The organism is Bacillus sp. PK6-025 (assembly GCF_056530265.1).
Genome location: NZ_CP096509.1, coordinates 1,066,218 through 1,123,322 on the forward strand (window position 1 = coordinate 1,066,218; position 57,105 = coordinate 1,123,322).

General features: G+C 47.0%; 57 protein-coding genes and 1 pseudogene (2 of these 58 running past the window's edge). 31 read left to right on the forward strand and 27 right to left on the reverse strand.

Translation table 11 applies throughout. The annotated features are described in order from the left end of the window. The 4 genes from M1D67_RS05410 to M1D67_RS05425 all read right to left on the reverse strand — a co-directional run. Positions 1-1,523 carry the 5' portion of a TOMM precursor leader peptide-binding protein gene (locus M1D67_RS05410; RefSeq protein ID WP_105980847.1) on the reverse strand. It extends 412 nt beyond the left edge of the window, so 1,523 of the gene's 1,935 nt are visible here — the first part of the coding sequence; it begins with the start codon at positions 1,521-1,523; its stop codon lies off the left edge, out of view. Beyond that, positions 1,523-3,379 carry a putative thiazole-containing bacteriocin maturation protein gene (locus M1D67_RS05415; RefSeq protein WP_479831649.1) on the reverse strand — a complete coding sequence of 619 codons (1,857 nt, stop codon included), beginning with the start codon at positions 3,377-3,379 and terminating at the stop codon, positions 1,523-1,525. The genes M1D67_RS05410 and M1D67_RS05415 overlap by 1 nt, the downstream gene beginning before the upstream one ends. Before the next feature lie 124 nt (positions 3,380-3,503). Further along, positions 3,504-3,818 (reverse strand): heterocycloanthracin/sonorensin family bacteriocin, encoded by a 315-nt coding sequence (locus M1D67_RS05420; protein WP_080131300.1) that lies wholly within the window; start codon positions 3,816-3,818, stop codon positions 3,504-3,506. Positions 3,819-4,484: 666 nt separating this feature from the next. After that, positions 4,485-4,985 (reverse strand): universal stress protein, encoded by a 501-nt coding sequence (locus M1D67_RS05425; RefSeq protein ID WP_023856540.1) that lies wholly within the window; start codon positions 4,983-4,985, stop codon positions 4,485-4,487. 521 nt (positions 4,986-5,506) lie between these two features. Between M1D67_RS05425 and bmrC the strand changes: the two genes are divergently transcribed. Further along, positions 5,507-7,261 (forward strand): multidrug ABC transporter ATP-binding protein BmrC, encoded by a 1,755-nt coding sequence (bmrC, locus tag M1D67_RS05430; protein ID WP_080131301.1) that lies wholly within the window; start codon positions 5,507-5,509, stop codon positions 7,259-7,261. Continuing rightward, positions 7,258-9,276: a multidrug resistance ABC transporter ATP-binding protein/permease BmrD gene (gene bmrD / locus M1D67_RS05435; protein WP_216920959.1), complete on the forward strand. Its 2,019-nt coding sequence runs from the start codon at positions 7,258-7,260 to the stop codon at positions 9,274-9,276. Before bmrC ends, bmrD begins: the two co-directional genes overlap by 4 nt. Positions 9,277-9,295: 19 nt before the next feature. Here the strand turns inward: bmrD and M1D67_RS05440 are convergent, their stop codons facing one another. The 3 genes from M1D67_RS05440 to M1D67_RS05450 form a co-directional block, all read right to left on the reverse strand. Beyond that, positions 9,296-9,919 carry an NAD(P)-dependent oxidoreductase gene (locus M1D67_RS05440; RefSeq protein ID WP_404841426.1) on the reverse strand — a complete coding sequence of 208 codons (624 nt, stop codon included), beginning with the start codon at positions 9,917-9,919 and terminating at the stop codon, positions 9,296-9,298. 23 nt (positions 9,920-9,942) lie between these two features. Then, positions 9,943-10,086, reverse strand: a complete 144-nt coding sequence (locus M1D67_RS05445) for a hypothetical protein (protein WP_023856545.1) — start codon at positions 10,084-10,086, stop codon at positions 9,943-9,945. A gap of 170 nt (positions 10,087-10,256) precedes the next feature. Then, positions 10,257-10,460 (reverse strand): alpha/beta-type small acid-soluble spore protein, encoded by a 204-nt coding sequence (locus tag M1D67_RS05450; RefSeq protein WP_020450770.1) that lies wholly within the window; start codon positions 10,458-10,460, stop codon positions 10,257-10,259. A gap of 233 nt (positions 10,461-10,693) precedes the next feature. Between M1D67_RS05450 and M1D67_RS05455 the strand changes: the two genes are divergently transcribed. Further along, a complete protein-coding gene (locus M1D67_RS05455) occupies positions 10,694-10,918 on the forward strand; it encodes a hypothetical protein (RefSeq protein WP_020450771.1) in 225 nt (74 codons plus the stop codon). A 50-nt stretch (positions 10,919-10,968) separates the two neighbouring features. Here the strand turns inward: M1D67_RS05455 and M1D67_RS05460 are convergent, their stop codons facing one another. The 5 genes from M1D67_RS05460 to M1D67_RS05480 form a co-directional block, all read right to left on the reverse strand. Further along, complete coding sequence (locus tag M1D67_RS05460) at positions 10,969-12,075, reverse strand: ABC transporter ATP-binding protein (protein ID WP_023856547.1); 1,107 nt, start codon at positions 12,073-12,075, stop codon at positions 10,969-10,971. Between the two features lie 115 nt (positions 12,076-12,190). Continuing rightward, the gene (locus M1D67_RS05465) at positions 12,191-13,072 is read right to left on the reverse strand and encodes a helix-turn-helix domain-containing protein (RefSeq protein WP_020450773.1); all 882 of its coding nucleotides are present in this window, start codon (positions 13,070-13,072) and stop codon (positions 12,191-12,193) included. 18 nt (positions 13,073-13,090) lie between these two features. Next, complete coding sequence (locus tag M1D67_RS05470; protein WP_171866274.1) at positions 13,091-13,309, reverse strand: YheE family protein; 219 nt, start codon at positions 13,307-13,309, stop codon at positions 13,091-13,093. Positions 13,310-13,453: 144 nt separating this feature from the next. After that, a complete protein-coding gene (locus tag M1D67_RS05475; RefSeq protein ID WP_479831650.1) occupies positions 13,454-14,812 on the reverse strand; it encodes a YheC/YheD family endospore coat-associated protein in 1,359 nt (452 codons plus the stop codon). Beyond that, on the reverse strand, positions 14,809-15,894 hold the full coding sequence (locus tag M1D67_RS05480) for a YheC/YheD family endospore coat-associated protein (RefSeq protein ID WP_020450775.1): 1,086 nt from the start codon (positions 15,892-15,894) through the stop codon (positions 14,809-14,811). The genes M1D67_RS05475 and M1D67_RS05480 overlap by 4 nt, the downstream gene beginning before the upstream one ends. Positions 15,895-16,223: 329 nt before the next feature. Here M1D67_RS05480 and M1D67_RS05485 point away from each other — a divergent pair, with 329 nt between their 5' ends. From M1D67_RS05485 to M1D67_RS05520, 8 genes and pseudogenes are all read left to right on the forward strand, one after another. After that, positions 16,224-17,354, forward strand: coding sequence for a DUF445 domain-containing protein (locus M1D67_RS05485; RefSeq protein WP_154059109.1), 1,131 nt, complete (start codon positions 16,224-16,226; stop codon positions 17,352-17,354). 122 nt (positions 17,355-17,476) lie between these two features. After that, a complete protein-coding gene (locus M1D67_RS05490) occupies positions 17,477-17,830 on the forward strand; it encodes a YlbF/YmcA family competence regulator (protein ID WP_016886435.1) in 354 nt (117 codons plus the stop codon). Between the two features lie 446 nt (positions 17,831-18,276). Continuing rightward, positions 18,277-19,141 (forward strand): annotated as a pseudogene (locus M1D67_RS05495) (Cof-type HAD-IIB family hydrolase). Between the two features lie 143 nt (positions 19,142-19,284). Next, positions 19,285-20,802: a coproporphyrinogen III oxidase gene (locus tag M1D67_RS05500; protein ID WP_103749107.1), complete on the forward strand. Its 1,518-nt coding sequence runs from the start codon at positions 19,285-19,287 to the stop codon at positions 20,800-20,802. Positions 20,803-20,937: 135 nt separating this feature from the next. Then, entirely contained in the window at positions 20,938-21,714 is a 777-nt protein-coding gene (locus M1D67_RS05505; RefSeq protein ID WP_020450783.1) for an enoyl-CoA hydratase, read from the forward strand. A gap of 126 nt (positions 21,715-21,840) precedes the next feature. Beyond that, a complete protein-coding gene (locus tag M1D67_RS05510) occupies positions 21,841-22,959 on the forward strand; it encodes a Rap family tetratricopeptide repeat protein (protein ID WP_026579963.1) in 1,119 nt (372 codons plus the stop codon). Next, positions 22,949-23,086: a hypothetical protein gene (locus M1D67_RS05515; protein ID WP_023856549.1), complete on the forward strand. Its 138-nt coding sequence runs from the start codon at positions 22,949-22,951 to the stop codon at positions 23,084-23,086. The genes M1D67_RS05510 and M1D67_RS05515 overlap by 11 nt, the downstream gene beginning before the upstream one ends. Positions 23,087-23,090: 4 nt before the next feature. Continuing rightward, positions 23,091-23,369 (forward strand): hypothetical protein, encoded by a 279-nt coding sequence (locus M1D67_RS05520; protein WP_105979107.1) that lies wholly within the window; start codon positions 23,091-23,093, stop codon positions 23,367-23,369. Between the two features lie 72 nt (positions 23,370-23,441). On the opposite strand, the gene M1D67_RS05525 is transcribed toward M1D67_RS05520, so the two are convergent. Further along, positions 23,442-23,627, reverse strand: a complete 186-nt coding sequence (locus M1D67_RS05525; protein WP_458117864.1) for a YhzD family protein — start codon at positions 23,625-23,627, stop codon at positions 23,442-23,444. A gap of 117 nt (positions 23,628-23,744) precedes the next feature. Here M1D67_RS05525 and M1D67_RS05530 point away from each other — a divergent pair, with 117 nt between their 5' ends. The 6 genes from M1D67_RS05530 (at position 23,745) to M1D67_RS05555 (ending at position 31,518) form a co-directional block, all read left to right on the forward strand. Beyond that, the gene (locus M1D67_RS05530; protein ID WP_479831651.1) at positions 23,745-24,641 is read left to right on the forward strand and encodes an ABC transporter ATP-binding protein; all 897 of its coding nucleotides are present in this window, start codon (positions 23,745-23,747) and stop codon (positions 24,639-24,641) included. Continuing rightward, entirely contained in the window at positions 24,634-25,902 is a 1,269-nt protein-coding gene (locus tag M1D67_RS05535) for an ABC transporter permease (protein ID WP_039072583.1), read from the forward strand. The genes M1D67_RS05530 and M1D67_RS05535 overlap by 8 nt, the downstream gene beginning before the upstream one ends. 101 nt (positions 25,903-26,003) lie before the next feature. Beyond that, complete coding sequence (locus M1D67_RS05540) at positions 26,004-27,248, forward strand: metallophosphoesterase family protein (protein WP_458117865.1); 1,245 nt, start codon at positions 26,004-26,006, stop codon at positions 27,246-27,248. A 13-nt stretch (positions 27,249-27,261) separates the two neighbouring features. After that, positions 27,262-30,222, forward strand: a complete 2,961-nt coding sequence (locus M1D67_RS05545; protein WP_479831652.1) for an AAA family ATPase — start codon at positions 27,262-27,264, stop codon at positions 30,220-30,222. 49 nt (positions 30,223-30,271) lie between these two features. Further along, entirely contained in the window at positions 30,272-31,216 is a 945-nt protein-coding gene (yhaM, locus tag M1D67_RS05550; RefSeq protein ID WP_020450791.1) for a 3'-5' exoribonuclease YhaM, read from the forward strand. A gap of 68 nt (positions 31,217-31,284) precedes the next feature. Next, complete coding sequence (locus tag M1D67_RS05555; RefSeq protein ID WP_020450792.1) at positions 31,285-31,518, forward strand: sporulation YhaL family protein; 234 nt, start codon at positions 31,285-31,287, stop codon at positions 31,516-31,518. Between the two features lie 44 nt (positions 31,519-31,562). Here M1D67_RS05555 and M1D67_RS05560 read toward each other — a convergent pair whose 3' ends face one another. Further along, entirely contained in the window at positions 31,563-32,423 is an 861-nt protein-coding gene (locus M1D67_RS05560; RefSeq protein WP_020450793.1) for a peptidylprolyl isomerase, read from the reverse strand. Between the two features lie 163 nt (positions 32,424-32,586). Here M1D67_RS05560 and M1D67_RS05565 point away from each other — a divergent pair, with 163 nt between their 5' ends. Both M1D67_RS05565 and M1D67_RS05570 read left to right on the forward strand, forming a co-directional pair. After that, positions 32,587-32,673: a YjcZ family sporulation protein gene (locus M1D67_RS05565; protein ID WP_003180245.1), complete on the forward strand. Its 87-nt coding sequence runs from the start codon at positions 32,587-32,589 to the stop codon at positions 32,671-32,673. Positions 32,674-32,800: 127 nt separating this feature from the next. Then, complete coding sequence (locus M1D67_RS05570) at positions 32,801-32,899, forward strand: YjcZ family sporulation protein (protein WP_020450794.1); 99 nt, start codon at positions 32,801-32,803, stop codon at positions 32,897-32,899. A gap of 54 nt (positions 32,900-32,953) precedes the next feature. Here M1D67_RS05570 and M1D67_RS05575 read toward each other — a convergent pair whose 3' ends face one another. Both M1D67_RS05575 and M1D67_RS05580 read right to left on the reverse strand, forming a co-directional pair. Next, positions 32,954-33,169 (reverse strand): hypothetical protein, encoded by a 216-nt coding sequence (locus tag M1D67_RS05575; protein ID WP_003180249.1) that lies wholly within the window; start codon positions 33,167-33,169, stop codon positions 32,954-32,956. A gap of 78 nt (positions 33,170-33,247) precedes the next feature. Continuing rightward, positions 33,248-33,763: a DUF3267 domain-containing protein gene (locus tag M1D67_RS05580; RefSeq protein WP_020450795.1), complete on the reverse strand. Its 516-nt coding sequence runs from the start codon at positions 33,761-33,763 to the stop codon at positions 33,248-33,250. A 213-nt stretch (positions 33,764-33,976) separates the two neighbouring features. Between M1D67_RS05580 and M1D67_RS05585 the strand changes: the two genes are divergently transcribed. After that, complete coding sequence (locus M1D67_RS05585; RefSeq protein WP_023856555.1) at positions 33,977-34,324, forward strand: YhaI family protein; 348 nt, start codon at positions 33,977-33,979, stop codon at positions 34,322-34,324. Here M1D67_RS05585 and M1D67_RS05590 read toward each other — a convergent pair. Both M1D67_RS05590 and M1D67_RS05595 read right to left on the reverse strand, forming a co-directional pair. Beyond that, on the reverse strand, positions 34,321-34,941 hold the full coding sequence (locus M1D67_RS05590; RefSeq protein WP_479831653.1) for an HTH-type transcriptional regulator Hpr: 621 nt from the start codon (positions 34,939-34,941) through the stop codon (positions 34,321-34,323). The genes M1D67_RS05585 and M1D67_RS05590 overlap by 4 nt on opposite strands. A gap of 193 nt (positions 34,942-35,134) precedes the next feature. Then, on the reverse strand, positions 35,135-35,491 hold the full coding sequence (locus tag M1D67_RS05595) for a YtxH domain-containing protein (RefSeq protein WP_039072586.1): 357 nt from the start codon (positions 35,489-35,491) through the stop codon (positions 35,135-35,137). 161 nt (positions 35,492-35,652) lie between these two features. On the opposite strand from M1D67_RS05595, the gene yhzF reads away from it, so the two are divergent. Beyond that, entirely contained in the window at positions 35,653-35,844 is a 192-nt protein-coding gene (gene yhzF / locus M1D67_RS05600) for a membrane protein YhzF (protein ID WP_020450798.1), read from the forward strand. Between the two features lie 91 nt (positions 35,845-35,935). Here the strand turns inward: yhzF and M1D67_RS05605 are convergent, their stop codons facing one another. The 3 genes from M1D67_RS05605 to M1D67_RS05615 form a co-directional block, all read right to left on the reverse strand. After that, positions 35,936-36,463: a tryptophan transporter gene (locus tag M1D67_RS05605; protein WP_020450799.1), complete on the reverse strand. Its 528-nt coding sequence runs from the start codon at positions 36,461-36,463 to the stop codon at positions 35,936-35,938. Between the two features lie 143 nt (positions 36,464-36,606). Further along, positions 36,607-37,680 (reverse strand): 3-phosphoserine/phosphohydroxythreonine transaminase, encoded by a 1,074-nt coding sequence (gene serC / locus M1D67_RS05610; protein ID WP_458110509.1) that lies wholly within the window; start codon positions 37,678-37,680, stop codon positions 36,607-36,609. A 198-nt stretch (positions 37,681-37,878) separates the two neighbouring features. Next, the gene (locus tag M1D67_RS05615; RefSeq protein WP_020450801.1) at positions 37,879-38,298 is read right to left on the reverse strand and encodes an HIT family protein; all 420 of its coding nucleotides are present in this window, start codon (positions 38,296-38,298) and stop codon (positions 37,879-37,881) included. A gap of 524 nt (positions 38,299-38,822) precedes the next feature. Here M1D67_RS05615 and M1D67_RS05620 point away from each other — a divergent pair. From M1D67_RS05620 to M1D67_RS05630, 3 genes are read left to right on the forward strand one after another with little or no spacing between them, the layout of a single operon-like run. After that, positions 38,823-39,563 (forward strand): ABC transporter ATP-binding protein, encoded by a 741-nt coding sequence (locus M1D67_RS05620; RefSeq protein ID WP_020450802.1) that lies wholly within the window; start codon positions 38,823-38,825, stop codon positions 39,561-39,563. Then, complete coding sequence (locus M1D67_RS05625; protein WP_020450803.1) at positions 39,556-40,782, forward strand: ABC transporter permease; 1,227 nt, start codon at positions 39,556-39,558, stop codon at positions 40,780-40,782. Before M1D67_RS05620 ends, M1D67_RS05625 begins: the two co-directional genes overlap by 8 nt. A gap of 48 nt (positions 40,783-40,830) precedes the next feature. Then, a complete protein-coding gene (locus tag M1D67_RS05630; protein ID WP_429717299.1) occupies positions 40,831-41,544 on the forward strand; it encodes an EcsC family protein in 714 nt (237 codons plus the stop codon). Positions 41,545-41,571: 27 nt separating this feature from the next. On the opposite strand, the gene M1D67_RS05635 is transcribed toward M1D67_RS05630, so the two are convergent. From M1D67_RS05635 to M1D67_RS05645, 3 genes are all read right to left on the reverse strand, one after another. Then, on the reverse strand, positions 41,572-42,732 hold the full coding sequence (locus M1D67_RS05635) for a M20 family metallopeptidase (protein ID WP_165395396.1): 1,161 nt from the start codon (positions 42,730-42,732) through the stop codon (positions 41,572-41,574). A 140-nt stretch (positions 42,733-42,872) separates the two neighbouring features. Next, entirely contained in the window at positions 42,873-44,249 is a 1,377-nt protein-coding gene (locus tag M1D67_RS05640; RefSeq protein ID WP_023856561.1) for a membrane protein, read from the reverse strand. Positions 44,250-44,356: 107 nt separating this feature from the next. Beyond that, entirely contained in the window at positions 44,357-44,860 is a 504-nt protein-coding gene (locus M1D67_RS05645; RefSeq protein ID WP_039072631.1) for an antibiotic biosynthesis monooxygenase family protein, read from the reverse strand. 131 nt (positions 44,861-44,991) lie between these two features. Here M1D67_RS05645 and M1D67_RS05650 point away from each other — a divergent pair, with 131 nt between their 5' ends. The 6 genes from M1D67_RS05650 to M1D67_RS05675 all read left to right on the forward strand — a co-directional run bounded on the left by M1D67_RS05650 (position 44,992) and on the right by M1D67_RS05675 (position 53,760). After that, positions 44,992-47,130 carry a transglycosylase domain-containing protein gene (locus M1D67_RS05650; RefSeq protein ID WP_479831654.1) on the forward strand — a complete coding sequence of 713 codons (2,139 nt, stop codon included), beginning with the start codon at positions 44,992-44,994 and terminating at the stop codon, positions 47,128-47,130. 125 nt (positions 47,131-47,255) lie between these two features. Beyond that, positions 47,256-48,317, forward strand: a complete 1,062-nt coding sequence (hemE, locus tag M1D67_RS05655) for a uroporphyrinogen decarboxylase (RefSeq protein WP_186439805.1) — start codon at positions 47,256-47,258, stop codon at positions 48,315-48,317. Between the two features lie 73 nt (positions 48,318-48,390). After that, positions 48,391-49,329, forward strand: a complete 939-nt coding sequence (hemH, locus tag M1D67_RS05660; RefSeq protein WP_039072633.1) for a ferrochelatase — start codon at positions 48,391-48,393, stop codon at positions 49,327-49,329. 15 nt (positions 49,330-49,344) lie between these two features. Continuing rightward, complete coding sequence (gene hemY, locus M1D67_RS05665) at positions 49,345-50,757, forward strand: protoporphyrinogen oxidase (protein ID WP_023856566.1); 1,413 nt, start codon at positions 49,345-49,347, stop codon at positions 50,755-50,757. Positions 50,758-50,953: 196 nt separating this feature from the next. Continuing rightward, entirely contained in the window at positions 50,954-51,526 is a 573-nt protein-coding gene (locus M1D67_RS05670) for a TetR/AcrR family transcriptional regulator (protein WP_003180287.1), read from the forward strand. A 71-nt stretch (positions 51,527-51,597) separates the two neighbouring features. Next, positions 51,598-53,760, forward strand: a complete 2,163-nt coding sequence (locus tag M1D67_RS05675; RefSeq protein WP_479831655.1) for a YhgE/Pip family protein — start codon at positions 51,598-51,600, stop codon at positions 53,758-53,760. Positions 53,761-53,819: 59 nt separating this feature from the next. Here M1D67_RS05675 and M1D67_RS05680 read toward each other — a convergent pair whose 3' ends face one another. Next, complete coding sequence (locus tag M1D67_RS05680) at positions 53,820-54,815, reverse strand: ketoacyl-ACP synthase III (protein ID WP_268461578.1); 996 nt, start codon at positions 54,813-54,815, stop codon at positions 53,820-53,822. A gap of 106 nt (positions 54,816-54,921) precedes the next feature. Here M1D67_RS05680 and M1D67_RS05685 point away from each other — a divergent pair, with 106 nt between their 5' ends. Then, a complete protein-coding gene (locus tag M1D67_RS05685; RefSeq protein WP_016886430.1) occupies positions 54,922-55,959 on the forward strand; it encodes a M42 family metallopeptidase in 1,038 nt (345 codons plus the stop codon). Between the two features lie 78 nt (positions 55,960-56,037). Here M1D67_RS05685 and M1D67_RS05690 read toward each other — a convergent pair whose 3' ends face one another. Continuing rightward, complete coding sequence (locus M1D67_RS05690; RefSeq protein WP_003180298.1) at positions 56,038-56,235, reverse strand: hypothetical protein; 198 nt, start codon at positions 56,233-56,235, stop codon at positions 56,038-56,040. 155 nt (positions 56,236-56,390) lie between these two features. Further along, on the reverse strand, positions 56,391-57,105 hold the 3' portion of the coding sequence (locus M1D67_RS05695; RefSeq protein ID WP_003180300.1) for a cation:dicarboxylate symporter family transporter. It continues 572 nt past the right edge of the window; 715 of the gene's 1,287 nt are visible here — the last part of the coding sequence; its start codon lies off the right edge, out of view; it ends in the stop codon at positions 56,391-56,393.

Consider the following 57,105-nt stretch of genomic DNA (forward strand, 5'->3'; position numbering starts at 1 on the left):
GGATTGCGGAGCATCTGGTGATATTTGCTCCTTTCAGATTCAAATTTGCGGTCGTGCTTCAACATCATGCCTGCCAGCTCATGAAGGGCGCTTTTCACCGCTTTTACGGGATCGGGGTGGGCCCCTGCGGAACAAATCAGATTCAATCCTTCCCGTTTTCTGTTTTTGGCGATCGCCCAAACGCTTGGAATGCCGTATTCCATCGTTGAATTAAAGACATGCAGATCATATCCCGCCACACTTCGCACCCTCTCTGTCATGAGGCGTAATTCCGGATCTTCTGAAGAGCCGAGATCCAGCTGCCGAAGTGGGAGCCTGGCGTACCAGGCAAGCAAAAATGAATCGCGCTCAGCGGCTTCTAGTATGGCATGGAAAATCGCTTCCTCCAAACTCCCTCCAAGTGCACAGCCGTTCGATGTTTCATAGACGAAGCTGTCTTCGCGCCCCAGGCTGTAATAGGCGAGCGATTCAGGAATGAGAATCGGCCGTTTCTGCAAAAATGAATAGCCCCATACCCAGTGAAGAGGACGGGCCGGGTGAAATGGCTGAAAAGGAAAATCGGGATGCATGTATTGTTCCGCTTGATGGAGCCCGACTTTTGCCGGGTTGAGCGCACGATCCTTTACATTTTCATAGGTGTCATGTACGACCGTCCGTTTGCCGCGCGGTTCAATTCCGGAATAACGTTCCAAACCCTCTAAAATGGCGGTCAATTCGCTGTCTTCATACGAATGGCTCCGCCCTCCGACACCTTCATTTCCCGTCCATAAAGGCATATTGACGATCATATCGGCGAACGGCAGAATCGCGTCATAAATTTTGGTGTTGAATATCCCCGTTCTATGATCCAGATAGTCTTTGGCGAGCGTTTGTTTTAAATCGTCCGTGTTTCGCACGCGAAAGCTGTCCGGGTTCGTTTTCAGACTGGGCCGAAGCGATATCCGTGCGGATTCCGCTCCGTCTTCAGGCAGACTGCCGCATATAGGGCATGTCGGTTCCGGGATGAAAGCGTGGAGCGAACTTTCTAACGTTTTCAAATTGACGATGTATAGGTTTTTTTTCAACCGGCCGCACCCGCCGTTCATGATGTTGTCGACTTCTGTGCAGATCAGGCTGACCATTTGGCGGCAGCCGGTCTTTGAAACCCACGGATCGCGGCTTATGCCATTGCTTTTTTGTTCCAGTTCAAGGGTCTCTCTGCTGTCGGGGCCGGAGATATACCGCCTCATATCGGCGCATTGGGAACATCCTGACGCTGACGGAATAACGAGCGGTCCGATGACCCCTTCGCCAAAAGATGCAAACCCGCGAAGCCACGGAATCCCTGCTGCCCTTAGCACCTTTTCCGCCTCGCGGTATAATAAAGGCCGCCAAGCATCGTGCAGCACAAGAGCGAACGCAGTCTCCTCCGGTATGCTGTTCTCAAAATCAGACCTTCGGATAATGTTATATTCAGCAGATAATTGTTGTGATGCGTCTTCTGCCATCAATCCTTCGCCAATGACCAAAATGCAGCGGTTCATCAAGATTCCTCCTTTCGCAACTGCACGCAGTAAATGCCTGCCAGTTTTTCTTTGAAAAATGGTTCAGCAGGCAGCTCATAGACATAAAGCTGCAAGTCGCAGTTGTTTTTCAAGGCGGAAAGCAGTGTTTGCTGCAAATCAGCGGAAACGGGGGTAGCAAGCTTCAGGTCACTAGACTCCAGCAAAACATCCGCGCCTTTCACAGGGTCTTTGTCTGTCAGCGCCCGTTCGAGCGCTTTTCTGAGAGCAAATGTGATGTTGAGTCCAGAACTTCCGTACCAGCGGCCGCGAATTCCCGCCCATGCGACAGGGAAGCCTTGTATGTTTTTTCCTAAACCGATTTCCGGTTTGCCGTACAAGACTGTCAGCGCTTTTAAATAAAATGCGGTATGCCGGTCTTCCATTCCGCCTAGCTGAACGAGGGAAATCGTTTCTTTTCCGCTTTTGATCCGTTCTCGCAACCGGTGTTCCAAGCATTTCTCCAATCCCCTTAATACGCCTTCAGCCAGCGTTTCCCCGGCGGCGATCGCGAACAACTCCCCGTTATTCGGATAAGAACGGTTCAACCTTGATGCATACATTTCAATACCCGTCAGCCCGGCTTCCCGCCGCGCCTCTTGATGGGTCAAACCGACCGACTCCGTCTTGGGCAAAAGCTCCGCAGGTCCGGAAGAGAGCGGGTCTGCTGTCTGAACAAAGCATTGTGCTAAAGGAAGCTGCCGCAAATGTTTCTCTTCCCACAGATGAAAAATGCCCGTTACAGGTGAGGTCAGTTCACTGAAACATTGAAATAACCTGCTTTCTGCTTCTCTTCCGGGGCGCTCCGAAAGTTTCGCTTCAAGGTCGCAGATGAGTTCAGGCGAATCCTTGCCGCATTCGAAGTCCGGATGCGGAAGAAACATATGCCAGCCGCCTTCGAGCGTTGCCAAATCAATCAGATACACTTGATTCTTCTTAGATAATGGTGCAATCTCAGCAGTTGCTTTCATCAATTCGAACACAATAACGTTTGCCAGCATGTCTTTCCCTGCCGAAGGAAAAGTTCGAAGAGCCCGTTCTTCATGGAGCGCAGACCGATGGAGGCGCCTCCAGGCATCCTTCAGGCAGCCGTCTCCTTGTTGATGAAAGACAGGGCCTGCCAGTCCGACTTGTTTCAGGCAGATCCCGGGTATGAAGCCTTTGTTCTCTTCGAGGCAAAACGTTGGAAGATCGCGGAGCTCATCTGTGAAGCCGCGGTCAGAGACATACAGAACCCAATCGGCAGATCGCACCGCTTCCCGCCAGTGTTGCGTTTCGGCGCAGCAAATCTCCAGTCCGCTTTCTGTTTGCCCTGATATTTCTGCCAGTTCGTCTAAAGCGCGCCCGGATGCATCCGTCACGATCGCACGGATTCTTGAAAAACCGGAATCGATCAGCGACCGGACCAATTTTGTGAGAAAGGAGCCGGCCCCTATAGCCAATATTTTGGTTTGACGCGACAGCTGAAAGCGGTAAGCGCCGGAATCGGCAAAGCTCTCAATAAATTCGATTTGGGCTTCAAACGTTTGAAGCACTGAGCTTTCCAGTTTGTGCGGGTGATCCCGGCTTACGTCGCGAACGAACCCGTTTTTATAAAGCATTTCTCCGATTTCATATACTCTCTTTCGGTACGGAGCCTGCAGCCCTTTTGTCAAGTCTTCAAGCGAATGTTCCCCGTTGAACATCGGCAGAAGTTTTTCGATCCATTGAGCAATCGAAGATCCTTTTATGCGAAACGACCCGGAATTATTTCTAAAATATGCGCCGCCGTTCGGATCAGGAAGAAACCATGTATCCTGGTTTACTTTCAGGCGAGCGGAAGCAGTCAGGTGTGTCATGCTCTTCCTCCTTCAATGTTTTAAAAACAAGGCATACCATTATATGTAATTTTGTTTGTCCTTTATGCAATAGAAGACCCCTGCGGCAAAAGAGGCAGGGGAAGTCTTCTTTTTTATAAAAAAACTACATGCCTCCGCGCCAACAGCTCCAACAGCAATGGCCCGCGCAGCTCCAACAACTGTGGCCCATGCAGCTCCAACAGCTGTGGCCCATACAGCTCCAGCAGCTGTGGCCCGCACAGCTCCAACAGCTGTGACCCGCGCAGCTCCAACAGCTGTGACCCATGCAGCTCCAACAGCTGGCACAGCTTCCGCAGCTCCAGCAGCTTGCGCAGTGTTTAACATTGGCGTGATGACGGTCCGCATCCCAATGCGTCATATCTTCTGCCTGGAATTGATCCATCTCCAACGACTGCAGTTCATCATGGAATGGTTGCATTTAATATCCCCCTCATCGATAAAATTTTTTGACCAAAACACAATAAAAAAAGAATGAAACATAAGCAAAGTCAGATTAAGTCAAATACCCCGGGTACTCACAAGATCAAATTATGAGGTCTGTTAGGTGGTTGTTACTAATTTGAACGCCTATTTTTCCTGTTATTGGATTTCGCTGGAGAGGGGCTTTTATTTTGCGGCAGTTTATTGATATAAAGATCGTTGGGACTGAAGAGAGGGGGGACACTAAGTAAAACCAAGAATGCGGGGCAAGGCGGAGAAAGAAATCAATTGTAAGTCATGTGGAGTGAAAGTCAAATTTCAAGGGAAACGTCTAAAGTGAAGAAAGCCTAGAGGATAAAGGTAACCATTCGGCTTAGCAGGAAAAAATCAATTGGCGTTGTATATAGCAGTAGAGGATCATTCGCGGGAACAGTGCCCTTGCAGTTTTATACTGATGCAAATGCTTATGTATGACTGCAAAAACAGGTTCTTTCTACAAGTATGTTTTCATAGAGAAGGAGAGATTGCATTGATTCAATAATAAATGCGGTCATAGTATTAGGAGTCTTCCTATCCATTGTGTGGGGCATGATCTATATTATGAACAGGAGAAGATCGTAACATGATGAGAGGCCGGACATTTGACCGGCCTCTTTTAAAATCGTTATTTTACAATTAGCACAGGGATCTCCGATTTTGTCGATATCTTGTCACTGACACTGCCAAACAGGAGCTTTTTCAGGCGGTTTTGGTCGCGCGTACCCGTGATGACAAGGTCAGCGCCGATATTTTCCGCATGTTGTAGAACTGCGTTGGCCGGGTCGCCTTCCAACACCTCTATTTCCGCGTCGTACTGGTTTTCGCTCAATATGATTTTCGCTGCCGCAATCGCTTCTTCCGCGCTGTCCTCATAGATCATGGGTTCACCGGCCAAGTCTGAATCGTGGGGGACCCGGGGCGCGGCCGGGAAGCCGCTGTAAAGGTATGGCGCGCCGGCAGCGGGTCTTTCAGTCGCAGCCTCTGTTCTCACTTGCCTCGGTTCATGGACATGGGCGACGGTCAATTGCGAGCCGAGCCTTTTCGAGAGGTCGATCGCTTTTTTCAGCGCTTTTTTGCTTTCCTCTTTTCCGTCAAACGCGACAATGATCCGGTCAGCTTTAAACAAATTGATCATTCCTTTCAGAATGGATTTACTTTTATATTACCCGTTTTCCCAACAAATCTAACGAAATATGAGAATATGAATCAAAAGCCCGCCATTCGCCAAAAAAACAAATTGACAAATAAAGGGCCGTACTATAAGATGGAAAATATTAATAAGATTGGAGGGTATCGTCATGTTTAGAAATATCAAAGCATCAGTTCAACAACAAAAGCACCTTAACGTGACATTTTTATACCTTCCTTACGATCAGGGCTCTGTTTCACTTTAACAATTTTCAAAAGGAAGGCGCATGTCGCGTGAACAAGCGTACATGCGCCTTTTTATATGAAAAAAGGCATGCTGGTACACAGTGTGCCTTTTTTTTCTGAGAAAAAACATTCTGTTCCCGATGCGGAGCAGCATGTTTTTCTAATAAATAAACCGCACATAAGGAGGAATTTTTTATGCCGAGTATCAGAAAAAACGAAATCAAAGATTGTAAGGAAAAACTTGAAGGCGGCTAAAAAAGGAGAGGATATTAGATGTTTTCTGTTTTATGGAAGCTGGGCTGGTTTTTTAAAGCCTCTTGGCGGCGCTACACGATAGCAGTCGTCCTATTGATTATTGTAAACGTATTGGAAATGTTTCCGCCGAAGCTGCTTGGCAACGCGATTGACGACATGCAGGCAGGCACTTTTTCAAAGGCCGGCATGTTCGGCTATATCGGTTTATTTCTCGCGCTTGGCGCAGTTGTTTATATCTTGTCCTATTATTGGATGTATCAGCTGTTTGGGGGAGCGAACCTGGTCGAAAAAATCCTCAGATCCAAGCTGATGGGCCATTTGCTGAAAATGACCCCGTCTTTTTACGAGAAAAACCGTACAGGGGATTTGATGGCGAGGGCGACAAATGATTTAAAAGCGATTTCCATGACGGCGGGCTTCGGCATTTTGACCTTGGTCGATTCGACGATGTATATGCTGACGATTCTTTTGACGATGGGTTTTTTGATCAGCTGGAAGCTGACGCTTGCTTCGATCATTCCCCTTCCGCTGATGGCGGCTGCCATCAGCATCTACGGGAAAAAAATTCATGAGCGTTTCACGGAAGCGCAGGATGCGTTTGGCGCTTTAAATGATCGAGTGCTTGAGTCCGTGTCAGGGGTAAGGGTGATCCGGGCCTATGTACAGGAGAAAAATGATGTCAGCCGGTTCAACAGCATGACGGCTGATGTGTACAAGAAAAATATGAAAGTCGCTTTGATCGATTCGCTGTTCGAACCGACGGTGAAGTTTTTGGTCGGGATCAGCTATTTAATCGGTCTTGGCTACGGCGCCTATCTTGTTTTCCGCAGCCAGCTGACATTGGGTGAACTCGTCTCTTTCAACGTGTACCTCGGCATGCTGATCTGGCCGATGTTTGCGATCGGAGAACTGATCAATGTCATGCAGAGGGGAAATGCTTCGCTTGACAGAGTAAATGAAACATTGGCATATGAGCCTGATGTGAGAGAGCCCGCCGAACCTGAAGCAGCGGAACCGGGCGATATTGTGTTTGACGGGGTCGCTTTTACGTACCCGAGCTCCGCGTCGGAAAACCTGGCCGATATTTCATTTACCGTATTAGAAGGACAGACGGTCGGAGTCGTCGGAAAGACGGGAAGCGGCAAAACGACGTTAGTCAAGCAGCTGCTGAGGCAGTACCCGAAAGGAAAAGGAACGATCACCATTTCGGGCGTGCCGATTGACCGCCTGCCGCTTGATCAGCTTCGCAGCTGGATCGGGTATGTGCCTCAGGACCACGTGTTGTTTTCAAAATCCGTGAAAGACAATATTTTGTTCGGCGGACGACTCGCCGAGGAACGCGATTTATACGATGTCATCTCTGCAGCACATCTGAAAAAGGATATTGAGATGCTTTCAGACGGCTTGGAGACAATGGTCGGAGAGAAGGGCGTCGCTTTATCCGGGGGGCAGAAACAAAGGATTTCAATTGCGAGAGCGATGATTGCGGAGCCCCATATTTTGATCTTGGATGATTCGCTGTCCGCCGTCGATGCGAAAACGGAAGCGGCGATTATTGAAAACATCCGCAGCAGGCGGAAAGGCAAAACGACCTTTATTACATCACATCGGATGTCGGCCGTCGAACACGCCGATTTCATTCTCGTCATGGAAAATGGAAGGATCGTTGAAAGAGGGACGCATCAGGAACTGATCGGCCGGAAAGGCTGGTATTTTGCACAATACGAAGCACAGCAGCTTCCTTCGGGAGAAGAAGGGGGGACTGTAGCATGACAACAGGAAAAAGGCTTTTCCAATATGCGCTACTTTACAAAAAAATTCTCATCTGGGCGCTCGTCATGCTGACGATTGCCGTCACAGCCGAGCTGACGGGACCGATGATCGCCAAAAAGATGATCGACGATCATATTCTTGGAATTGAAAAAACGTGGTATGAAACGACAGAGAAGACGAAATATACCGTTTCCTATAAAGGAAAGGAATATATCAGGGAGGACAGGACAGACTCTTCAGCTGAAAAGCTGCAGGAAGTTCACATCTTTCAAGTCGGCATGAACTACTACTTTGTGGAGGAACCGGTTTCCTTTGACGGAGAGCGGACGGTATCCGGAGAAGAGCTGAGAATGACAAGCGGAGACCGGACGGAAACCTACAAGGCCGATCGCCTGTCTTTGTCAGAAGTGTATGCTTTTTACGAGCCTGAAATAGGAGGGCTGATTTCACTCGTTTCTATTTATTTCGGCCTTCTCGTCTTCTCGATCTTTTTCCATTACGGGCAATTCTACCTCTTGCAGATGAGCGCAAACCGCATCATTCAAAAGATGAGGCAGGATGTATTCGCCAACATTCAAAGGCTACCTATCCGCTATTTTGATAATTTGCCGGCAGGAAAAATCGTTGCAAGGGTGACGAATGATACCGAAGCGATCCGCGACCTGTATGTGACCGTTCTTTCGACGTTTGTCACAAATATCATTTATATGGCCGGAATATTCGCCGCGCTGTTTTTCCTTGATGTCAGGCTGGCCGGCGTCTGTCTGTTGATTTTGCCCCTGATTGTCATTTGGGCGGCCGTTTATCGAAAATTCGCTTCTGGCTACAATCATAAACTCAGGTCAATCAACAGCGAGATCAACGCCAAAATGAATGAATCGATTCAAGGCATGCCGATTATTCAGGCATTCCGGCGCGGACAGGACACAAAAGAAGAATTTGAACAGCTGAACGAGAGCCACTTTCATTACCAAAATAAAATGCTGAAATTGAATTCGCTTATGTCCCACAACTTGGTCAACATTCTTAGAAATGTGATGTTCACCGCTTTAATCTGGTATTTCGGGGGAGCTGCCCTGAACGCGGAAGGAATGATTTCAATCGGCGTCCTTTATGCATTCGTTGATTACTTGAATCGTTTATTTCAGCCGATTACGGGCATTGTCAACCAGTTTGCCAAGCTTGAATTGGCTCGCGTATCATCGGAGCGGGTTTTCCGCCTGCTGGATGAGCCAGGCGTCGACGTCAAAGAGCCGGGCAGCGAAAGAGCGCGGGGGCGAGTCGTATTTGAAGATGTATCTTTTCGCTATCATGACGGTGAAGATGTGCTGAAAAACATCTCATTTGAAGCGCAGCAAGGGGAGACCGTTGCATTGGTCGGCCATACAGGCTCAGGAAAAAGCTCCATTTTAAATGTACTTTTCCGCTTTTACGATATTGAAAAGGGCGATGTCAAAATCGACGGCAGAAGCATATACGATATGTCAAGGCAGGAAATCAGAAAGCAGATGGGCATCGTTCTCCAGGATCCTTACTTATTTTCCGGCACGATTGCTTCAAATGTCAGCCTTGACAATGCTGATTTGACCAGAGATCAAATAGAAGCCGCCTTGAAACAGGTTGGGGCACTTGAAATGCTCGCCCGCCTGCCGAAAGGTCTTGACGAGCCGGTCATCGAAAAAGGAAGCACCCTTTCGTCAGGGGAAAGACAGCTGATCTCGTTTGCGCGTGCGCTGGCATATGATCCGGCTATTCTTATTTTAGACGAGGCAACGGCCCATATCGATACGGAAACAGAAGCGGTCATTCAAAAAGCGCTTGATGTTGTTAAACAAGGGCGCACGACCTTTATCATCGCCCACAGGCTGTCAACGATCAAAAACGCCGACCAGATTCTCGTTCTTGAAAAAGGCCGGATTATCGAAAGGGGAAATCATGAAGAGCTGATGAAGCAAAAAGGACAATACTATCAAATGTATGAACTGCAAAAGGGAAAAGGAACCCTGACAGGGTAAGCCGGATCTTCACCCGGCTTTAATAAGCAAGCCCCACCCTTGCCTTGACAAACTGGTCTGATTCAAGCTGTTTGAAAAGAAAATGGGCGGTGTCGCCGGTCGATATTTCTTTTCCGCCGTCCGGCAGAACATCCTGTTCAAAACGGTATGTCTTCAATGCCGGCCCGTCGGGGAGATATGTCGGGCAGACGATCGTCCAATCCAATTCAGACTCGCGGAGACGTTCGTACACACGGGCATGTTCTTGCGCTGCGCGCGCCGAGCGCCGTTTTGATTCGTTTGTTTCAAAGCGGTAAAGGTCCGGGTTCTGCCTCGCGTTTAAAATACCGGCCGTTCCGATGGTAATCAGCCGTTTAATCCGATGTGCGTTCATGGCATTTATCATATGTTCGATGGAGACGGTCAATGTATCGTCTCCATCTGTGTTTAAACAGCTGACAACGATATCCGAATCTTTTATTAAAGACTCGACGTCATGCTGGTTCCTGGCGTTCCCTGCAAGCGCTTGGCAGCATTTATCCGTAATGCGGGCGCCTTCCGTCCTCCTAACAAGTGCGTAAACGGAATAACGCCCATCCTCTTCAACAAAATTGAGAAAGGCCTGTCCGACACGGCCTGTACCTCCAAAAAGCGCAATTTTCAACATAATCACTCCCATCGGATCTATCATACGTCAGATCGTCCGGAAGAAAAAGCCCCGCGAAAGCAAAAAGTTCCATGATAAGGGTGGACATTTGAGACATACTCATTCAATAGAGAAATCCCGACAAATTGAATTAATTCCCAATTGATGCTCAACATCAGCTGCATGCCGACTCCTCCTTTATATCAGCATATGAAAAAAGGAGAAGCGGGTGCGGGCTTTCATAAGATATGCCAGAGGTGCGGGCCGCCGCCCCGGCAATGAATGTGAAAGTTTGTCGACACGCTAAAGAAGGTGCAGGATATGCACCTTCTGTTATCCATGAATATGAAGTTGTTTAAAATTGTTGACCGCCCATAGATGCTTGAGCTTGGGAAACTAAACGTTTTGTAATTTCTCCGCCGACAGAACCGTTTGCACGGGAAGTCGTGTCAGCGCCGAGGTTTACGCCGAATTCAGAAGCAATTTCGAATTTCATTTGTTCGATCGCTTGAGCTGCTCCTGGGACAACCAGTTGATTTGAAGAATTTTGATTAGCCATTTGTATCAAACTCCTTTATAAAAATGGTATGGTTGGGCTGACTGGAGTTGCACCAGCTGCCGGCTTTCACCAAAAGAAAACCGCTGCCTTCTCGGCTAAAGCCCAATGTTGGTTTGTACTACGTATTATGGTGGAATCGATAAAATAAATGCGTGCTTCAATCTGGTAAATGTTGAAAGGCGAAAAGGCCGGGAATGGGGCAAGCTAAGGAAAAAAGCAGGAGGATGAAGCAGATGATGTGTCCAGTGTGCAATGGGATTCTCGTCCAGACAAGGCATTGTCCGAAGTGCGGCGGGGAAATGGCGGACGCGGGGAGAGCAACCGATTTTTTCGGTCCGTACAGTCCGTATATGGAGTTTGATTCATTTAAACAAACGCAAACCGTATGCGTTCATTTATATACTTGCCAGGACTGTACTTATGAAGAAACCGTTGAAATTGAAACGACCGAAGCATAGCAGCACGGAGGGCCGCAGCATGCTTCGGTCATGGAGAGTGTTTAAATCCGCTATTCTTCAGAACGGATGCGAAGCTCCGTTTCTTTATCAAAGAAGTGGGCTTTATTCATGTCAAGCGCAAGAGGAAGCGTATCGCCGGCCTGGACGTCGGTTCTTGAATCGACTCTGGCGATGAACGGCTGCGTGCCGGCTTGCGAATAAAGCATCGTTTCGGCGCCCATCAGCTCAGCTACCTCAATTTTCGCATCGATTTTTGAGTCTTTTGACGCTTCAATGAAAACAGGCTCGTCATGGATATCCTCAGGTCTGATTCCCATGATGATTTCCTTGCCGGCATAGCCCTGGCTGCGCAGAACTTTCATTTTTCCTTCCGGCACGCGAACCGAAACGCCGTCAAATGTAAACAAGTCTTCTTTTAGAGTGCCGGTGAAAAAGTTCATTGCGGGAGAACCGATAAAGCCGCCGACAAACACGTTTTCCGGATTTTCATAGACTTCCTTCGGCGCGCCGACCTGCTGGATGATTCCGTCTTTCATGACGACGAGCCGCGTAGCCATCGTCATCGCTTCAGTCTGGTCGTGGGTGACATAGATGGTCGTCGTCTGCAGGCGCTGATGAAGCTTTGTGATTTCGGCGCGCATTTGTACGCGCAATTTGGCATCAAGGTTTGATAACGGTTCATCCATCAGAAACACCTTTGCGTCCCGAACGATTGCCCGGCCTAAGGCAACGCGCTGGCGCTGACCGCCGGAAAGCGCTTTTGGCTTTCTGTCCAAATATTGTTCAAGGCCCAGAATTTTGGCCGCTTCATGGACGCGCCGTTTGATTTCATCCTTCGGAAACTTCCTCAGCTTTAAGCCGAAAGCCATATTGTCATAGACGTTCATGTGCGGATAAAGGGCATAGTTTTGGAATACCATCGCAATGTCGCGGTCCTTGGGAGCGACATCATTCATCCGTTTCCCGTCGATTGTGAATTCGCCATCCGTAATTTCCTCAAGTCCTGCGATCATTCTGAGCGTTGTCGACTTGCCGCAGCCTGACGGTCCGACAAAGACGATAAATTCCTTATCATCGATATGAAGATTAAAATTATCCACAGCCGTGACTTTGTTGTCATACACTTTGTATATCCGATCGAGCACGAGTTCCGCCATTTTTTCTCCCCCTCTTTTATGTAAGCGCTTTATCTGGTCTTAGTTTATAAAAAACGGCAGGTCGGTGTAAATGGACATGGTGCACAATTTCTTTTCGTGCAAGTTGCTAAAGCCGCTAAAGGAGATACATCATCAAATAAACAGCGGCTGCTTCTTCAAACTGTCTGATGTCAATCCCGGTCCGTTCGATGAATTTATCAATTCTGTACTGCAGGCTGTTTCGGTGGATAAACAAACGTTTTGCTGTAAGAGAGGCATTCAGGTTGCATCTCATATACGTTTTGATGGTCAGGGATGTCTCGGGATCAGACAGCGCCTCTCTTACGGCGTCCGAAAACGAAGAAGCATGAACCCGCTCGGGTTTTGCCGTCAAAAAAGACGGGAGACACTGGCAAAACGTGGCGACGTTTCCGATGTCACCCGCTTCCAGCATATAATGAAACATTTGTTTTTCAAAGCGGATTTTGCCTTGAAGCGATCCGTTGACTGGATGAAGCTGGCCGCTGAAAAACACAGGGTTTGCCATGAAATCGCTTGTCAGTGCATGCGCAAGCTCGGACAGCTCTTTTTTGGCGAGAAACGGCGAAGGATTTTCGTGGACGATGACAGCTTCGTGCCGGTCGTACCATACCACAAGCGGGTCTTTAAAAAAGCCGCTGACCGCTTCTTTGATCGCCTGTCTTTCTTCAGGTACATGCTCCATTTTAAAAAAATGTCCTTGCATCAGCTGAATGTTCCCTGGGTTTGGAAGGGGGGCATTGCGAAAAAAATATTGATGCCATTCTTTCTCCCGCTTTGTCAGCTGCTGTTCGGGACGCGGTTCTGAGAAAGGCCGGAACAGGCAATGGAGCAGCTCTTTTTCCCGGTCGGTGACCGCGTTTTTCAAAACGCCGAAGGTCTCGCCTTCGTCCGTTTGAAACCATAATGCATCGTGTTTTGAAACAGCCTCAGATACAATCATCCGTTCACCGTAAAGCGTCTTTAATTTCTCCAGCATACGACAACGTCCTTTTCTTTATTCGTAAATATGGAAGAGCATTAATTCATGAATTTCGCTTTTCAGGGAAGGCTCGTCATCGTGCGGGGGATAGGTGCTGCCCCACTCGATTTCCCCTGATTTATGATAGATTCCTTCATAGTGAATCCCTTTATGATAAAACGATATTTTCCAGCCGGGAAGCCTTTCTTTTTTAAACAGCGGCTTCCATTGAAAATGAGAAATCATAAACGCCACGCTCCTTCATTGATTTCAGGTGGGTCAAATCCAGCGAGCTGTCTACACGTTGATTTGTTATCATTGTATCTCATTCACAGAAAAGATCATAGATTCTTTTCAAGTGGAGCTTTTTCAAAAAAATACCGTGAAGAAGCAGGTTCTTCACGGCTTGAGGTCATGCCACATGTCCTCCGGATTAAGGATGGACTGTTCAGTTAAATAGGAAGCATATTCGAAGCTTCTTTTCTTCGTTAAGCTGCTGACAGATGCCAGACGGGGATGGGAGAAGATCCCCCTGCCGGGCCGGGAATTGGCTTCAAACAGCCACACTTTTCCCGAACGGTCCAATCCGAGGTCAAAGCCGATTTCCCCGATGAAACCGTCAAGCTTTTCGTCAAGGATCCGGCTGAGGAGGAGCGCCGCTTTTGTCAGTTTTTGCAGAGTGTGAAGCCTTTCCTGAGGATCATCATATAGCTCTGCAAGCGTTTTGACGGCACCGCCGCTCGACATGTGGGTTGTAATTCCGTCTTTTCCAGCGATTTTGACCGCGATGGCTGTGACGGTCCATTGGCCTTTTCCGTTTTTGTTTGTATGAACCCTGAAGTCTGCCGGATGATGATCCACTTCGATCCGTTCGATGCCCTGCTGGGCGAGATAAGAAGTATGTTTGTGCAGTCTCTGCCATTCATCTAAACATTCAGCAGCGGACGAATAAGATGTGACGCCTTCGGCATGTCTGGCGAGAATTCCGTTTTCTTCCCGTTTTGAAAGCTGGAGTATGCCTTTGCCCAAACTGCCGCCGGCGGGCTTTACATAAATGAAGCCGTATTGACCGATCATGTCTTCGATTTTACCGGCATCGGGCTCCAATGCCGAAAATGGAAGCAATTCCGCTGTCCTCTCGTCTTGCTGCAGACATTTATAGATCTCCCATTTGTTAAAGAAGCCCGGGTTGAACCACGGAATCCGGTATTCATCCATAAGGCGGGTTTTTGTTTCCCGCAGAGCGGCGGATTCTTCCGCTTTGCGGTTCGGCAGTCTGTCGTAAACGACGTTGGGAAGGGGGACTGTGGCCTCCTCCCAGCCGTTTTCCCTGAAAATGAGAGCCTGCACTGTACCTTCTTCCCAATCTATCTGGTGCGCTCCGAACAGATAGCTGTAGCCTCCTGCCGGGAGATCCATCGTCAAAAGCTTCGAAAAAAATAAAGACCTCCCTCTGACAGGGTCCAGCTGCGATTTTGTAAAACCGGCCGTGAAAATCCCGATTAAAGGTCCGATATAGACGGTATTGTCGCGGAAAATCAGGGAGGCTTTGCCGCGGTACGGAATCCGCAGGTTTTTGTACAGATTTTCAGATAATAAAACGGTGCGCTTCAAATGGCTGTCAAATGAGACGTGGCAACGTTCAACACTTGTACCGAAAGCCGCGAATAGCAAACCGTCCTGTTTAAAAGAAGCGGGCAGGAGCATCGTGTTTTCGCTCGTCTGGTGGATGCCGACGGTCAGCGGTTGACCGGTCATCTTTTCTCAGCCCCTTTCGCGCCGGCTGAAGCCGTTAAGAATGAGCAGTACTCCAAAGGACCTTTATACAAAAGCTCCCTTTTTTCAGGAGAGTGCTTAATAAAAGCGTGCTTTCCGGGCTTTGAATTGACATCCAGAAGCCAGACTTTTCCGTCTTTCGTCAGGCAGATATCAAGGCCGAGCTCGAATAATGGTCCGTGATTTGATTCAAGCACCAGGGGTACGGCCTGCGCCATTGTCTCTAAATCATCGAGAAGGACGGCCTGGCGCTTTTTCGGCACTGATAAAAGCCAGCTGTCAAAGCTCACCGCCTCTGAGCCCCCGGCCAGGTTTGCAAGCAGTCCGTGCTGATAGCTCCGCCTTACCGTTTTGCCGGCTGTTTCCCATTCTCCACTGCCGTTTTTCTGAAGCAGCAGCCTGATATCGCACGGAAAACCGTCTTTGTCTTGAATATCGAGGAACGATTGCAGCAAATAGCGGTGCTGAAGAACTTTCTGACACCACGTTTCAAATGAAGCCTGTTTCGAAAATGACTTCAGCTGTTTGTGTTTTCCGGTTTGGTAGGCGGCCTTGACCGTTTTTCCCGTAAGCTCGAGGTGAATGATGCCGCGGCCTCCTGATCCGGATGCAGGCTTCAAGATGCACGCTTTTTCTTTTGCAAGCTTGCGCAGGATATCCTGGGCGTTTTCTGCAATCGATGTGGCAGGAAGGTAGGACTTGATGACGGGATCGGCATTCAATGCTTTGAAAACCGTCCATTTGTCAGGAAGTCCGAGTCCTAAAAATGTTGTTTTAGGATACTTTTTGAGCCATTCGACAATCGGTTTTGCTTTTTTCGATTGCTGATCTCTGCCGTAAAAGCAGCGGTCATAGATCAATTCCGGGATTTCTCTTTCAATTTCATTCCACTGTCCTGACTTCGGGTGAAAGGAGAGCCCTTTCACAAGCAGGGAACCGGGGGAAATATCCAGGGGCGTGAAACGGATAAACCGGATTCCATAGTCCGAAGCCATTTTGGCCAGTTCTTCGGCATAGGCTTTTTCATGTTCGTGCGACAGCGACATAAATCCAAGCGTCATCATGATTATACCTCCTTCATGAAAAACAAGGCTTAACAGGCTGAGACTGTCAAACTTCGGGCAAACTTTAATATATAGACTTCTGTTTCATGATACGCTTGAGATTGCAGAAATAGGCTTTTGTAAATTGGAAATGATTAAAAATTTTAGAGCGCCCTTCATACAATTGCCATCTGACCCATTGTATTTTGAAGCGGCTTGCTCCATTCCGTTATTTGCCCGTCTTTTATTCAGCTACTATAATAACGTTAGGCAAGACGGTGAGGATCGACCATAAGGCCCACGCTGTGCAGCTAAGATGTCAGGTAAAAAGGAAGGCAGTTGAAAAGAACATGTATGTATTTGGGGTTTTTGCCGTTATGATTGCAGTCGGTGCACTTATCGGCGCTGTAACGAACCATTTTGCGATTAAAATGCTTTTTCGCCCATATAAAGCGGTCTACATATTTGGAAAGAGGGTTCCTTTTACACCCGGATTAATTCCGAAAAGGCGCGATGAATTGGCGAGACAGATGGGACAGATGGTCACAGGCCATCTGCTGACAACAGAAGGGATCAAAAAAAGGCTTGCATCCGATGCGGTTAAAAGCCAGGCGGTGCAGGTTGGGGAGCGGATCTTGGCGCACCTCTCGCAATCAACGGCCACCGTTGAAGAAGCATTGGAAAGCATCGGAATTTCAAATCCCGCCCAAAAAGCGGATCGGGCGGTATCCAGATGGACGGATGAGAAGCTGTCCGCATTGTTAGAGGCACATGAAAATGAACCGCTCAAAGAGCTTATCCCTCTTGAGGCCCAGAAAAAGCTGAAAGAGAAAATTCCGATGGTGTCCGGCTATATTTTAAGCCGGGCTGTCACCTACTTTGAAAGCGGCGAAGGAAAGGAACGCCTCGGACATATGATTGACGATTTTTTGAAAGAACGGGGCATGCTCGGCAGCATGGTGCAGATGTTTTTAGGCAACAGCAGTCTGGTTGACCGCGTTCAGCCGGAGATTGTGAAGTTTTTAAAGAACGGCGAGACCGTGCGTCTTTTAACGGATCTGCTTGAAAACGAATGGGACAAGCTGAAAGAATATACGTTCAAGGAAGCGGATGACAAATGGAATCTCAAATCTCTCATTTTCGATTTGAAGGAAAAGCTTTTGAAACGATTCTCGCTTCAGCCGTTTTTCGAAAAAACGATCGGCTCCTCTATTGCCAGTGTTGAGCGGGATATCGCTTTGCGCCTGCCGCAGATTGCCGACCGGCTTCTCGAAGAGGCGGGCCGCCGCCTGGATCAAGTGCTCAAGCAGCTGGAGCTCGAGCAAATCGTCAAGGAACAGGTGGACAACTTCCCTGTTGAACGTCTTGAAGAAATGGTGCTGTCCATTTCCAGGCGGGAGTTCAAAATGATCACGTATTTAGGCGGTCTGCTTGGCGGAATTATCGGAGCCGTGCAAGCCATCTTTGTAATTTTGATCTGAGGCTGAAGACGGCCTGTTCAAACGGAATTATCGTATAACTGTGAAAAACGCTCCATAGTTTGTTATAGTGGAGTGGTGCCGATTCCATAAGAAGAATACAGGCAGGAAAGGAGCGGATTAGGATGACGGTCAATTTACATGACTCGGCTTATGACTTGGGGCAAGCCTTGCGACAAAGCGATGAATATTCCCGATTGAAAAATCTTTATGATGAGGTGAATGGCGACCCATCTGCTAAAAAGATGTTTGATAACTTTCGCGATATTCAAATGAACCTTCAGCAAAAACAGATGAACGGCGAAGACATCACACAGGAAGAAGTCGAACAAGCGCAAAAATCCGTGGCGCTCGTCCAGCAGCATGATAAAATCTCGCAGCTGATGGAAGCGGAACAGCGGATGAGCATGCTGATTGCTGAATTAAACAAAATCATCATGAAGCCTTTGGAAGAGCTTTACGGAAACCCAGAGAGCTGATAAAAAATCCCCCCTTGTCAAGGCAAGAGGGGATTTTTTCACTAAGTGAACAAATAACGTTCATAAAGATTTAAAAAAAGACTTGTCAATTCATGAAATAGTTGCGATAATATTAAATGTAAGTGCTTTCATTTTTTGCCGGGATACGATCATGAAAAACGGACTGGCGGCAAAATGATAAGGGGTATAGAGGAAATTAACAGACTGAAAGCACGTCTGCTGGTCAAATAAAGGGGTTATCAATATACGGTGAATTGAACGAAAGGGGCGTTGAATTCACTGTTTTGAATATGAGGGAGAATCATGATCGTATCCACAAGATGCGAAGTAAAAAGTCTGTGAAAACAGGCTTTTTTAGTATTTGCATCAAGAGGGCTGTTCTAAAAAAAGGGATCGGGACATATCCTCTATAACAGATTCAGTCATCAAAGAAGGGGGACCTCCTGGTGTCAAAACAAATGCTTGCGCTGAATATAGACGGAACGCTGCTTCGGACAAACGGACGGCTTCATCCCGCAACGAAGGAAGCGATCGAATATGCAAAGAAGAAAGGTGTATATGTTACGCTTGTGACGAATAGACATTTTCGCTCCGCTCAAAAAATCGCCAAATCTTTAAAGCTGGATACGAAGCTGATTACGCACAGCGGAGCCATCATAGCGGACAAAATCGACGATCCTTTATTAGAAAAAAGGATTTCCGAAGAACAGACATTTAACCTTGTTCAAATACTGGAAAGCTATGATTGCAATATCAGAATCCTCCATGAAAAATATTCGATTGGAAACCGGAAAAAAAACGAATTCAAACCTGCTGGGGAAAACGATGATTCACCCGTCTGACCCGATTTTTTATCCCGTCCAGTTTGTCGATTCGCTGAGCGACATGCTGATGGATGAACCGGTCAGCGCACCGGTGATCGAGGTTTATTGCTCAACAGGACAGTCCGAAGAAATCAGGCAGACGATCACAAATGCATTTCCTCTCGTCGACATCATTGGAGCGGGGGAAAAAATGCTGATTGTCCATAAAGGGGTTTCCAAAGAAGCAGGCTTGACGATGCTCGCCGCCGACCTCGGTCTAAAAATGGAAGATGTCGTTGCGATCGGCCATGAAATCGACGACCTCCCGATGATCGAGCTTGCCGGACTCGGAGTCGCAATGGGCAATGCTCCTCAGAAAGTCAAACAAAAAGCGGATTGGGTGACGCGCTCCAATGATGAACAGGGCGTCGCTTATATGATTAAAGAATACTTCAGAATGCAGCAAAGCAAAGGGTTTCTTAAAAAATTCCATATTAAAAAAGTCTGATTCTGATAGAATCCCCGCTTTCAACTCGAATGCGGGGATTATTCATTCATCGCTGCCACGTAGGAATGTTTGTTTCCCGGATTGATTTTGGCCATTTATTTTTGTACACTAAAGAAAGTTTTGAAACGAAAAAGGTGATGACATTGCGCATTTATATAGAAGGGCTCCAAGATGAAAGGTTCCAGAGACCGCTTGAGCATATAGCCAACTTATTCTTTGAAGAAAGCGAAGTCGCTTTTGGCGAAGAAGCGCCGGCAGACCTTGCGATCGTTCTCGGCTACGACCGGGAAGAGAACGGCGTCAAGGCTTCGGGTATGATAAAAGATACGGACATTAGAGCGGAATATGCAAAAAACATTGACCCCAAACTGACGGAAAAGGAAGCGTTTAAGCAGGTGAAAAATACCGTTTCCTACGTTTTTTTGAGCATGCTTCAGGAGCATACCGGAATCATTCAGAAATGGGGGATTCTCACCGGTGTTCGTCCGACAAAGCTGCTTCATAAAAAGCTGGAGAGCGGCATGCCAAAGGAAGAGGCACATGCCGAGCTGAAACGGGATTATTTAATTCACGACGAAAAAATCGAACTGATGCAAAACATCATTGACCGTCAGCTGAAAGCGGTACCCGATTTGTATGAGCTGAGTCAAGAGGTCAGCATTTACATCGGCATCCCGTTTTGTCCGACGAAGTGCGCCTACTGTACGTTTCCGGCGTATGCGATCAGAGGACAAGCCGGACGGGTCGGCTCATTTTTGTGGGGGCTTCACTATGAGATGCAAAAAATCGGCGAATGGCTCAAGGAGAACGATGTCAGAATAACGACCGTGTATTTCGGCGGCGGAACGCCGACAAGCATTACCGCTGAAGAAATGGATCTATTGTATGAAGAAATGTACCGTTCATTTCCCGATGTAAAAAACATCCGCGAGGTCACAGTTGAGGCTGGACGGCCCGATACGATCACAGAGGAAAAGCTCGCAGTCTTAAAAAAATGGAATATCGACCGAATTAGCATTAATCCGCAGTCTTACGAGAATGAAACGCTGAAAGCGATCGGACGCCACCATACGGTCGAAGAAACGATCGAAAAGTATCATCTGTCGCGAAATGCCGGCATGTCGAACATCAATATGGATTTGATCATCGGCCTTCCGGGCGAAGGGGTAAAAGAATTCAGAAACTCTCTTTCCGAAACCGAAAAATTAATGCCCGAATCATTGACCGTCCATACGCTGTCATTTAAGCGCGCGTCTGAAATGACGAAAAACAAACATAAGTATAAGGTGGCTGACCGCGAGGAGATTGTCGCGATGATGGATGACGCTGTCTCGTGGACGAAACAGCACGGCTACCATCCCTACTATTTGTACAGGCAGAAAAACATTCTCGGCAACCTGGAGAATATAGGCTATTCCCTTCCCGGCCAGGAAAGCATCTATAACATCATGATCATGGAGGAAAAACAGACGATTATCGGGATCGGCTGCGGAGCTGCGAGCAAATTCGTCGATCCGGAAACGGGAAAGATCACACACTTCTCCAACCCGAAAGACCCGAAAACGTACAATGACAGATTTGAACACTATACAAACGAAAAAATCCGCTACTTGTCTGAGCTTTTTCAGAAGGAGGCAAAAAGCGGTTCTCAACAGGAATAGAAGCTGCTGCCGGTATCGCCGGCAGCTTTTTTATTGCGGAATCAAACCGGAATCGGCAACAAAAAAAGGTTTTAAAGGGCGAAGGTGGAATAGTTTAAACAGTATCAATTGTAAACGTATTCACGGAGGTGCAAGATGGAGTATATCAAATGGAAAGACGAAGACGGGATTTTTGAAATTGTGCTGAATCGCTCTGAGGCGTACAATGCCTTGAATGAAAAAATGCTTGAAGAACTGAATGAAGCTTTGCGTATTGCAGAGGAAAGCGAATCGCTGCTTCTCCTTGTAAGAGGCAGCGGCAAAGGATTTTCGGCAGGCGGAGACATTAAGATGATGCTGTCTTCCGGAGATCAAGACAGCTCTGCCCGCGTCATTGACACAATTTCTGAAATTGCGGTGAAGCTTTACAGCATGCCGAAGATGACGACAGCGGCTGTCCACGGGGCGGCCGCAGGTCTGGGATTGAGCCTCGCGCTCAGCTGCGACCATGTGCTGGTCGAAAAAGAGGCGAAGTTGGCGATGAATTTTATCGGCATCGGGCTTGTTCCCGACGGAGGCGGACACTTCTTTTTAGAGCGGAGAATCGGTGAAGCTGCGGCCAAAGAATTGATTTGGAGCGGGAAACAATTGACGGGGGCCGAAGCGCACGAACTTCGGATCGCAGACGCTGTATTCAGCGGGGACTCCGGCCGTTTTGCGCGCATCTATCTTGAAAAGCTTCTGCACGCTCCGCTGGCAGCGATGATTGAGACAAAAAAGATCTATCAGGCGCTGAATGGCGGTAGGCTGCAGAAAACGCTTGAACTCGAGAAAGCGGCCCAAATGAAAATGAGGCTGACAAGCGACCATCAGGAAGGAATCCGCGCATTTTTAGAAAAGCGCCAGCCGCAATTTAACCGTCAGCAAGTATAACAAGAGGGCCCGACAGGAAATTGACCTTGGGAAATGATGTGCAGAAGCAATTGTAAAAAAATTTAAGTTTCTATAAAATGATTCATAAGGACACAGGTCTGTACGAAGTCTTGGGAGGCGGGGAAATTGAAACAGAAGATTCCATCTGAATACGTTGCTAGTAAGCTGAATGATTGGTACAACGCCATTCGGAAAAATCAGATCGCCGCCAGTGAATCATTGAAAGCGGAAATTTTAAATGATTTTCAAGACATGGAAGAAAATCAGGACGTCCTGCTCTACTATTCGCTGCTCGAATTCAGGCATAAGCTGATGCTCAGCTATTTGAAACCACAAAAGACTGAAAATATTGAAAAAAACCTCCGCGACTTAGAAGAGAAAAAGGACCAAATGACAGGTTTACTAAACTATTATTACTGGTTTTTTAAAGGGATGTATGAGTTCAAACAAAAGCGGTTTGTCAAAGCAATCGGCTGCTATAAAACGGCTGAACAAAAAGTCAGCGCCTTGGAAGACGAAGTTGAAAAAGCGGAATTTTATTATAAGCTGGCGGAAATCTACTATTATATCAGCCAGAGATATTTATCGATCAACTATGCGACGCTCGCTTCCGACATTTTTAACCGGTATGAGACGCTAAAAGAAAAAAAGATTTTCTGCGATTTTATCATTGCCGGCAATTGGGTTGAATCGATGACATACGGACCAGCGCTGAAAAGCCTGGCCAACGCGCTTGAAGACGCCGCGAAAATCAAAAACAGCCATTTGACGGCAGCCGCTCATTTTAATTTGGGAAATTGCTATTTCCATCAAGAATCGTACCGGGAAGCCTCAGATCATATGGAGAGCGCCCTTTCCATTTTTGAACAGGAAAGTTCATCATATATTCCAAAAGTGCTGTACAACTTAATGTACGTCCGTCTAAAACAGGGAAATCATGTCGGAGCGGCCGACTGTTATGAAAAAGGCATCCGAAGTGCGGCATCGCTCGGAGATGAAGAACACGCGGCCAAGCTTAACATTCTATCCGGGCTGTATTTGGACGGCGGGGATCGGAAAGCCGTGGAAATCGGATTTGATTATTTGGAGTCAAACCATTTATATGCCGCTGTTGAAGAGCTGGCTTTAGACGCAGCCCAGTACTATAATCAAATGGAGCGGCTTGAAGATGCCATTTTTTACTATGAGAAGTGCGCTCAGGCAAGACGAAAAATCAAAAGGGGAGATGCGTTGTATGAAAGCTAAACTGTTGTTCGTCGCGGTGTCGCTGGCTGTTGTGTTAACGTCTTCAGGCTTTTTGGCAGATGTGGGAAAAGCTCCTTCCTTGTACGCGGACAAAATGATCACGACTGACAAGGAGGCCCGAGTTTAAGAACATGATTTCATCTGAGAATGAGCGGGCTGACGCAGCGAAAGAATGGACGATGTATATTACAGTTTCTTGCCTTTTCATCCTGATCGTCTCTGTGATTTGTTTATTCGCTCCGGCCTACAGCTTGCAGGATCTGCTGTTTCGACTGTTTGATGCCGTCATCATCTGTGTGCTGGCGGTCAATGGCCTTTATTTTCTGCGAAAAAATAAAGGCGTCGCTTGCTTATCGTTTTTACTCTGTTTCATCAACATGGGACTGCTCATTGTTATGATGATCCACTAGTGTTTGGCGGATTAAAGGGCAGGCGGCAGCGGGAGACCTTCCCCAAAAGAGCCGCCTTGCCCCGTATTTTAGTCAGCTCCGGAAAACAATGATTTTACCGGACGAATGTACTACCCGGTGTGTATGCTCCAAAAATTGCTTTTCCTTCAGCATTCCTCTTCCTTTCTCTTTCGCTTCTTCATCATCGGCCGCTTCAAATCGCTCATTCAAAAGCGTTTCTCCATCAGTATCGAAAACGGTTACATAATAACTTTCCATTTCTCTTCCCCTTTCTCAAAATATGATCTATTTGTTTAAAATTATATAAAAATCAAAAAAATCCTTTTTAAAATGGTATGACTAACGTATGATTGTAAATTGGAAGGAGGAGTTATTATGCTCAAAATCGATCACGTCACGAAAAAGTTCGGTTCATTTACAGCTGTAAACGATCTGACGCTGGAGATTCCAGACAAGCAAATGTTCGGTCTGCTCGGCGCCAACGGAGCAGGGAAAACGACGACATTCCGAATGATATTAGGCCTTTTGAATGCGACAGAGGGTACTGTCACATGGAAAGAACAGCCGATTAACTACGGTATCACAAACAGCATCGGCTACTTGCCCGAAGAGCGCGGACTGTATCCGAAGCTGAAGGTGAAAGATCAGCTCGTATACCTTGGCCGCCTGAAAGGCATGACAAAGCAAAATGCGCTCAAGGAAATGGAGAAGTGGCTCGAACGCTTCCATATTACGGAATACGCCGACAAAAAGGTTGAGGAGCTCTCGAAAGGGAACCAGCAAAAAATTCAATTCATCACGGCCGTGCTGCACAAGCCGGAGCTTTTGATTCTTGACGAGCCGTTCAGCGGTCTCGATCCGGTGAATGTCGAGCTTTTAAAAGACGCGGTCATTTCTTTGAAAGACGACGGCACTTCGATTGTATTTTCAAGCCACAGAATGGAGCATGTCGAAGAGCTGTGCGAACACGTCTGCATTTTGCAGCGCGGGACGCCTGTCGTTCAAGGGAAATTAAAAGAAATCAAACGTTCTTTTGGCAGAAAGAATGTCACGATTCACGCAGACGGCGACTTGAGCTTCTTGAAAGAGGCGGACGGTATCGTCAAATGGCGCGATCATTCCGAAGGAGTCCGCCTGCAGGTCGAAAATGAAGAAGTCTCTCAAGAGCTGTTTACAATGCTTCAAGGACGCGGGTTTATCAGAAAATTTGAACTTGAAGAGCCTTCTTTGCATGATATTTTCGTCGAAAAGGTAGGTGCCCGTTATGAATAAGTTTTGGATTGTTCTTTTTCATACATATTTCAGCAAGCTGAAAACAAAGTCGTTCATTATTTCAACGGTGATCACGCTTGCGCTTGTCGTGCTCGTCACAAATCTGGGATCGATTATTTCCATGTTTGATGACGGCGGAGAGGGTGATAAAATCGCCGTCATTGACCGTTCAAATCAGCTGTACGACACGTTTGCCCAGCAAGTGAAAGCACTCGACACTGATGAAGCGCTGGAAGTCGAAAAAGCGGATAAACCGGAAAAAGAGCTTGAAAAAGACGTCAGAGACGAAAATCTCGAAGGCATTTTAATCCTGGACAGAGATAAAAAAGGCGTGCTGAAGGGAACGTATAAAGCGCTCGAAATCGCTGATTCCACAGCTGTCTCCACGATTGAACAGGCGCTCTCACAAGCAAAGATTGCCGTTGGAACGGCTGAATTGAACGTACCACAGGAAAAGCTGAGTGAACTGTTTACACCGGTAAAAGTCAACAGTGTCGCCTTGAAAGAAGGCGCGAAAACCGAGGAAGAGCTTCAAAAGGCGACAGGGCTTGTATATGTTGTGCTGTTTGTCATCTATTTTTCGGTTTTGACGTACGCGTCAATGATCGCGACAGAAGTTGCGACGGAAAAGTCTTCCCGCGTGATGGAAATTTTAATTTCCAGCGTGCCGCCTGTCCAGCAAATGTTCGCCAAACTGTTCGGCGTCGCTCTGTTGGGATTGACACAGATTGCCGCGCTGTTTCTTGTCGGCTATCTTTCGCTCCAGTCCAGTCAGGAAAAGGGAGGGGATGCAGCCGATATGATTAAAGGATTTCTTGACATTTCCGGCGTACCTACTGCAACGCTTGTGTACGCGGCCATTTTCTTGATGCTCGGCTACTTCCTCTACGCAACTCTTGCGGCATTTCTCGGAAGCGTCGTCAGCCGGATTGAAGATGTTCAGCAGATGATTTCGCCGATGATTCTGCTGGTCGTCGCAGGATTCGTAATTGCCATGGTCGGGCTAAGCACACCGGATTCAACGTTCATTACCGTTACTTCATTCATTCCGTTCTTTGCGCCGATGATCATGTTTCTCAGAGTCGGCGTGCTTGATATTCCGTTTTGGGAAGCGGCACTCGGCATCGGCATTACCGCTCTCACCATTGTGATTCTCGCCGTCATCGGGGCGAGGGTGTATAAAGGCGGCGTGCTCATGTACACGAGCGGCGGCGGATTGAAAAATATCAAACAGGCGCTTCGTCTGTCAAAAGATCGATAATGAAAGAGAAAAGCAGCTTGAAAGAAAAGCTGCTTTTTTCGTGCAAAGAGTAGAACGTGCATTCGCTTTCAACCCGTGATAGAATGGGAGCAGAATATTTTATGAAAAGGAGCAGAAGATTGACAAACATCACTTTCATTCATGCGGCCGATCTGCACCTGGACAGTCCGTTTCACGGCATCAGCCGGCTACCTGAAGAGGTTTACCGGCGGATCAAAAACAGCACATTTAAAAGCGCTGAAAATGTGTTTAAGCTTGCGATTGATGAAGAGGCCGACTTCATTTTGCTTGCCGGCGATCTTTTCGACGAAGCAAACCGCAGTTTAAAAGCACAGATGTTTTTGAGAAAGCAATTTTTAAAGTTGAAAGAGAACAACATCCAAGTCTATGTGATTTTTGGCAATCACGATCATCTGGGCGGCGATTGGACGCCGATTGATTGGTCGGACAACGTCCACATTTTCTCGTCGGAAGACATTGAAGAAAAATCGTTTTACAAAGATGGCCGGCTCGCCGCAAGCATCTACGGCTACAGCTATCCCGAGCGCTCTGTTTTTGCCAATAAGGCTGCTGAAATCAAAAAAACGACCGACGCGCCCTTGCATATCGGCATGATTCATGGGACGCTTTCCGGGGAGAGCGGCCATGATCCGTACTGTCCTTTTTCCCTTCAAGATTTAAAAAACGGCCGGATGGATTACTGGGCGCTTGGCCATATACATAAAAGACAGGTCATTTCAGCCTCCGAACCGGCGGTGATTTATCCGGGAAACACACAATCGCGGCACATGAAGGAAACGGGAGAGAAAGGCTGCTATCTCGTCAATGTTTGCGGCGGAGAACTGTCCTTCGAATTTAAAGCCTTATCGGATGTTCTGTGGGAAACGGCCAGCATCGATATCTCCGGGACAAAGAAGATGACAGAGCTGATCAGCCTGATGCAGGATGCCCTTCAATCTTTCAGAAACAGAGGCAAGCCGGCATGCGTCAAGATGGTATTGACAGGAGAAACACCCTCTTATTTGGCGGAAGGACAGGCCGGCATCGTGGACGAGATCCTTGACATCTTCCATGAAGAAGAGCGGGAGGAAGACGCGTTCATCTGGCTTACCGCGATCGAAGATCAAACAGATGCCGCCTTGTCTGGAATTGAACGGGACGCTTTTTTTCAGGAGCTATTGCAAGAAATGCAGGAATTTCAGGATTTCAGCCTGATTTTTGACGATTTGGAGCGGCATCCGGTCTTTAGAAGGCACGGAGAGCGGTTTCATGAAGAAGACTTCCGGGACATTCGCGCGCAGGCGGAAAAACTGCTGCTTCATGAACTGAAGACATTGAAAAGATAAGGGAGGGTGCAGGGTGAATATACATGCGATACATATATACGGATACGGTAAATTTGCCAATCAGACATTTCGCCTGTCTCCTTCAAATCTGCATTTGGTCTACGGGCTCAATGAAGCCGGGAAAACGACGCTCATGTCGTTTATTGAAAGCGTGCTGTTCGGTTTTCCGAAGACGAAACGGTATGAGCCGAAAACGGGCGTCATTTACGGGGGGATGCTTGAGGTCGGGCACCCTGATTTGGGGCAGATCCGGATCGAACGAACGGCCGGAAAGCCTGAGCGGGTCACCGTTTATCTGGAAGACGGCAGCACGAAGCCGGAAGGTTTTTTAAATGAGCTGCTGTCAGGCGTCGACAGACAGCTGTATAAAGCGATCTATTCATTTGACGTGTTCGGCCTTCAGGAAATTCATAAATTCAACCGCGACAAAATCGGCCGTTTTCTGCTGTTTTCGAGTCTGTTCGGCTCTGATGCGATTTCAAAGATGGATGCCGGCCTCGTGAAAAAGCAGGAAGAGCTGTTTAAACCGAACGGCCGGAAACCTGAACTGAATCAGGAGCTCGACCGGTTAAAAAAGCTTTCCGAAGATTTGAAAAAAGCGAAAGCGCGGGAAGGCGACTACCACCGCCTGTTAAACGAAAAAAAAGGCGCTGAGGCCTCAATAAAGGACAGCGGACAACTGCTGAAAGATCTTGAGCATCTCGTCTCACAAATCGAGCAGGCGATTGAGATTCTGCCGGCGGCCGCGGAAAAACGCCAGCTGGAAGAGCAGCTCGCATCTTTCGGCGGCTCAGGGGAAAGCCGTTTTCCCGAAGGCGGACTTTTTGAGCTTGAAAAGCTCGAATCCCACCTGCATCCAAAAGCGGCTCAGCTGAAGGCGCTGGAAGAGAAAAAGCGCCGTTTGGAACAGCGGGCCGCCGCTTTTGCACCGGCTGAAGACTTTCTCGAGCACGAAGCGGAAGAGCTTTTAAAAGCATATCCGTTTTACCAGTCGTATTCCGAAAAAATCGCGTCTTTGACTGATCAGCTTCACCAGATTAACGGACGGGTTCAAGCGGGGCTTGGGCGCCTGAAAATCGAGGAATGCGATATCCTCAATGCGGACACCGCGTATGAATATGAGTGGAAGCTGCAGGAAACCGCTCAGGCATACATCGAGCTGCGTGAACTGAAACGGTCGCTTGACGAACACTTTGAGCAGGCGAGAGCTGATCTGGAGGAAGCTGAACAGGCCCACGCCGCTCTCAGCAATGAAGTGATGCCGGAAGATGTCCGCAAGCAAAAGGAGGAAACCCTCAGCCGGCTTGCGTCAGCCGGCGGCCATGCCGGAAGACGGGAAGAGCTGCTCCTTCAGCTGTCCTATCTGAAGCAAGAACAAAAGGTTCGGATGAAAAGAAGAAAGACCGCTTTTGCAGCAGCGCTTTGTGCTGCTTTCGCGGCCGCTTTTGCGGCGCTCTTTTTCAAGGAGTGGTTCCCGGGCGCTTTACTCGTGCCGATCTTGCTCATATTTGCCGCTGTTGTTCTAAAAAAGCCCGAGCCTTCCGCGGCAGCGGCTTTTATTCAAAAACAGCTGGACGACATTGATCGCAGCGGTACAAAAAGCGGAGTGAGTGACAACGCTTTGAGGGAAGAGCTGTGGAAGGACGACCAAACCCGGCAGCTCCTTATCGCAAAACAAGCAGAGCTCAGACAGAGAGAAGCGGAATATGAAAGAGCGATTCAGAAGTTCGAAGCGTGGGAAAAGGATATCCGTCCGTATCAGGAGAAGACCGAACGCTATTTGAGAGAGCTGAACCTGTCAATCGACCCGTCATTTTTAGCCGATGCGTACGCTTTGATCAAGGAACTCCGAGAGGAAATGTTGAAAAAGCGGGATATCGAGCAAGAGCTGAGCCGCCTTCAAGCTAAAAAAGCATCCTTTGAAGCGGAATTGAGAAAGCTTGTCTCATCTCTCGGCCGCGCTGGCGAAAGCGTCCAAGAGCAGGTGTTTCAGCTGAAAAGCGCGCTTGATTCCCAAAAAGAAAAACTTCGGCAAAAACAGGAAGCGGACGTGTCTTTAAAGCATACCGCCGAACAAATCAAAGAGCTGACAAAAGAGACGGAATACTTCCAATCCCAAATTGGCGAACTCTTTCAAAAAGCAGGGGCGGACGGCCGTGAGATGTTCATCGGTCTGGCGAAGCGCGACCAAGCCAAAAAAGAATTAACGGCAAGGCTCGGGCAGCTCAAAAGAGAGCTCGGCAGGCAGGACGAGAAGGCCGTCATGCTTGCATCAGAACACTCTCTTGCAGAACTGAAAGGAAAGCTGGCCGAGGCGCAGGAAAAAAGAGCCCGTATAGAAAATAAGCTTGCAGAAGAAAGACAAAAGGCGGCGAATGTCCATGCGGAACTGGTCAGACTTGAGGAATCGGGAGCGGTATCCGAGCTCGCCTATCAGACCGGAATGCAAAAAGAGCGGGTCGCCGAACTGGCCAAAAAGTGGGCAGCCGTCAAGCTGATCCGGCAGGCGGTCAAAAACAAGATCGATGAACATAAGAAGGTTCGGCTTCCGAAGCTGTTACAAACGGCTGAAACATTACTGAACCCATTGACTGCCGGGCAATACGAAAAAATTTATTTTTCTGAAACAGATGAATCCATGATGGTCATGCGGAAAGACGGGGCTGTTTTTTACGCCCACGAACTGTCCCAGGCAACTTGTGAACAGCTCTATTTAGCGATCCGATTCGCTCTGGCCCTCTCCCATCAAAAGGAAGTCAAATTGCCGTTCCAGCTGGATGACAGCTTTGTCCACTTTGACGAGGAGAGGTTTAAACAAGTGCTGAACATCTTAAAAAAGCTTTCAGGCGAAGAACAGCAAATCTTGTATTTTACGTGTCATGAACATGTAAGAGAAGCTTTTCACGACGAAGATGTGATCCTGCTGCCTCCCGTCATGAAAAACGTGGAAGTAAAGGGTATAACTAACAAATAAAAGTGTGTGCTATAATGATTTTATGTAGGAAAACGGAGGGAGCTTTATCATGGCAAAAGGTATCATGCTGCACGAAGTTGGCGAGCAGGTTGATTTGTATTTGCTCATTAAATCGTCAACGAAAGGAATCGCGAGCAATGGGAAACCGTTTTTAACGCTGATGCTCCAGGATCAGTCCGGAGATATAGAAGCGAAGCTTTGGGACGCCAAACAGCAGGACGAAGTGACCTACGGCCCGCAGACGATCGTGAAAGTGGTCGGCGACATTCATCATTACCGCGGGCGGAATCAGCTGAAGCTGAGAAACATCAGACCTGCGGGCGACAATGACAATGTCAAAATCGATGACTTTCTTGAGACTGCACCGATTCCCAAAAACGAAATGATGGATGCGGTCACTCAATATATTTTTGAAATGAAAAACCCGAGTATTCAGCGAATCACGAGGCACCTCGTCAAAAAATACGGCAAGGAATTCATTGATTATCCAGCTGCGACGAAAAATCACCACGAGTTCGTATCAGGTCTCGCATACCATGTTGTCTCCATGCTGAACCTGGCCAAATCGGTCGCAGACCTGTATCCGTCGCTCGATCGCGACCTATTGTACGCAGGTGTTATTTTGCATGACCTTGGAAAAGTAAAAGAACTATCCGGACCGGTGTCCACGACCTATACTGTCGAAGGGAATCTGCTGGGGCACATTTCGATTATGGTGACAGAAATTGCAAAAGCAGCCGAAGAGCTTCAAATTGATTCAGAAGAAGTGCTGATTCTCCAGCATTTGATTTTAAGCCATCACGGCAAACCCGAATGGGGCAGTCCAAAGCCGCCGATGGTCAAGGAAGCGGAAATTCTTCACTATATCGACAACCTTGACGCGAAGATCAATATGATGGACAGAGCGCTCGAACGGGTCAAGCCGGGAGAGTATACCGAACGCGTCTTTGCATTGGATAATCGTTCCTTTTACAAGCCTGTTTTTCACAAATAAGTGTCATAACTTGTCTCCCTTTTGCATAATGTCTGATATACAGTTTATTCAAAAAAGGGGGAAAAGCCGTGCTGCTGTTTCCGTGGTGGGTGTACCTTTGCATCGTCGGCATTATTTTCAGCGCCTATAAGCTGATGACGACGGCAAAGGAAGAGGAAAAGATCGATCAGGCTTTTATCGAAAAAGAAGGCCGCATTTATATCGAACGGATGGAAAAAGAAAAAGCACAGCGCATGAAGCGTTCATTGGATGAAGATCAAGAACAGCATGAAAAATCGGCTGACAGTCATTCCATCGCATAAAAAAAGCTGTCCGGCCCCGCGAGGGGAGGACAGCTTTTTTGGCGTCAGCTGCTGCTGCTTGTCTGAGCTTGGCGCTGGTCGACTTGTTTTTTCAACTCTTTGTCTTTTACTTTTAGATCAGCATCTTTGACAAGTTTGTCGATAACAGATTGCAGTTCAGTTTGATCGTTTTGCTTTTGTTCTTGGACCTCTTTTTTGAGATCTTTTTTCATGTCTTCATATTTGCCGCGCTCTTCGTCTTTCTTAATGATGTGATAGCCGAATTGCGATTTCACAGGGCCGCTGATTTCGCCGGTTTTCAAAGCAAACGCAGCTTTGACGAAATCCTTGTCCATGTTATCTTCCTTGCCGACCCATCCGAGGTCGCCGCCTTTTTCGGCTGTTCCGTCAGTTGAATACTCTTTTGCAAGGTCTTCGAATTTTTCGCCTTTTTTCAGCTTTTTCTCAACTTCTTCAGCCGTTTTCTTTTCCTTCACAAGAATGTGGCTTAAGTGGATTTTGCCTTTTAGGCCGTCATAATATTCTTTTACGTCATCATCGGTTACTTTTATGTTATCCTTTGCGGCTTTTTTCATGAGAAGTTCGTATTTGATCTGTTCTTTGACGAAGTCTTCGCCTTTCTGCTCAATGAGCTGGTTGAGCTGGTCACCCATCGACTTTTTGTACTCGTTCAGCTTTTTGTCGATTTCTTTGTCGGAGACATTGTATTTATCATCGAGTACTTTTTGCTGAACGAGCATGTTCAGTGCGTCCGCTCCGGCATTGTCTTTTAATGTTTGATAAAGGTCTTCTTTTGTAATATTTCCAGCTTTTGTTTCTGCAACAACCTCAGAGTCTCCTCCGCTGCATGCGCTGAGAGCCAGCACACTTGTCGCTGTAATCGCCGCAATTGCAATCTTCTTCATAAATGCAAACACTCCTAATCATAACAGTTTAAACTTTCCTTTGAATTGTATCATATCATATTCTGACATGCTGTAAAAAGATTTTCAACAGAGGGGCATCCGTCTAGTCAAATTTTCTTTCCGCTCATACAAATATATTGATCAAGAAAAGGAGGTCAATAACATGAGCGGAGGATACTCAAGCGGTTTTGCTTTATTGGTCGTGTTGTTCATTTTATTAATCATCGTTGGTGCAGCTTATCTGTACTAAAACCTTAGAAAATGAGAAAAGAACCGTCATTTTTTCAGGCGGTTCTTTTCTTTTGGACGATAGCCTAATCGTTTCATGACATTCGTGCATACACTAATGTAACGACTGGGGCAGAGGAGGTGTCAATATGGGCGACGGTTATACAGGAGGTTTCGCTGGCGGCTTTGCGCTGCTTGTGGTACTGTTCATCTTATTAATTATTATTGGTGCTTCTTGGATATGCTAATCAAAAAAAGGATAGCTGCCGGATCAATACGATCGGCAGCTATCCTTTTTTTCTTTACACCGTAAAGGAAATCTCAATGAATGATGAGATCAATAAAATTAAGATCAGCACATTAATCATTCTAAACACCTTATCCTGCCGTTCTTCAGGAATCTCTCTGACAAGGCATAAAGAGTTTGTAAGCTTGTTTATGTTGAAGACAGTAAAAACCGCAAACAAGATGAAATAAAAAAGGATGATAGGAGATCCCCCTCTCTGTTTCTGCTCCATACTACATTACCAAATATTTATTAAAAAAGATAGAAAATAGACTGAAAAAAAGGATTTTCCAAGTGCCGAGCGGCTGGATTATTTTTGTATTAAAATATCAAAATCGTCGGCTTCCTGATCGACATAGCAGTTTTTAGGCGCTTTGATCAGTTTCCAGGCAAACAGAAAATCAGGCAGACAATAGCCGAAATGAATGCTTGAAATGATGCAGAAATAATGAGCAAAGCTCGGCATCACAGCCCCCGCGTAAAATAAAGCAGGCGTGATGACGAAAAAAGGGCAGAGAAGAGAGACAAGCATCGTGTTTTTTGGAACTTCTCTCCATGTTCTCATTTTCAACCAATAAATCTTTTTTTCTATTTTTTTCTTGCTGATCAACGGCAAGATATGAAGAATTTTATGGGCAATTATAGCCGCAACCAATAGTCCTGCAAACAAAAGGGCATGATCGCCTCTCTGAACAGTTTGCGGATGAATCAGCTGCATCGCTAAATATTCGGGAATAAAAAATAAAATCATTAAACTGACGGCAGTAAGCACGATGCGCATGCCTCCATAATCTTTAACGAGATTGATGGTTTTCCAGCAACTCATAAATGACATCCTTCCGTTTCAACAAACTGTTATATGAAATCCTCAGAATAATTTACTCCTCTGGATGAGAAAAATCAATCCCTTTTTCGAAAAAAATTTCGTCATTTTCCAAAGAATTTAGAAGGGTGTAAAAGGAACAGAAATCTCCCGTGTTGAACTTTCATCAAAAGGGAATATCGGCTAAAATAAGAGAAAGGGAGAGAAGGGACAAATATGAACTCTATGGAGCAACGCCTTGAGCGGCTGGAATATTACATCAAACTGTTATTGAACAATGCGGATATGGAAGAGTATCCGTATTATAAAATGTTGATCGAAAAGGGCTTATCAGAGGAAGAAGCAAAGGAAACGGAAAAGCTGTGCGAAGAGCTCTCAAAGGAGCTTGAAGCACAAAAAGCGCAAGGATATGTGATGTTCGATCATCTCCTCACGCTTTTTGCGGGACAGTTAAATGAAAAACTTGAAGTGCACGAAACGATTTTCGCCCTTCACAGACAGGGTCTGTACAAACCGCTGATGAGCGAATTCATCAGCATTATCAGGCAATACGATCTGGCTTAGTTTTTAAGAGGCTCAAGCGGTTTGTCCATCTCTATCGATTCCCCGGCTTCTTTTGCTTCTTGTTTTTTCCTCATTTTGCCCTCTTCGCTCGTAAATTCACTTTCGATGTTTGAAAACGATTTTTCGAAAATTTCCATGAAATCATCGCCGTAAATATGGCGGATGATCGACATCATCTCGACGATTTCTGGAAACTTCCCGTACAGCTGATGAAGGGGCTGAGCGCCTTTTAAGACGGCATTCCGGGTCGGATCGTAAGACTCGAGGATTTTAAGGAAAACGTCTTCACCTTTCGGAGTCAGCTGAATGTAAGTGTTTCGTTTGTCATTCAACTTTTTGGAAAACTCCAGGTAACCTCTTTCCTCAAGTTTTTTTGAAAAATTAAACGCTGTGGATACGTGCATGACGCCGAACTTGGCGATTTCCGAAATGGATGCACCGTTCAGCTGGTAGGCGATCCACAAAATATGATGCTCGTTAATGTTCAGATCATAAGGTTTAATCCACTGCTGCCAATCCTTTTCTATTGACTTCCAAAGCGCCTTGCTAAGCTGTGCCATTCTTTGACTGAATAAAAGGGCTTCTTTCACCGTATAGGGCTCTTCCGCTCGATTCATTCACTTCACCTGCTTCTCTTTATCTTATAATTTCTATTATGCCAATAAAATAAAGATTAATAAAGATGTAAATTTACGAAATTTTTAAAAAATCCAGCTTTACGGTGTGAAATCAGGATTTTACCCAAAAAAAGAGCGTGAAAATTTTCCATTCACACCCCTTTTTTAAGGTTCATTTTTTTCGCTGAGTATATTAGTTTTGTAAGGTTTTCTCCAGCTGTTTTATCTTTTCTTCAATCTCAGCGATTTCCTTTTTTAAGTCCTGCTGGTGAGGTTTGATTTCATCGCGCCATTCCTGGATGGACGTTTGCAGTTCGCTGCCGACGTCTTTGATGATTTCCGCGCCTTCTATGGCGGTTTTGACGAATTGCTCTTTTAATGCGATTCCGTCGTTTTTCAGCCTTTTGACGGTGTCTTCCCATTTACCGCAGTTGGCTTTTAGCTGTCCTCTCAAGTTTTTTCCTGAAGTCGGCGCGGTCAGCAATGCTGCAACACCGCCAATAACACCGCCTACAATCAGTCCAGCTGCTAAAGATCGGCCTTTTGACATGTACATCACCCCGGTTATATTTTTAAAGATCAGGCTTGGCAGGCGCCCGTCTTCTCATGATTAGATACTGGCGTTCGAGCCGGGCCATCCGTTTCTCTTCTTAGAAACTTCTGCATAGCTTGCTTTATTTTAGCATACTTTTAAAAAAAGGAGGGAGAGGGTTGTCTGTCATTATCATTGTTTTGACAATTTTAAGCGCTGTGTTTACCGCCGGCTCCTTTTATTATTTAAGGCTTCTCGGATATTCTGCATCTTACCCGCCGAAACGCATTCTTAAACAAAAAGCGCTTTTTTGCACGGGAAGCGCAGGATTGGCGCTCCTGCTCCTTTTTTTTATTCAGCTTCTTATATAAAATATCGGGCGGATTCCCCTTTTTTTGACCATCAAAATGAAAAAAACCTCTTCAAAAAAAGGATAACCCTTTTCAAGAAGAGGTTCTGGTTTTATTTGACTTGTTCAATCAGCCTTGAGCGCTTCATGATCGACTGCACGATCGGGAAGATGACCGCCATGGCGATCGTGTTGATCAAGGCAGCAGGTAAAACGACAACAGAAAACAGGGTAATGAACCCCTGGTTTCCAGGCAGGCCGACGATGAACAGCGCAGCCGTAAGGAAAATGGTTCCGGAAAGAACCGTTCCTGCAGCAGTTAATCCGGCGGCGGCAAGCGTTTTGCTGTTCAGCTTTTTCACAAGCAGAAATACGCCGAAGAACATCAAGGCTGTTAGCGGTTTGTCGATGATGTTGGGCAGCTGTCCTCCCGGAAAAGCCGTCGTCAACGCGGAAATGACGCCTGTCACGATTCCGATGACAAGAACATTTTGCAATCTAGGGAACAAAAGGATTCCCATAAACATCATGATCAGCATCATATCCGGCTTCATTCCGTAGAAAAAAGGCGGAATCACAGCGTGAAGCGCCGCTCCAATGGCGACAAACAGGGCCATAGCCACTAATTCTTTTGTTTTCATGTCTATTCTCTCCTCATCTAGGCTCTTTTTACGCTTTCCAATAATATGCTCGTCATTTATTGCGAAAGCTTTCTAGTAGTATATCAAACTTTCGAAGGAATGGGGAAGCCTTTTTCGCCATCTTCCATCATCAGGATAAACCATCAGTTTTCTTCGTGGAATTTCTTCATAAAGGCTGCCAGCATTTCGCAGTCTTCAACAGATACGGCATTGTAAATCGAAGCGCGGCAGCCTCCGACCGAACGGTGTCCGCCAAGCCCTGACATTTTTTCTTCCTTTGCCTTTGCGATGAATGATGCTGTCAGCTCATCATTTTTGAGCGTAAAGGTGACGTTCATGTTTGAGCGGCTGTCTTCTCTCGCATGGCCGCGGTAGAATCCGCCGCTTTCGTCGATCGCGTTGTATAAAATACCGGCCTTTTCTCGATTGCGTTTCTCAATGGCATCGAGGCCGCCTTTTTCCTTGAGCCACTCCAGCACGAGAGACAGCATATAAATCGCAAAAGTCGGCGGGGTATTGTAGAGAGAATCCGCTTTGGCATGTGTTGAGTACTTCAGGATTTTGGCAACTTGCTCGTTTTCTTTGCCGAGCCAGTCTTTTTTCATGATGACAACGGTCACCCCTGACGGTCCGAGGTTTTTCTGAGCGCCGGCATAGATGATGTCAAATTGGGAAACATCGATTTTTCTGCTTAAAATATCGCTGGACATATCAGCGACAACCGGAATCGGAGCGTCAGGGAACTTTTGCCACTGCGTTCCGAAGATCGTGTTGTTGGAAGTCAGGTGGAGGTAAGCACCGTCTGCCGGAATCTCCGGTACTTCGGGAATATAGCTGTACGTATTTTCTTTACTGGACGCGATGATCGATGTGTTTCCGAAGAGCTTCGCTTCGGCGAGCGCTTTTTCAGACCAGGCGCCTGTCATTATGTAGTGCGCCGTTTTGTCTTTGGAGAGGAAGTTCATCGGAATCATTGAGAACTGAAGGCTTGCTCCGCCTTGCAGAAACATGACTTCATAATCATCAGGTATGTCCATCAGTTCCTTTAACAGAGCTTTCGCTTTTTGATGAACGGCGTCATACTCTTTGCTGCGGTGGGACAGCTCCATCACGGACATCCCCGCACCGTTGAAATCAAGAAATTCGTCTTTCGCCTTTTGCAGTACTTCTAAAGGCAGTGCTGCCGGTCCTGCGTTAAAGTTCGTTGTACGTATCATCACAATCGCTCCCTGTTCATGTATAAAAATATAAAACCATCCTATCACAAAAGGTTCCGGTTATACATAAAAAATTTGAATTGTGTGAAATATAGAACAAAGTCTATTTAGTCGTGCCGGGCGATCTGATAAATGTGGAGTTTTTTTGAACGAAAAAAAGACGCCGGCAGCTGCCGGCGCCCTTGGACAATGTCTCGATTACAGGTGCTTGTTGATGGAAGCTGCAATGTTCTGCAAGTCTTCCGGTGAATAGTCGTCCGCATGTGTTTTCCAGACGGCTCCGAATCCGTCTCCTTTGCCGTAGCGGGGGATGATGTGCATGTGATAGTGGAAGACGGACTGCCCCGCTTTTTCGCCATTGTTATTCAGAAGGTTTAAGCCGATCGGCTCGTATTCGTCTTTGATAGCTTGGGCGATTTTCGGAACCGCTTCAAAAAATTCCCTTGAAACATCAGGTGTCATTTCGTAAATATTGGTTTTATGAACTTTTGGAATCACAAGCGTATGCCCTTTTGTGACTTGGCTGATGTCGAGAAAAGCCAGTACATGTTCATTTTCAAATACCTTTGCACAAGGGATTTCTCCGTTTATGATTTTGCAGAAAATACAGTCGCTCATACTTTTCCTCCTTTTTCCATCAGGGAAAGGTTATGTATAAGCAACATATTACCACAATTTGCGCGAAAACACGAAAAACAGGATGAACGGCTCCAACGTTCACCCTGCCTGAAGAAGGTACGCTTTAATGAAGAAACGTTAACTGCCTTTTGCAAGCACCCCATTTTCGTCAAAATGAAAGCTTGTAACGCCTATACATTTCCTGCGACAAACACCTCATTTGATCGTCACACCTTTTTTATATGACGGAGATGTCAAATAAAGCAGGTGCTTTCTCAATTCAGTGGATGAAAGAAATTTCTAAGCTTGACATGTTTCATACTCAGGAACTCTTGCCGATTTTGTCTTTGACAAACACCTCATTCGCCAGAGTTGATAAGCTTTCCCTTCTTCAAGAATTAGAATGTCCTGATGCGCATTCGATTATTCGTTTTATTTTAAGGCCGAAAAGCGGGAGGGAAAACGTTTCAAATACATTCTTGTTTTTGGTACTATTAAGAAAAATGCAGGAAAGGAACGAACGTATGTCACTACTGACTGTTAATGAGTTAACTGGAGGGTATACAAGAAACCCGGTGCTGCGCGATGTTTCATTTGCGATTGAACGGGAGCAGATCGTCGGGCTGATCGGTTTGAACGGAGCGGGGAAAAGCACGACGATCCGGCATATCATCGGCTTAATGGAACCGCACAAAGGATCGGTTGAATTGAACGGCAAAACGTTCATGGACGATCCGGAAAGCTATCGTTCCCAATTTACGTTTATTCCGGAAACGCCGATTTTATATGAAGAGCTGACATTGAAGGAGCATTTGGAGCTGACGGCGATGGCGTACGGCCTTTCGAAGGAAACGTTCGAGAAAAGGCTTCCGCCGCTTTTGAAAGAATTCAGAATGGAGAAGCGCCTGAAATGGTTCCCTGCCCATTTTTCAAAAGGTATGAAGCAGAAGGTTATGATCATGTGCGCTTTCCTTGTCGAACCCGACCTGTACATTATAGACGAACCGTTTCTCGGTCTTGATCCGCTGGCGATCAATGCCCTTCTCGAGCGGATGAACGAAGCGAAGAAAAACGGAGCGGCGGTTTTGATGTCGACGCATATTTTGGCAACGGCAGAGCGGTATTGCGACTCCTTCATTATTCTTCATAACGGCGAAGTGCGGGCGAAAGGAACGCTTGATGAGCTCAGAGAGCAGTTTTCGATGGAAGAAGCGAGCCTCGACGACCTGTATCTTGAACTGACGAAGGAAGAGAGCTATGAATAGCATTCTGGGGATTTGGAAGACAAGAATTGAGGAGTATGTCAAAGAAACAAGATCATATTTGAAATACATGCTGAATGACCACCTTGTCATCGTCATGATTTTTTTCCTTGCAGGAGCTGCGAGCTGGTACAGCAAATGGCTGAAAGAGATGCCCGAAGGTTTTCCCGCCTATTGGGTGATGGCCGTCATCTTTTCGTTCATTTTGACAGGCTCATACGTCCGCACGCTAATTAAAGAAGCGGATCTCGTCTTTTTGCTGCCGCTCGAAGCAAAGATGGAGCCGTATTTTCAGCAGGCTTTCCGATTCAGTTTGTTGACGCAGCTTTTTCCGCTGGCCGCCGCGGCCCTCGCTTTGGCACCGCTCTATTTTGAAGCGAGCGGCCAGGCATTTTCCGCGTACTTCATCTTGCTGATTCAGCTGCTCGTCTTAAAAGGATGGAACACAGCGATGCAATGGCGGATGACGTTTTTCGGCGAAAAAAACATGAGGGTCACCGACTGGATTGTCAGACTGCTTCTCAACACGATCGCGATCTATTTCGCTTTAGCGTCTTCATACGGATTTGCAGCAGCTGTCTACCTGATCATGGCCGCTCTGTATGTGTATTTTAAAATGATCGATAAGAAAAAATCGTTTAAATGGGAGCTGCATATTGAAGACGAAATCAGAAGAAAGCAGCGGTTCTACAGAATTGCGAACCTATTCACAGACGTTCCCCATCTTAGAAAGCAGGCGAAAAGAAGAGCATATCTCGATTGGATGCTCCGGTTTATTCCGTATGAACAGCGCCGGACATTTACATATATGTACGGAAGGGCCTTTATCAGATCAAACGACTATTTCGGTATCGTCGTCAGGCTGACCGCAATTTTTGGTATCATCATCGCTTATTTTTCGACATATGAGTGGGTTTCTGCGGCGCTCATCGTCTTTACCGTATTCATTACAGGAATTCAGCTGACGCCGCTGTTTGATCATTTTTCACACTTGTCCTTGCAGGAGCTTTATCCCGTCAAAGCTGCAGAAAAGCGGAAGAGCTTTTTCGGTCTGCTTCACATTGTTCTGAGCGTCCAGGCGCTTGTTTTATCTGCCGTTGCCGGAGCCATGATGCAGTGGACCGGGATGCTCGCCGGACTGGCCGGCTCCGCATTGCTTATATTTGTAATTTTGAAGCCTTATTTCAACAGCAGATTAAAGAAAAATGCCAAGAGATCATGAATCCTTTTCTTTTTAAGCAAGTATGATGAAAGAAGAGGTGAGAGGCGCATGAATGAAAACCAGCTTTATTTGGAGGAAGCAATCCGCTGGAAAATGAAGTTTCTCAGAAAGCCGTCGATGGCTGAGCGGATGTCGAAAGGCGTGCAGTCGAAAATCAATGCCCGCATTCCCGCCAAAGTTCATAAAGCGATAACAGAAAGCATTAAAAAGATGGTCGAGGCCACTTTGCTCGGCTCGAATTTGACGACTTTTGACAAGAAAACAGGCACGCTTTCACTAAGGGAAAAAGATGAGCTGGCTCAGAAGACGATCGCCCAGTATCAAAAGGCGGCTGCCGTTGAAGGGATCGGAACAGGCGCAGGCGGGATTTTTCTCGGACTGGCGGACTTTCCGCTTTTGCTCGGCATCAAAATGAAATGCCTGTTTGAATTGGCGTCGATTTACGGATACGATATCAAGGAAAAAGAAGAGCGGATGTTTCTTCTGTATATTTTTCAGCTCGCCTTCTCAGGGGAAGCTCACCGAAAAGAAATTTTCCGTATGATTGAACATTGGGAAACCGAAAAGCGCGAAATCGATTGGCTGGCATTTCAGCAGGAATACCGGGACTATCTCGATCTTGTAAAGCTGTTTCAGCTTGTGCCGGGCTTCGGCGCGGTCATAGGCGGAACGGCTAACTATAAGCTGCTTGGGCATCTTGGGGAAACAGCGAGACACGTTTTCCATATGAGGTTGATACATGAGACAGCCGGATATTGTTGATCCGGCTGTTTTTTGCTTTTTCGGTTGTTACATTGCAGGCGTTTCGCGGAGCGACTGCTCTTTCTCCTGATAGGAGACAGCGGCATTTGCCAGCACCTTGGCTGCGATCAGCAGCGCTTTTTCATCAAGATCGAATTTCGGATGGTGGTGGGGAAACACCGCGTCCGGATTTTCAGGACGGGCGCCTGTAAAGAAAAATGTCCCTTTGACGCGCTCTAGGTAGTAAGCGAAATCTTCCCCGCCCATTTGCATGCCGCTTTCCTCAACGTTTTCGACGCCTTCTGTCTGTTTGGCGATTTTTGCGAGAAAAGCCGTTTCTTCCGGATGATTGCAGACAGGCGGATAGCCCCTTTCAAAGGAATAGTCACAGTCAGCGCCATGCATGCCGCATATACCTTTTGCAATCTGTTCAATTTCGTTTTCAATCAAGGTGCGGATTTCATCATTGAAGGAACGCGCCGTCCCGATTAAAACGGCTTTATCAGCGATTACATTAAAGGAGTTTTCGGCAACAAATGAACCTATCGAAACGACTGCCGGCTGAGTCGGATCGAGCCTGCGGCTGACAATCTGCTGGAGTGAAGCGACGATCTGCGATCCGATCAACACGGCGTCTTTTGTTTTATGAGGCTGTGCGCCATGCCCGCCTTTGCCTTTAATCGTAATCGTAAAACGGTCCGCAGCGGCCATGATCGGTCCTGTTCGATATTGAACGGTTCCCGTCGGCTCAGTAGCCCACAAATGGGTTCCGAAAATCACGTCAACACCGTCAAGACAGCCGTCTTCAATCATCGGCCTGGCTCCACCCGGGGAATATTCCTCGGCGTGCTGATGGATGAGGACGATCTTTCCTTTTAAACGGTCGGCATGTTCGTTCAAAATTTTCGCGAGGACGAGCAGGGTGGCCGTGTGCCCGTCGTGTCCGCAGGCATGCATCACTCCCGGCACCGTCGACCGGTAAGGCACATCTTTTTCATCATGAATGGGCAGCGCGTCAAAATCGGCTCGAAGCGCAATGACGGGGCCGGGCGATCCGCCTTCGATGTGCGCGAGAACTCCGCCCCCGCCGACATTGGTGCGGATAGGAATACCGAGCGCTTCATAGTAAGAAGCGATAAATGCGGCTGTTTTCTTTTCTTGAAAAGAAAGCTCCGGGTGCTGATGAAAATGACGCCTCAATTTGACCATTTCATCGTAGTGTGCATCAAGCTGCTCATTAATTTGTCGGATGAATGCGGATGCGCTCAAAAAAATTCCTCCTTTTAGGAATGACAAGTTTTTATAATTTTATGACAACTGAAGCCGCTGTTCAACCTTGCTGTCACGTTTTATAGAAGAAAAATGGCGGCAATCGTTGTGACAGTTAATCCGGCTGCTACAGGAATAAAGTTTTTTCTGGCAAGATCGAACGGGTCCACTTTACAAATCGCTGCTACCGGAATGAGCGCCCATGGCACAAGCGTACCGCCGCCGACCCAAATGGCTGAGATTTGGCCGAGTGCGGTCAGAACGGCCGGGTTGCCGTCAACAGCCGCAGCAAACATCGAAGCAGCTGATCCGGCTAGAGATATTCCTGAAAAACCGGAGCCGTCAAGACCGGTCACCGCTCCCGTGACAGTGAGCGCCACTGCGGCGAGTTCTGGAGAGAGCGGGACGCTGTGGGCAAAAGCTGAACCGAGGTCCTGCACGATCCTATTAGAAAAACCGGGTATCTCGGCTGTCAGTACTTTTTCGAAACCCGCGTCGCCCAAGTAAAAAAAGGCGGCGATCGGAATGACGGGGGCAAACACTTTAAAGCCGAACTGAAATCCGCGAATGAAATAACCGGTGATTTTCTCAAGACGACGGTGTTTGTGGACGATAAAATGAATGAGAATCATGACGAAGACAGCTGTTCCTCCGACAAGCGCCGTCGCTTCGTCTCCTTGCAATTCCAGGATCAGCATCGCGGCGATATCCCCTAAAAAAATGACCGGAATCATCAGTGCGAGCCATTTTCTTGGGGCTGGGGGAAGAAGCCATTCAGGCTCGCTTTGCCGCCGCTCACTGTTTGCGGCTGCTTGATTGTCTTTCTCTTTCCTGAGCATAAAAAAGGCTGCCGCCGTTGTCGAAAAGCCCATGATCAGGACGAGCGGAACGCTTGCAGACATCACTTCTGCAACGGACAGTCCGGCTGCATCTCCGGTCAATTTAGGCGCCGCCTGGATGATGTAATCGCCTGATAGAGCGAAACCGTGGCCGAACAAATTCATGGCGCACGCTACCGCTATCGGGGAGAGGCCGGCTTTCAGCGCGGCAGGCAGGAGGACGGCGCCGATCAATGCGACAGCCGGGGAGGGCCAAAAAAATGAAGAAATGATAAACATTAAAGCTCCGGTGATCCAGTAGGCCAAGGCAGGACCTTTCATCCATTTGGCGATCGGAGTGACCATTGCTTCATTAACGCCGGTCTTTGCCAGCAGTTCGCTCATCGAAACGGTAAAGCAGATGATGAAAATGGTCGGGAGAAGTTCTCCGGCGGCGTAGATTAAGCTGTTGAACAGGCCCATCACAGAGGCAATGGCAGAATGGGTCGCCGCTAATGAAATGAAAAAAACCCCGGCAAGCGATATAAAGGTGGTATCAAGACGAAGAAGCATAAATGCGAGAATTGCAGCGATAAAGCCCAAATATATAAAGTGAACGGACGTTAATTCAATTTCCATTTCCCGATCCCCCCGTTAACATAACCTCATACAGCTTATTCCTGGGCTGTCAGAGTGTGAAGGAAGGGCTCATTTCCTCGGAAATAAAAAACTGCCTTAAAAGGCAGTTATTCGACAGAATGATACGAAGAAATATAGGATGGGCGGGAAAAAATCGTTCCGCCTTGGTTGATTCCAGCTGAAGATTCCTTCTTTTGATGGGCTTCGCCGAACGATTTGGAGCTTTTCCAGTCCTGAAACGACTGTTCTGTGTCCCACAGCGTCAGTACGATATACGTATCGCTGTCTTTCGGCCTCAGCACCCTGAGGGCTTTAAAGCCAGACTGATTTTCGATTTTTCCGGCTCTGTTTTTAAAACGGGTTTCGAAAAGCGGTCTTCCTTCCGGTGTGACAGGGATGTTGTTGAGGACGGCGAATCCGGAATGTTCCAAAGTTCCCGACTGATCGATGATTTCGTAGCGGTGAGGAGAATGAAAGACGCTTTCTCCGTCGGTTTCGTGAAAGAGAATGGCGGAATCGTGGCTTTTCATAAATAACATGTTTTCAAGACCGTGCTGTTTGGCGAGCTTTTTTAAAAACTCGACAGTTCCGTATGTAATGTAAAAATTCAATTTTATCACCCCTTTTTTGATAGTATAACAAAAGGACGATTTAAAATTCTATCTATACCCGCTATAAATGCTGCAACATAATTTGAAGAAAAAATTCCCATACTAGCTATAGAAAGGAATGAGGTGACCATATGAGAAAGAGATTTTTCATTCCAATCATCATTACAGCGGCGATATTCCTTTTATCGTTAATCGGATATATTACGATTTTGTTTCTGGGGGATTATGTGATTGATGAAAAGAAACTGATTTTCCATGCTTCTTCTAAAATCGTCGACCAAAATGGAGAAGAAGTCACAAGCCTCTATACTGAAAACAGAAGACCTATTTCAATTGCCGAGGTGCCGGACGGCGTAAAAAATGCCTTTATCGCGGTTGAAGACAAGCGCTTTTATGAGCACCACGGCATCGATTTTAAATCCGTGAGCCGTGCGGTCTATAAAGATATATTAGCGGGAGGAAAAGTGGAAGGTGGAAGTACGATCACCCAGCAGCTCGCAAAAAACACTTTTTTGACACACGACAAAACGTTTTTAAGAAAAACGAAAGAAGTCATAATCGCGATCAACTTGGAGCGGGACTACAGCAAAGACAAGCTTTTGGAAATGTATTTGAACCAGCTTTATTTCGGGCACGGCGTCTATGGAATCCAGGCGGCTGCAAACTACTTTTTTAGCAAAGATGTGAAAGACTTGACGGTCAGTGAGGGAGCGGTGCTGGCTTCCATTCCTAAAGCGCCGTCCACGTATTCGCCCATTCTCAATCCGGAAAAAAGCCGTGAGCGGCGCAATGTCATTCTCGGCATGATGAACGAGCAGGGATATATCAGCTCAAAGGAAACCGTCAGAGCCCAAGGCAGCACATTGGGCCTCCACGTGAAAGAAAAATCAAAAAATCCGTGGCTTGACAGCTATATTGATCTGGTCATGAAAGAAGCGGAAGACAAATATTCGATTTCGAGTGAACAGCTTCTTCAAGGCGGATACACAATCAGTGTTCCGCTCGACGTTTCGATACAAAAAGCGGCTTACACGCTGATGAAGCAGGACGGCTATTTTCCCGGAACAGACAATAAAGCTGAAGGGAGCGCCGTTTTTATCGATAACCGGACAGGCGGCGTAGTGGCCGCTCTCGGAGGTCGGGAATACGCTCCGAAAGGCTACAACAGGGCAACAGCCCCGCGTCAGCCGGGTTCGACTTTTAAACCGCTTGCCGTTTACGGCCCCGCTCTTGAAGAAAAGCGGTTTAAGCCGTACTCCATGCTTGAAGATAAACAGCTGTCATACGGCGGCTACTCGCCGAAAAACTATGACGGCCAGTACGAGGGCAAGGTCTCTATGGTGGATGCGCTGACCTACAGCAAAAACGCGCCTGCCGTATGGACGCTAAATGAGATCGGAATCGAAACGGTGAAGCCTTATCTCAGCCGCTTGGGCATGAACGTGCCGGATGAGGGCCTGGCATTGGGGCTGGGCGGCTTAGAGAAAGGAGTGTCGCCGCTTGAGATTGCCGGGGCATACCGGACCTTTGCAAATTCAGGACAATACACCGAGCCGTTCTTTATTAAAAAAATCACGGACGAAAACGGGGATGTCATATTCCGCCGCGAGGAAAAATCAGAAAAGGTATTCAGCAAACAAACCGCTTGGAACATGACGCGAATGCTAGAGGAGGTCGTGAAAAGCGGAACGGGAAAAGCCGGTGATTTTTCCGGAGAGATTGCAGGAAAAACGGGCTCGACCACGTATACCGGAAAAGAGGGCGGAACAAAAGATGCCTGGTTTGCGGGGTATACGCCCGAAGTGACGGGAGCTGTCTGGATGGGCTACGATAAAACGGATGAATCCCATTATTTAAAAGGCGGCAGCGCTTATCCGACAAGGCTGTTTAAAGACATTTTAAAACGCTCCAACCATAAGTCTGAACGATTTAAGGCGCCTGAAGGTGTAAAAGATCTGGACAGGCCGATCCGCCTCGAAGATTTGGAAAGTGTTAAAGCAGACTATTCCTTTACGCCGATGGGGCTGATTACGGTGTCATTAAAATGGCATGAACAAGAGGATAAAAGGGTTGAATACCGAATATATGAAAGGAAAAACGGAAAAGAAACGCTCATTGATACGGTTAAGGGGAAAGGAAGCTATTCAATCCCTTATGCAAACATCTTTTCCAATGCTTCCTATAAAATTGTTCCGTACAATCCGCAGACGAAAACAGAGGGGAAAGGGACTGATTATATCGAACCGAAAGTGTTTCCTTCGGGTCATTAGGTACCCGAAATTCATCAATTTCTTGAACAATAAGTCTCATGAGTATACCGTTCAATAAAAAAACGGTATATTGGAAGGAGTAATTTTGCGAACGTATGGTTGCAGCTTGAAAGGTGGATATCATGATGAAAAACGACAAGGCTTTTAATGACACATTCTTAAAAGCGTGCCGAGGAGAAAAAGCCGCCCATGTACCGGTATGGTACATGAGGCAGGCTGGAAGATCACAGCCTGAGTACAGAGCGCTCAAGGAAAAATACGGACTGTTCGAAATTACGCATCAGCCCGAACTGTGCGCTTACGTGACAAGGCTCCCCGTCGAACAGTACGGTGTCGATGCGGCAATACTTTATAAAGACATAATGACACCGCTTCCAGGTATTGGCGTTGACGTCGAAATTAAAAACGGCATCGGTCCTGTTATCGATCAGCCGATCACATCTCTCACAGATGTTGAAAAACTTGGCGAACTCGAGCCGGAGGAGCATATACCATATGTGCTGGAGACGATCAGGCTCTTGACAGAAGAACAGCTGAACGTTCCGCTGATCGGTTTTACTGGGGCGCCGTTTACACTGGCCAGCTATATGATCGAAGGCGGCCCGTCCAAAAACTACAATAAAACAAAAGCGTTTATGTACAGCCAGCCTGCTGCATGGGACCTCTTGATGAAAAAGCTCGGGAAGATGGCGGCTGTATACGTCAAAGCCCAAATCCGCGCCGGTGCCAAAGCCATTCAAGTGTTCGATTCCTGGGTCGGGGCGTTGAATGCCGGTGATTATTGCCGCTATATCAAGCCGACGATGGACATTCTTTTCAAAGAGCTGAAAAAAGAAGGCGTGCCGCTGATTATGTTCGGGGTCGGCGCAAGCCACCTCGCGACTGAATGGCACGATCTTGACCTTGACGTCGTCGGGTTGGACTGGCGGATGAGCGTGCAGGAAGCCAGGGATAAAGGGCTGACAAAAACGCTTCAGGGGAATTTGGATCCTTCGATCCTCCTCGCCCCGTGGGAAGTCATTGAAGAGAGGACGAAAGCCATTCTCGATCAGGGCATGCAGACGGACCGGTTTATTTTCAACCTCGGTCACGGGATTTTTCCCGAAGTGAGTCCTGACACACTGAAAAAATTGACGGCATTTGTTCATGAGTATTCCGCCTCAAAAAAATCGAGCCTGATGACATGAGCATTTCAGTTGGTCTTTTCAATATAAACTGTCAAAATACGTATAGATCATGATCTTTAAAGAGGTGTTCACGTTGGGTAAAAAGAAAATGGGGCTTCTTGTTATGGCGTATGGGACGCCGTACAAAGAGGAAGACATTGAACGTTATTATACACACATCAGAAGAGGCAGGAAGCCTGAGCCTGACATGCTTCAGGACTTAAAAGACCGCTATAAGGCGATCGGCGGAATTTCTCCGCTTGCAAAGATCACGAAAGAGCAGACGAAGCAGCTGGAAAAACGCTTAAACGAGCTTCAGGATGATGTGGTATTCAAGTCATATATCGGTCTCAAACATATCGAACCTTTCATCGAGGATGCCGTTCAGGAGATGCATAAAGACGGGATTACAGAAGCCGTCAGCATCGTGCTTGCGCCCCATTTCTCCACCTTCAGCGTACAGTCGTACAACAAGCGGGCGAAAGACGAGGCTGAAAAGCTCGGCGGATTGTCGATCACATCGATCAACAGCTGGTATGATGAGCCGAAATTCATCGCATATTGGGCGGATCAAGTGAGAAAAATCTATGACGAAATGCCTTCGGAAGAAAGGGAAAACGCCGTCTTGATTGTATCGGCGCACAGCCTTCCCGAAAAGATCGTCGAAATGGGTGATCCATATCCTGAACAGCTTAAAGAATCAGCGAAGCTGATTGCCGAAGCGGCGGGTGTAAAAGATTACGCCGTCGGCTGGCAAAGCGAAGGAAACACCCCTGATCCGTGGCTTGGGCCGGATGTTCAGGATTTGACCCGTGACTTGTCAGAGCAAAAAGGGTACAGCGCTTTTGTTTATGCTCCCGTCGGCTTCGTAGCTGACCATTTGGAAGTTCTTTATGACAACGATTATGAATGCAAAGTCGTCACAGACGATATCGGAGCAAGCTATTACAGACCTGAAATGCCTAACGCAAAACATGAGTTTATCGATGCTTTAGCAGATGTTGTATTAAAACAATTGGAGAAAGAACAGTAAAGAAGGCGATTGTAAATGAGTGGAGAACGCAGGCAGATTGTCATCATCGGCGGCGGTATTACCGGATTGGCCGCCGCCTTCTACTTGGAGAAGGAAATCAAAAAGAACGATCTCCCGGCCGAAGTCACGCTTGTTGAAGCAAGTCCGAGACTGGGCGGAAAGATACAGACGGTACACAAAGACGGCTATGTGATTGAACGGGGGCCGGATTCATTTTTGGAACGGAAGCAAAGCGCACCTCAGCTCGTGAAGGATCTCGGGCTGGAGCACTTGCTCGTGAACAACGCGACAGGCCAGTCTTATGTTCTTGTCAGCGAAACGCTCTATCCGATTCCGGAAGGAGCTGTGATGGGGGTGCCGACAAAAATCGGACCTTTTCTGACAACCGGCTTGTTTTCCTTGCCGGGGAAGTTGAGAGCCGGAATGGATTTGCTGCTTCCAGCGAGCAAGCCGCAGGAAGACCAGTCGCTCGGAGAATTTTTCAGAAGGCGTGTCGGCGGTGAAGTGGTGGAGAACCTGATCGAACCGCTTTTGTCAGGCATTTATGCCGGGGACATTGACCGCCTCAGTCTGATGTCAACTTTCCCGCAATTCTACCAGACAGAACAGAAGTACAGAAGCTTGATCATCGGGATGAAAAAATCGCGCGGCGCCCAGAGCGCCAAAAAGCCTGCGAACAAAAAGAAAGGCCAGTTCCAGACGGTGAAAACCGGCCTGCAGACGATTGTTGAAGAACTGGAAAAGCAGCTCGATATCACAAAGGTTTATAAAGGCACAAAGGTCGTCAGCATTGAGCGCGCGGGCTCGGGCTACAGCATGAAGCTTGACAACGGCAAGGTGCTTCACGCTGATTCGGCCGTGGTCACCGCTCCCCATAAAGCAGCTGCCGCGATGTTTCCAAAAGCGGATTGGCTGAAGGGTTTAGAAGATATGGTGTCAACATCTGTCGCCAATGTGGCGCTCGGATTTCCGGAAGAAGCCGTCCAAATGGAGCATCAAGGAACAGGCTTTGTCATTTCAAGGAACAGCGACTTTTCGATTACGGCGTGTACTTGGACAAACAAAAAATGGCCGAGCACAACGCCTGAAGGAAAAGTTCTGTTAAGAGCTTATGTGGGGAAAGCCGGCGATGAGTCCGTTGTCGAACAGTCAGATAACGAAATGGTGAAAATCGTCCTCGACGATTTAAGGCGGATTATGAAGATCGACGGCGAGCCGGAAATGACCTGCATCACAAGATGGCATGAAGCGATGCCGCAATACCATGTCGGCCATAAGAAAAGAATGAAAGAGATCAGGGAAGGGTTACAGGCGTCATATCCGGGCGTTTTCATGACGGGGGCCTCTTTTGAAGGGGTCGGCATTCCGGATTGCATCGACCAAGGCAAGCAGGCCGTAGCCGATGTACTCTCACACCTTTTCGAATAAAGAAGAGCAAATAAAGCTGTCCGAATCCATTCGGCGGCTTTTTTTATTTCACTCTTTTTACAGCTTTCATCATTTTAAAGTTTGTTTATGGAAAAGATAACATTTAAATTATTGCATTTTATATTCAGGTGTGTTACATTACTTTTTGTACTTACTGACCAAAATGTTCAAATAGTCAATTTCGGGGTGAGAAACCGTGAGCAAAGATCGAAAAGCACTGATTTTAGAAGCGGCGACAAAATCGTTTACACAATTCGGCTACAAAGCGACGACGATGGATCTGGTGGCGAAGCTTGCCAATGTCGGCAAAGGTACGATTTATACTTTTTTCAAGAATAAAGAGGAACTGTTCGACGACATTTTTTCTTCGCTTCTGATTGAGATGAAGCAAACGGCTGATCAAGCGATTGATCCTGATCTGCCTTTTCACGAAAATGCCCATCGCGCGATGATGGCGATATTGGAGTACAGAAAGAAGCACCAGCTGACTATTAAGATCTTTCAGGAAGGTGCGGAGCTCGGCACACCGGCGGCCCGCGAAGTGATTGAAAAGCTGGAACGCATGGTCATCAGCTATATTAAGAGAAAGATTAAAGAAGCGATTAAAAATGACGATATTAGACCGTGTGACCCCGAGCTGAACGCGTTTGTCATCTTCAAGCTTTACATCGCGCTCATCTTTGACTGGGAAAAAAACCATGAACCGCTGAAAGATGAAGAGTTGGCAGAGATGCTGAAAATGTATATTTTAAAAGGATTATCTCGTTAGATTGTCCTTTCTTTGTTTAAAGGGGTGCTTATCCGCATAGAGAGCGGCTACTAACTAGGAGGCGTATCAACATGAATGTTTTCAAAAACCAGTGGAGAGAACTGATAACCAATAAAAAACTACTGATATCCGTGATCGGGGTTCTCTTTATACCGCTGATTTACAGCAGCATATTTTTGGCGGCGTACTGGGACCCATACGGAAACGTCGATCAGCTCCCCGTAGCGGTTGTGAATTCCGACAAGGGAACGACATATGAAGGAAAAGACCTTCACATCGGCGACGACCTTGTCAAAGAACTGAAAAAAAACGATAAATTCGACTGGCATTTTACGACGAAGGAAAAAGCGATGAGAGGCTTGCAAAATGAGGAATACTACATGGTTGTAGAAATTCCTGAATACTTTTCGAAAGATGCCAGCACGGTGATGGATAAACATCCGAAAAAGCTGAATCTGATTTATCATACAAACGCCGGACGAAACTATGTCGGCGCCCAGATCAGCGATAAAGCGATTGAGCAGCTTCAGCATTCAGTCGGTTCTGAAATCACGCAGCAATATGCTGAAGTCATCTTTGACAATTTCGGCAAAATCGCAAAAGGTCTCGGTGAAGCCAGCGAAGGAGCCGGAAAACTGGATAAAGGACTGAAAGATGCGAAAGAAGGAAGCGAAACGCTGAAAAAGAACCTTGAAAAGCTCGCGAAAAGCCAAATTCAGTTCAACAAAGACGGAATGGAGAAGTTCGGCACAGCATTCAATACGCTGAACGACAAAATTCATGAGCTTGATTCAGGGCTTGCGCAATTTTTGGAAAAAAGCGGCCAGCTGCACAGCGGTGCTCAACAGCTCCAACAAGGCATGCCTCAGATTGTGGCGGGATTGGAGCAGATGAATGAAAAAGCGCAGATGATAAGCAAACTCGAAGAAGCGATTTCAAATGAAAAGATTCAGCAGCTTGAAACGGCACTTTCAAACGCCGAAAAGGCGAAAAAAGAAATCAGTCAGATTTCAAAAAATATTGATGAGCTTGAAGCGGCATTGAAAAACCAGCATAGTGAAGTCAAACAAATTATTGAATCCAGCAACATGCTGACACAAGAACAGAAAGCCGCGCTTATGAAACAAGTCGATGAAAAAATGGGAACGGTGAAGCTTCCTGAGTTTGACAAGTTGAAAGCGCAAATTCCCGATGTAAGCGAACTTCCCGATTTATCCGGGCTGAAACAGAAGCTTGAGGAATTGAAGCGAGTTCCTTCGGATGTGAACAAGCTTTATAAAGGATCGCAAAAGATTCAGCAAGGGCTCGATGCGCTGACAAACGGTTTGGGTGCTTACAACGAAAAATTCGCGGAGGCGAAAAGCGGATCATCCAAAATCGCCGAAGGCAGCCAGACGTTAGTCGGGAAGTTCGGCGATCTGCAAAGCGCGGCTGATAAACTGAAGGACGGTTCTTCCAAGCTTGCAGAAGGGGCTAAATCTCTTGATGAAGGTCTTGGCAAGCTGTCTGACGGAAGCGGGGAGCTGTTTGACAAGCTGTCTGACGCTGCTGATCAGACCGGCGATATTCAAGCGGGAGACGAAAACTACAATATGTTCTCAGATCCCGTCGATGTGAAAGGCGATAAAATCGATCCGGTTTCCAACTACGGAACAGGATTAACCCCGTATATTTTGTCGCTCGGCTTATTTGTCGGTGCATTAATGATCACCGTCGTCTTTGATGTGAAAGAGCCGGCCGTCCGGCCTGACTCAGCTTTCGGCTGGTTTATGAGTAAATTCAGCGTACTTTTTGCAGTGGGGATTCTTCAAGCGGCGATCGCCTGCACGATCATTCTCTCTGGCATCGGGCTTGAAGTGCAAAGCGTCTGGAGATTTTATGTGTTCAGTATGATCATGAGCATTACATGTCTTGCGATCATTCAATTTTTGGCTGCGACCATGGGAAATCCGGGACGTTTCATTGCCGTCATTCTGCTCGTGCTTCAGCTTGGAGGAAGCGGAGGAACATTCCCTCTTGCACTTGTTCCTAAGTTCTTCCAAGTCATCCATTCCGCACTGCCGATGACCTACAGCATTGCGGGATACAGAGCGGTGATTTCAAGCGGAGACTACGCGTATATGTGGGAGCAGGCTGCCGTGCTCGGCGGTGTTGCGATCGTCATGATGGCCTTGACGCTGATTTATTTTAAAGTGCTGCTGAGAAAAGGAAAAGTTGAAGAGCAGCACGCATAAAAGAAAAAACATCTTTTCAAGCCCGGCAAGGGCAAGAAAAGATGTTTTTTTTTTTGAAATCAGGAAGCTGGCGCGCCCCATTTTACAATCAGTCCTGTATATGTAAGACCCCCGCCGAAACCGAACAGAATCAAGGTATCGCCCTCTTTCAACTTTCCGTTTTTGACGGCTTCATCAAGGGCGAGAACGATTGATACGGATGAGGTGTTGCCAAACCATTCGACGCTCGTCAGCGCTTTTTCGAGTGAAATTCCGGTTTTTTCGCAAATTGATTCGACCATTCGCAAATTCGCGCTGTGCGGGACGAACCAATCGATATCCTTCAGCTCCATTTCAGCTTGGCTAAGCAGCTTTTTGACGCCTTCGGGAATGGACCTGACCGCCCATTTATACACTTCGCGGCCGTTTTGAACCATTTTTCCTTCACCTGAGAGCGGCTCCCCTTTAAGGTCGCTGCGCAAGCCGGTTCTGTATAAATGGCGGGCTCCGTCACCTTTCGTATCCTGGGCAAAAGTAATGAAGCTTGGGGAATTGTCGTCCCGTTCGACAAGCAGGGCGCCCGCGCCGTCGCCGAACAAAATGCAAGACGCGCGGTCTGTGTAGTCGGTTGTTTTGGATAAGGTTTCACCGCTGATCACAAGAATTTTTTTGTGCAGTCCGGAAGTGATCAGGCCGTTGGCGATATGCAATCCGTATGTTAATCCCGCGCAAGTCGCATTTACATCCACCGCGCCGACTTCTTTCCATCCGAAGTGCTCCTGAACCTGGCATGCCGTGCTTGGAAAAGCATAGTCCGCCGTTGTGGTAGAGACGATGATCATGTCAATATCGTCCAGCGTGCCGTTGTATCTGCTTTGTAGATTTTCAACGGCCTTTATGCAAAGATCTGATGTGAATTCGTGACTTCCTGCGATTCGCCTTTCTTTCATTCCTGTCCGCTGAACGATCCATTCATCAGAAGTATCGACGATTTTTTCAAAGTCTTTGTTTGTCATGCGCTTTTCGGGAACATAGGTGCCGATGGCGGAAATTCGCGCTTTTGATAAAGTTTTCATGAAGTTCACTCTCCTTTTTTTTATTATAACACCTAGTATTAGTATCTGGTACTAAAATATTGATCTGATGTATACTATAAACATCACAAGTTGGGAGGAATGAACAATGTCAGGACAGAAAACGCTGGAGCTCATCAAGGAGCTCGTCTCCATCCCGAGCCCTACCGGGAATACGTATGACATCATAGACTATATCAATCGCCTATTACAGGAAGAAGGAGTCGAAACAAAGTTTAACCGTAAGGGCGGCCTGATCGCGACGATACCGGGCCGCGACAAAGCCCGGCACCGGATGCTCACCGCTCATGTCGATACCCTCGGAGCGATGGTGAAAGAGATTAAGCCGAACGGAAGGCTGAAAATTGACTTAATCGGGGGGTTCAATTACAACTCGATTGAAGGCGAGTATTGCAAAATTGAAACAGCATCAGGGAAAACTTACACCGGCACGATCTTAATGCATCAGACATCAGTGCATGTTTACAAAGACGCCGGAAAAGCCGAGCGGAACCAGAAGAATATGGAGGTCCGCATTGACGAACCGGTCCGCAGTGAAGAAGAAACCCGGGCGCTCGGCATCAATGTCGGTGATTTTATCTCCTTCGACCCGCGCGTTGAGATCACACCGAGCGGGTTTATCAAATCGCGTCATCTTGATGATAAAGCAAGCGTCGCCCTCCTTATTGAGCTGATCAGAACGATCAACACAGAAGGGATGACACTGCCTTACACAACGCATTTTTTAATTTCCAACAATGAAGAAATCGGTTATGGCGGCAACTCCAATATCCCGCCTGAAACGGTGGAATATTTGGCTGTTGATATGGGAGCGATCGGCGATGGGCAGTCAACCGACGAATATACGGTATCCATTTGTGTGAAGGATGCCAGCGGGCCATATCACTACGGGCTTCGCAAGCGTCTGACCGCTCTTTGTGAAACATACGGAATCGAGTATAAGCTTGATATTTACCCGTACTACGGCTCAGATGCTTCAGCAGCCATCAGAGCGGGCCATGATATCGTCCACGGGCTGATCGGCCCGGGAATTGACGCATCCCACGCGTTTGAAAGGACGCATCAGTCGTCCTTGGAGCAGACGGCAAAGCTGCTGTATCATTATGTCCTGTCTGACATGGCATAAAAAAGCTCCCAAAGGACCCCGGTCCCTTGGGAGTAAAAAAAGAGTGGAAGTCATCCATCCGTAGAGGATGGCGTTTACTTACCAGTAATCATAGTGTTTTTTCTTTTTGCAGTGATCAAAGTGGTCAAACTTCTTGTAGTCATAGTCATAATCATACTTCTTATAGCATGGATAATAGTAGTAATAATAGTAGTAGTAGTATTTCTTGCAGTCGTGGTCTTTCTTGTGGTAGTCAAAGTCATAATCTTTCTTGCAATGGTCATGGTAAAAATACATTAAACTTCCCTCCAGTTTTCTTTTCTAATTTAACTACAGTACATCGTATGTAAACGAAAGGAAGTTGTTTGGACAGGTTTCTTGAGCAAAATGCATATTTTTAAAAAAACGTATGTTTCTCCAAAAGCGGGAAACATACGTTTTTTTGCGGGCTGTCAGCCGGACATTTTCATATCTGCCGGCTCCCTTTGATTTAAGACGGTCTGTCCTTTAACGGCGTCATATTCACCTTCCCATTTTGACATGACCACAGCGGCAAGAGCGTTTCCGGTCAGGTTGACGACCGTTCTCGCCATATCCATAATCCGGTCGACTCCGGCAATGAAGGCCAGCCCTTCAGCAGGAACGCCGATCGTGCCCAGAGTCGCGAGAAGAACGACGAATGATGTGCCGGGAACGGCAGCCATTCCTTTAGAAGTGACCATCAGGACAAGGATGAGCGTGAGCTGCTGCCCAATGGACAGATCGATGCCGTAGACCTGCGCCAGAAACAGCGCCGCGATTGCCTGATACAGGACAGAGCCGTCAAGGTTAAATGTGTAGCCGATCGGAATGACAAACGACACAATGCCTTTCGGACAGCCGATTTTCTCCATTTTTTCCATGACGCGCGGAAGCACAGTTTCAGAGCTTGATGTACTGTATGCAAGAAGAAGCTCATCTTTCATATAGGCCAAAAATTTAAATATATTGATACCGCACAGCTTGCCGACGATCCCAAAAATGACGATCAGGAAGAAAGCAAGAGCAAGATAGACAAGCAAAACGAGCTTTCCCAATGATAAAAGCGAAGAAAAACCAAATTTTGAAACCGTTACACCAATTAAAGCAAAAACGCCGAACGGCGCGAATTTCATGACGATGTTCACG

Bases quoted from the DNA above. Each gene is read 5' to 3' on its own strand.
- M1D67_RS05615 (WP_020450801.1), bottom strand. From the start codon at position 38,298: ATGAGCGACTGTATTTTCTGCAAAATCATAAACGGAGAAATCCCTTGT.
- M1D67_RS05525 (WP_458117864.1), bottom strand. From the start codon at position 23,627: ATGGAAAGTTATTATGTAACCGTTTTCGATACTGATGGAGAAACGCTT.
- M1D67_RS05480 (WP_020450775.1), bottom strand. From the start codon at position 15,894: ATGATGACGCTTGGATTTATGTCGCTGTCGCACGAACATGAAAAAGCC.
- M1D67_RS05490 (WP_016886435.1), top strand. From the start codon at position 17,477: ATGACGGTCAATTTACATGACTCGGCTTATGACTTGGGGCAAGCCTTG.
- M1D67_RS05625 (WP_020450803.1), top strand. From the start codon at position 39,556: ATGAATAGCATTCTGGGGATTTGGAAGACAAGAATTGAGGAGTATGTC.
- M1D67_RS05485 (WP_154059109.1), top strand. From the start codon at position 16,224: ATGTATGTATTTGGGGTTTTTGCCGTTATGATTGCAGTCGGTGCACTT.
- M1D67_RS05590 (WP_479831653.1), bottom strand. From the start codon at position 34,941: ATGAATCGAGCGGAAGAGCCCTATACGGTGAAAGAAGCCCTTTTATTC.
- M1D67_RS05570 (WP_020450794.1), top strand. From the start codon at position 32,801: ATGGGCGACGGTTATACAGGAGGTTTCGCTGGCGGCTTTGCGCTGCTT.
- yhaM (WP_020450791.1), top strand. From the start codon at position 30,272: ATGGCAAAAGGTATCATGCTGCACGAAGTTGGCGAGCAGGTTGATTTG.
- M1D67_RS05455 (WP_020450771.1), top strand. From the start codon at position 10,694: ATGATGTGTCCAGTGTGCAATGGGATTCTCGTCCAGACAAGGCATTGT.
- M1D67_RS05640 (WP_023856561.1), bottom strand. From the start codon at position 44,249: ATGGAAATTGAATTAACGTCCGTTCACTTTATATATTTGGGCTTTATC.
- M1D67_RS05520 (WP_105979107.1), top strand. From the start codon at position 23,091: ATGATTTCATCTGAGAATGAGCGGGCTGACGCAGCGAAAGAATGGACG.
- M1D67_RS05515 (WP_023856549.1), top strand. From the start codon at position 22,949: ATGAAAGCTAAACTGTTGTTCGTCGCGGTGTCGCTGGCTGTTGTGTTA.
- M1D67_RS05685 (WP_016886430.1), top strand. From the start codon at position 54,922: ATGTCAGGACAGAAAACGCTGGAGCTCATCAAGGAGCTCGTCTCCATC.
- bmrC (WP_080131301.1), top strand. From the start codon at position 5,507: ATGTTTTCTGTTTTATGGAAGCTGGGCTGGTTTTTTAAAGCCTCTTGG.
- M1D67_RS05585 (WP_023856555.1), top strand. From the start codon at position 33,977: ATGAACTCTATGGAGCAACGCCTTGAGCGGCTGGAATATTACATCAAA.
- M1D67_RS05620 (WP_020450802.1), top strand. From the start codon at position 38,823: ATGTCACTACTGACTGTTAATGAGTTAACTGGAGGGTATACAAGAAAC.
- M1D67_RS05460 (WP_023856547.1), bottom strand. From the start codon at position 12,075: ATGGCGGAACTCGTGCTCGATCGGATATACAAAGTGTATGACAACAAA.
- M1D67_RS05630 (WP_429717299.1), top strand. From the start codon at position 40,831: ATGAATGAAAACCAGCTTTATTTGGAGGAAGCAATCCGCTGGAAAATG.
- M1D67_RS05680 (WP_268461578.1), bottom strand. From the start codon at position 54,815: ATGAAAACTTTATCAAAAGCGCGAATTTCCGCCATCGGCACCTATGTT.
- M1D67_RS05675 (WP_479831655.1), top strand. From the start codon at position 51,598: ATGAATGTTTTCAAAAACCAGTGGAGAGAACTGATAACCAATAAAAAA.
- M1D67_RS05690 (WP_003180298.1), bottom strand. From the start codon at position 56,235: ATGTATTTTTACCATGACCATTGCAAGAAAGATTATGACTTTGACTAC.
- M1D67_RS05565 (WP_003180245.1), top strand. From the start codon at position 32,587: ATGAGCGGAGGATACTCAAGCGGTTTTGCTTTATTGGTCGTGTTGTTC.
- M1D67_RS05535 (WP_039072583.1), top strand. From the start codon at position 24,634: ATGAATAAGTTTTGGATTGTTCTTTTTCATACATATTTCAGCAAGCTG.
- M1D67_RS05445 (WP_023856545.1), bottom strand. From the start codon at position 10,086: ATGCAGCTGATGTTGAGCATCAATTGGGAATTAATTCAATTTGTCGGG.
- M1D67_RS05650 (WP_479831654.1), top strand. From the start codon at position 44,992: ATGAGAAAGAGATTTTTCATTCCAATCATCATTACAGCGGCGATATTC.
- M1D67_RS05580 (WP_020450795.1), bottom strand. From the start codon at position 33,763: ATGAGTTGCTGGAAAACCATCAATCTCGTTAAAGATTATGGAGGCATG.
- M1D67_RS05575 (WP_003180249.1), bottom strand. From the start codon at position 33,169: ATGGAGCAGAAACAGAGAGGGGGATCTCCTATCATCCTTTTTTATTTC.
- hemY (WP_023856566.1), top strand. From the start codon at position 49,345: ATGAGTGGAGAACGCAGGCAGATTGTCATCATCGGCGGCGGTATTACC.
- serC (WP_458110509.1), bottom strand. From the start codon at position 37,680: ATGATACGTACAACGAACTTTAACGCAGGACCGGCAGCACTGCCTTTA.
- M1D67_RS05560 (WP_020450793.1), bottom strand. From the start codon at position 32,423: ATGAAGAAGATTGCAATTGCGGCGATTACAGCGACAAGTGTGCTGGCT.
- M1D67_RS05540 (WP_458117865.1), top strand. From the start codon at position 26,004: ATGAAAAGGAGCAGAAGATTGACAAACATCACTTTCATTCATGCGGCC.
- hemE (WP_186439805.1), top strand. From the start codon at position 47,256: ATGAAAAACGACAAGGCTTTTAATGACACATTCTTAAAAGCGTGCCGA.
- M1D67_RS05635 (WP_165395396.1), bottom strand. From the start codon at position 42,732: ATGGTCAAATTGAGGCGTCATTTTCATCAGCACCCGGAGCTTTCTTTT.
- M1D67_RS05415 (WP_479831649.1), bottom strand. From the start codon at position 3,379: ATGACACACCTGACTGCTTCCGCTCGCCTGAAAGTAAACCAGGATACA.
- M1D67_RS05450 (WP_020450770.1), bottom strand. From the start codon at position 10,460: ATGGCTAATCAAAATTCTTCAAATCAACTGGTTGTCCCAGGAGCAGCT.
- M1D67_RS05465 (WP_020450773.1), bottom strand. From the start codon at position 13,072: ATGCTGGAGAAATTAAAGACGCTTTACGGTGAACGGATGATTGTATCT.
- M1D67_RS05505 (WP_020450783.1), top strand. From the start codon at position 20,938: ATGGAGTATATCAAATGGAAAGACGAAGACGGGATTTTTGAAATTGTG.
- M1D67_RS05420 (WP_080131300.1), bottom strand. From the start codon at position 3,818: ATGCAACCATTCCATGATGAACTGCAGTCGTTGGAGATGGATCAATTC.
- M1D67_RS05605 (WP_020450799.1), bottom strand. From the start codon at position 36,463: ATGAAAACAAAAGAATTAGTGGCTATGGCCCTGTTTGTCGCCATTGGA.
- bmrD (WP_216920959.1), top strand. From the start codon at position 7,258: ATGACAACAGGAAAAAGGCTTTTCCAATATGCGCTACTTTACAAAAAA.
- M1D67_RS05595 (WP_039072586.1), bottom strand. From the start codon at position 35,491: ATGTCAAAAGGCCGATCTTTAGCAGCTGGACTGATTGTAGGCGGTGTT.
- M1D67_RS05530 (WP_479831651.1), top strand. From the start codon at position 23,745: ATGCTCAAAATCGATCACGTCACGAAAAAGTTCGGTTCATTTACAGCT.
- M1D67_RS05475 (WP_479831650.1), bottom strand. From the start codon at position 14,812: ATGACCGGTCAACCGCTGACCGTCGGCATCCACCAGACGAGCGAAAAC.